Source organism: Arhodomonas sp. AD133 (assembly GCF_051195215.1).
Classification (GTDB): Bacteria; Pseudomonadota; Gammaproteobacteria; order Nitrococcales; family Nitrococcaceae; genus Arhodomonas.
On the sequence record NZ_JBNAZM010000022.1, the window covers coordinates 1 to 56,981 of the forward strand.

General features: G+C 66.4%; 47 protein-coding genes and 1 tRNA gene (1 of these 48 running past the window's edge). 37 read left to right on the forward strand and 11 right to left on the reverse strand.

The genetic code is table 11. From position 1 onward, the window contains the following. Positions 1-204 precede the first annotated feature (204 nt). The 8 genes from ACPEES_RS13155 to pnp all read left to right on the forward strand — a co-directional run bounded on the left by ACPEES_RS13155 (position 205) and on the right by pnp (position 9,068). A tRNA-Met gene (locus ACPEES_RS13155) sits at positions 205-281 on the forward strand. A gap of 126 nt (positions 282-407) precedes the next feature. Beyond that, the gene (gene rimP / locus ACPEES_RS13160) at positions 408-869 is read left to right on the forward strand and encodes a ribosome maturation factor RimP (protein ID WP_435103957.1); all 462 of its coding nucleotides are present in this window, start codon (positions 408-410) and stop codon (positions 867-869) included. A gap of 13 nt (positions 870-882) precedes the next feature. Beyond that, the gene (nusA, locus tag ACPEES_RS13165) at positions 883-2,391 is read left to right on the forward strand and encodes a transcription termination factor NusA (protein ID WP_435103958.1); all 1,509 of its coding nucleotides are present in this window, start codon (positions 883-885) and stop codon (positions 2,389-2,391) included. Between the two features lie 85 nt (positions 2,392-2,476). Further along, positions 2,477-5,209, forward strand: a complete 2,733-nt coding sequence (gene infB / locus ACPEES_RS13170; RefSeq protein ID WP_435103959.1) for a translation initiation factor IF-2 — start codon at positions 2,477-2,479, stop codon at positions 5,207-5,209. Between the two features lie 26 nt (positions 5,210-5,235). Then, entirely contained in the window at positions 5,236-5,616 is a 381-nt protein-coding gene (gene rbfA, locus ACPEES_RS13175) for a 30S ribosome-binding factor RbfA (RefSeq protein ID WP_435103960.1), read from the forward strand. Positions 5,617-5,627: 11 nt separating this feature from the next. Continuing rightward, the gene (gene truB, locus ACPEES_RS13180; protein WP_435103961.1) at positions 5,628-6,542 is read left to right on the forward strand and encodes a tRNA pseudouridine(55) synthase TruB; all 915 of its coding nucleotides are present in this window, start codon (positions 5,628-5,630) and stop codon (positions 6,540-6,542) included. A gap of 113 nt (positions 6,543-6,655) precedes the next feature. Then, positions 6,656-6,925, forward strand: a complete 270-nt coding sequence (gene rpsO, locus ACPEES_RS13185; protein WP_435103962.1) for a 30S ribosomal protein S15 — start codon at positions 6,656-6,658, stop codon at positions 6,923-6,925. Positions 6,926-6,959: 34 nt separating this feature from the next. Beyond that, a complete protein-coding gene (gene pnp, locus ACPEES_RS13190) occupies positions 6,960-9,068 on the forward strand; it encodes a polyribonucleotide nucleotidyltransferase (protein ID WP_435103963.1) in 2,109 nt (702 codons plus the stop codon). Between the two features lie 111 nt (positions 9,069-9,179). Here the strand turns inward: pnp and ACPEES_RS13195 are convergent, their stop codons facing one another. The 3 genes from ACPEES_RS13195 to lexA are packed head-to-tail and all read right to left on the reverse strand — an operon-like array spanning position 9,180 to position 12,126. Next, positions 9,180-10,616, reverse strand: coding sequence for a Y-family DNA polymerase (locus ACPEES_RS13195; RefSeq protein ID WP_435103964.1), 1,437 nt, complete (start codon positions 10,614-10,616; stop codon positions 9,180-9,182). Positions 10,617-10,652: 36 nt separating this feature from the next. Further along, entirely contained in the window at positions 10,653-11,462 is an 810-nt protein-coding gene (gene imuA / locus ACPEES_RS13200; RefSeq protein WP_435103965.1) for a translesion DNA synthesis-associated protein ImuA, read from the reverse strand. Positions 11,463-11,511: 49 nt separating this feature from the next. After that, positions 11,512-12,126: a transcriptional repressor LexA gene (lexA, locus tag ACPEES_RS13205; RefSeq protein WP_435103966.1), complete on the reverse strand. Its 615-nt coding sequence runs from the start codon at positions 12,124-12,126 to the stop codon at positions 11,512-11,514. Between the two features lie 112 nt (positions 12,127-12,238). Between lexA and ACPEES_RS13210 the strand changes: the two genes are divergently transcribed. The 4 genes from ACPEES_RS13210 (at position 12,239) to ACPEES_RS13225 (ending at position 20,052) form a co-directional block, all read left to right on the forward strand. Continuing rightward, positions 12,239-15,325 carry an error-prone DNA polymerase gene (locus tag ACPEES_RS13210; RefSeq protein ID WP_435103968.1) on the forward strand — a complete coding sequence of 1,029 codons (3,087 nt, stop codon included), beginning with the start codon at positions 12,239-12,241 and terminating at the stop codon, positions 15,323-15,325. Positions 15,326-15,823: 498 nt separating this feature from the next. Further along, positions 15,824-16,996: a M24 family metallopeptidase gene (locus tag ACPEES_RS13215; RefSeq protein WP_435103969.1), complete on the forward strand. Its 1,173-nt coding sequence runs from the start codon at positions 15,824-15,826 to the stop codon at positions 16,994-16,996. A gap of 284 nt (positions 16,997-17,280) precedes the next feature. After that, positions 17,281-18,603: a guanine deaminase gene (gene guaD, locus ACPEES_RS13220; protein ID WP_435103970.1), complete on the forward strand. Its 1,323-nt coding sequence runs from the start codon at positions 17,281-17,283 to the stop codon at positions 18,601-18,603. A gap of 66 nt (positions 18,604-18,669) precedes the next feature. Then, on the forward strand, positions 18,670-20,052 hold the full coding sequence (locus tag ACPEES_RS13225) for an NCS2 family permease (protein WP_435103971.1): 1,383 nt from the start codon (positions 18,670-18,672) through the stop codon (positions 20,050-20,052). Between the two features lie 59 nt (positions 20,053-20,111). On the opposite strand, the gene ACPEES_RS13230 is transcribed toward ACPEES_RS13225, so the two are convergent. Then, a complete protein-coding gene (locus ACPEES_RS13230; RefSeq protein WP_435103972.1) occupies positions 20,112-20,876 on the reverse strand; it encodes a GntR family transcriptional regulator in 765 nt (254 codons plus the stop codon). Between the two features lie 298 nt (positions 20,877-21,174). Between ACPEES_RS13230 and xdhA the strand changes: the two genes are divergently transcribed. The 5 genes from xdhA (at position 21,175) to ACPEES_RS13255 (ending at position 27,026) form a co-directional block, all read left to right on the forward strand. Continuing rightward, positions 21,175-22,638, forward strand: coding sequence for a xanthine dehydrogenase small subunit (gene xdhA / locus ACPEES_RS13235; protein ID WP_435103973.1), 1,464 nt, complete (start codon positions 21,175-21,177; stop codon positions 22,636-22,638). Then, on the forward strand, positions 22,635-24,995 hold the full coding sequence (xdhB, locus tag ACPEES_RS13240; protein WP_435103974.1) for a xanthine dehydrogenase molybdopterin binding subunit: 2,361 nt from the start codon (positions 22,635-22,637) through the stop codon (positions 24,993-24,995). The genes xdhA and xdhB overlap by 4 nt, the downstream gene beginning before the upstream one ends. Further along, on the forward strand, positions 24,992-25,783 hold the full coding sequence (gene xdhC, locus ACPEES_RS13245) for a xanthine dehydrogenase accessory protein XdhC (protein WP_435103975.1): 792 nt from the start codon (positions 24,992-24,994) through the stop codon (positions 25,781-25,783). Before xdhB ends, xdhC begins: the two co-directional genes overlap by 4 nt. A 198-nt stretch (positions 25,784-25,981) precedes the next feature. Further along, positions 25,982-26,539, forward strand: coding sequence for a biotin transporter BioY (locus ACPEES_RS13250; protein WP_435103976.1), 558 nt, complete (start codon positions 25,982-25,984; stop codon positions 26,537-26,539). Between the two features lie 166 nt (positions 26,540-26,705). Further along, a complete protein-coding gene (locus ACPEES_RS13255) occupies positions 26,706-27,026 on the forward strand; it encodes a c-type cytochrome (RefSeq protein WP_435103977.1) in 321 nt (106 codons plus the stop codon). A 106-nt stretch (positions 27,027-27,132) separates the two neighbouring features. Here ACPEES_RS13255 and ACPEES_RS13260 read toward each other — a convergent pair whose 3' ends face one another. Continuing rightward, positions 27,133-28,050 carry a ferritin family protein gene (locus ACPEES_RS13260; RefSeq protein WP_435103978.1) on the reverse strand — a complete coding sequence of 306 codons (918 nt, stop codon included), beginning with the start codon at positions 28,048-28,050 and terminating at the stop codon, positions 27,133-27,135. 240 nt (positions 28,051-28,290) lie between these two features. Between ACPEES_RS13260 and ACPEES_RS13265 the strand changes: the two genes are divergently transcribed. The 6 genes from ACPEES_RS13265 to ACPEES_RS13290 are packed head-to-tail and all read left to right on the forward strand — an operon-like array spanning position 28,291 to position 36,088. Next, positions 28,291-30,561, forward strand: a complete 2,271-nt coding sequence (locus ACPEES_RS13265) for a 4Fe-4S binding protein (protein WP_435103980.1) — start codon at positions 28,291-28,293, stop codon at positions 30,559-30,561. A 12-nt stretch (positions 30,562-30,573) separates the two neighbouring features. Then, a complete protein-coding gene (gene nosZ / locus ACPEES_RS13270; RefSeq protein ID WP_435103981.1) occupies positions 30,574-32,505 on the forward strand; it encodes a TAT-dependent nitrous-oxide reductase in 1,932 nt (643 codons plus the stop codon). 4 nt (positions 32,506-32,509) lie between these two features. Next, complete coding sequence (locus ACPEES_RS13275) at positions 32,510-33,787, forward strand: nitrous oxide reductase family maturation protein NosD (RefSeq protein WP_435103982.1); 1,278 nt, start codon at positions 32,510-32,512, stop codon at positions 33,785-33,787. Beyond that, positions 33,784-34,707, forward strand: a complete 924-nt coding sequence (locus ACPEES_RS13280; protein WP_435103984.1) for an ABC transporter ATP-binding protein — start codon at positions 33,784-33,786, stop codon at positions 34,705-34,707. Before ACPEES_RS13275 ends, ACPEES_RS13280 begins: the two co-directional genes overlap by 4 nt. After that, complete coding sequence (locus tag ACPEES_RS13285) at positions 34,704-35,525, forward strand: ABC transporter permease subunit (RefSeq protein ID WP_435103986.1); 822 nt, start codon at positions 34,704-34,706, stop codon at positions 35,523-35,525. Before ACPEES_RS13280 ends, ACPEES_RS13285 begins: the two co-directional genes overlap by 4 nt. Next, positions 35,525-36,088, forward strand: a complete 564-nt coding sequence (locus ACPEES_RS13290; RefSeq protein WP_435103987.1) for a nitrous oxide reductase accessory protein NosL — start codon at positions 35,525-35,527, stop codon at positions 36,086-36,088. Before ACPEES_RS13285 ends, ACPEES_RS13290 begins: the two co-directional genes overlap by 1 nt. Here ACPEES_RS13290 and ACPEES_RS13295 read toward each other — a convergent pair. Further along, the gene (locus tag ACPEES_RS13295) at positions 36,085-37,359 is read right to left on the reverse strand and encodes an NAD(P)/FAD-dependent oxidoreductase (RefSeq protein WP_435103988.1); all 1,275 of its coding nucleotides are present in this window, start codon (positions 37,357-37,359) and stop codon (positions 36,085-36,087) included. The two genes, ACPEES_RS13290 and ACPEES_RS13295, sit on opposite strands and share 4 nt — an antisense overlap. A gap of 494 nt (positions 37,360-37,853) precedes the next feature. On the opposite strand from ACPEES_RS13295, the gene ACPEES_RS13300 reads away from it, so the two are divergent. From ACPEES_RS13300 to ACPEES_RS13325, 6 genes are all read left to right on the forward strand, one after another. Next, positions 37,854-39,104: a hypothetical protein gene (locus tag ACPEES_RS13300; protein ID WP_435103989.1), complete on the forward strand. Its 1,251-nt coding sequence runs from the start codon at positions 37,854-37,856 to the stop codon at positions 39,102-39,104. 314 nt (positions 39,105-39,418) lie between these two features. Beyond that, positions 39,419-39,988 (forward strand): DJ-1/PfpI family protein, encoded by a 570-nt coding sequence (locus ACPEES_RS13305; RefSeq protein WP_435103990.1) that lies wholly within the window; start codon positions 39,419-39,421, stop codon positions 39,986-39,988. Positions 39,989-40,044: 56 nt separating this feature from the next. Beyond that, on the forward strand, positions 40,045-40,398 hold the full coding sequence (locus ACPEES_RS13310; protein ID WP_435103991.1) for a ribbon-helix-helix domain-containing protein: 354 nt from the start codon (positions 40,045-40,047) through the stop codon (positions 40,396-40,398). Between the two features lie 540 nt (positions 40,399-40,938). Further along, positions 40,939-41,328, forward strand: coding sequence for a hypothetical protein (locus ACPEES_RS13315; protein ID WP_435103992.1), 390 nt, complete (start codon positions 40,939-40,941; stop codon positions 41,326-41,328). 5 nt (positions 41,329-41,333) lie between these two features. Beyond that, positions 41,334-42,029, forward strand: a complete 696-nt coding sequence (locus tag ACPEES_RS13320) for a type 1 glutamine amidotransferase (protein ID WP_435103993.1) — start codon at positions 41,334-41,336, stop codon at positions 42,027-42,029. A 198-nt stretch (positions 42,030-42,227) separates the two neighbouring features. Continuing rightward, on the forward strand, positions 42,228-43,670 hold the full coding sequence (locus ACPEES_RS13325; RefSeq protein WP_435103994.1) for an RsmB/NOP family class I SAM-dependent RNA methyltransferase: 1,443 nt from the start codon (positions 42,228-42,230) through the stop codon (positions 43,668-43,670). Positions 43,671-43,690: 20 nt separating this feature from the next. Here ACPEES_RS13325 and ACPEES_RS13330 read toward each other — a convergent pair whose 3' ends face one another. The 5 genes from ACPEES_RS13330 to zwf form a co-directional block, all read right to left on the reverse strand. Beyond that, entirely contained in the window at positions 43,691-44,167 is a 477-nt protein-coding gene (locus ACPEES_RS13330) for a MarR family winged helix-turn-helix transcriptional regulator (protein ID WP_435103995.1), read from the reverse strand. A gap of 78 nt (positions 44,168-44,245) precedes the next feature. Next, positions 44,246-45,124, reverse strand: a complete 879-nt coding sequence (gene hexR, locus ACPEES_RS13335; protein WP_435103996.1) for a transcriptional regulator HexR — start codon at positions 45,122-45,124, stop codon at positions 44,246-44,248. Continuing rightward, on the reverse strand, positions 45,121-46,098 hold the full coding sequence (gene glk, locus ACPEES_RS13340) for a glucokinase (RefSeq protein WP_435103997.1): 978 nt from the start codon (positions 46,096-46,098) through the stop codon (positions 45,121-45,123). Before glk ends, hexR begins: the two co-directional genes overlap by 4 nt. After that, on the reverse strand, positions 46,079-46,780 hold the full coding sequence (gene pgl / locus ACPEES_RS13345) for a 6-phosphogluconolactonase (protein ID WP_435103998.1): 702 nt from the start codon (positions 46,778-46,780) through the stop codon (positions 46,079-46,081). Before pgl ends, glk begins: the two co-directional genes overlap by 20 nt. Then, the gene (gene zwf, locus ACPEES_RS13350) at positions 46,780-48,243 is read right to left on the reverse strand and encodes a glucose-6-phosphate dehydrogenase (protein ID WP_435103999.1); all 1,464 of its coding nucleotides are present in this window, start codon (positions 48,241-48,243) and stop codon (positions 46,780-46,782) included. The genes pgl and zwf overlap by 1 nt, the downstream gene beginning before the upstream one ends. A 190-nt stretch (positions 48,244-48,433) precedes the next feature. Here zwf and edd point away from each other — a divergent pair, with 190 nt between their 5' ends. From edd to ACPEES_RS13390, 8 genes are all read left to right on the forward strand, one after another. Further along, entirely contained in the window at positions 48,434-50,275 is a 1,842-nt protein-coding gene (edd, locus tag ACPEES_RS13355; RefSeq protein ID WP_435104001.1) for a phosphogluconate dehydratase, read from the forward strand. After that, a complete protein-coding gene (eda, locus tag ACPEES_RS13360; RefSeq protein ID WP_435104002.1) occupies positions 50,268-50,963 on the forward strand; it encodes a bifunctional 4-hydroxy-2-oxoglutarate aldolase/2-dehydro-3-deoxy-phosphogluconate aldolase in 696 nt (231 codons plus the stop codon). The genes edd and eda overlap by 8 nt, the downstream gene beginning before the upstream one ends. 242 nt (positions 50,964-51,205) lie before the next feature. Beyond that, on the forward strand, positions 51,206-52,117 hold the full coding sequence (locus ACPEES_RS13365; protein ID WP_435104003.1) for an SHOCT domain-containing protein: 912 nt from the start codon (positions 51,206-51,208) through the stop codon (positions 52,115-52,117). A gap of 189 nt (positions 52,118-52,306) precedes the next feature. Further along, a complete protein-coding gene (locus tag ACPEES_RS13370; RefSeq protein WP_435104004.1) occupies positions 52,307-52,795 on the forward strand; it encodes an SUF system Fe-S cluster assembly regulator in 489 nt (162 codons plus the stop codon). Continuing rightward, positions 52,779-54,218: a Fe-S cluster assembly protein SufB gene (gene sufB, locus ACPEES_RS13375; protein WP_435104005.1), complete on the forward strand. Its 1,440-nt coding sequence runs from the start codon at positions 52,779-52,781 to the stop codon at positions 54,216-54,218. The genes ACPEES_RS13370 and sufB overlap by 17 nt, the downstream gene beginning before the upstream one ends. 94 nt (positions 54,219-54,312) lie before the next feature. After that, complete coding sequence (gene sufC, locus ACPEES_RS13380; protein ID WP_435104006.1) at positions 54,313-55,068, forward strand: Fe-S cluster assembly ATPase SufC; 756 nt, start codon at positions 54,313-54,315, stop codon at positions 55,066-55,068. An 11-nt stretch (positions 55,069-55,079) separates the two neighbouring features. Continuing rightward, a complete protein-coding gene (gene sufD / locus ACPEES_RS13385; RefSeq protein WP_435104007.1) occupies positions 55,080-56,405 on the forward strand; it encodes a Fe-S cluster assembly protein SufD in 1,326 nt (441 codons plus the stop codon). Beyond that, a protein-coding gene (locus tag ACPEES_RS13390; RefSeq protein ID WP_435104008.1) for an aminotransferase class V-fold PLP-dependent enzyme crosses the window boundary here: on the forward strand, positions 56,402-56,981 show its beginning. 668 nt of this gene lie beyond the right edge of the window; the window shows 580 of its 1,248 coding nt (coding positions 1-580); it begins with the start codon at positions 56,402-56,404; the stop codon falls past the right edge of the window. The genes sufD and ACPEES_RS13390 overlap by 4 nt, the downstream gene beginning before the upstream one ends.

The window sequence follows — 56,981 nt, forward strand, 5'->3', positions numbered from 1 at the left end:
AGACCGCCTTCAGCTCAGGCTCATCTCACTGTGGAATCACGCCCCCCGCTCAGGCTCATGTGTCGTTGGACAAGGCTCGGGGTTTGCATCCGCGGGCAGATGCGCTATAGTACGCGCCGTCGCACGGAGGGCCGGCGGCGGCAAGCTTCCCCAAAAAGAGGCTTGCAAAAATCGGCCCAACCGCTTAACATAGCGGCCGTCAGATGCGGGGTGGAGCAGTCTGGCAGCTCGTCGGGCTCATAACCCGAAGGTCGCAGGTTCAAATCCTGCCCCCGCTACCAGGCATCTTCGAAAAGGCCGCTTGCGGCCTTTTTTTGTAGGTGGCGCCCGCCGGGCGCCGCCGCAGGGCGGTTTTCGAAGAATGGGCCGGTAGGGCCCATTTTTTGTTTGTGGGGACGTAAAGCGAGATGGCGGCGACCCAAAGACTGATCGAGATGTTGGAGCCGGTGATCACGGCCATGGGCTACGAGCTCGTGGGGCTGGAGTATCACCCCAGCAGTAAACGCGGGTTGCTCCGCATCTACATCGATGCGCCGGACGGCATTGGCGTGGATGACTGCGCGCGCGTGAGCCACCAGGTCAGTGGCGTGCTCGATGTGGAGGATCCGCTTCCGGGAGAATACAACCTGGAAGTGTCGTCGCCGGGCCTCGAACGCCCCATCTTCAAGGCAAGTGATTATGACCGCTTCGCGGGCGAGCAGGTGCGTGTGCGCGTGCACGGCCGTCTCGAGGGGCGGCGCAAGTTCCGCGGTACTCTGCGCGGGTTACGCGGGGACAGCGTGGTAATCGAGGAGGGTGACGAGGAGGTCCTCGTGCCCCTGGACGCCATCGAGCGGGCTAACCTGGAGCTGGAGCCTGACGGGCGGTGAGCTGGAGTCAGTGATGAGCAAAGAAGTCCTGCTGGTGGTCGAGGCCATTTCCAACGAGAAAGGCGTCGATAAGGAAGTGATCTTCGAGGCGATCGAGGCGGCGCTTGCCTCCGCAACTCGCAAGCGCCACGGCGGCGAGATCGATGCCCGGGTCAGCGTCGATCGCGGCAGCGGCGAGTACAGCACGTACCGGCGCTGGCTGGTGGTCGAGGACGAGGACGCCGTCGAAGAGCCCGAGCGCGAGATCACGCTTGTCGAGGCGCGGGGCCGCGATCCCGAGGTCGAGGTCGGCGGCTACGTCGAAGAGCCGATGGAGTCGGTTGAATTCGGACGCATCGCCGCGCAGACGGCGAAGCAGGTCATCGTGCAGAAGGTGCGCGAGGCCGAGCGTGCCAAGGTGGTCGATGCCTATCGTGACCGCCAGGGCGAGCTGATTACCGGTATCGTCAAGCGCGTCGAGCGCGGCAACGTGTTTCTCGATCTTGGCGCCAACGCCGAGGCGTTCGTGCCGCGCGAGGAGATGATTCCGCGCGAGGCGGTCCGCCCGGGCGACCGCCTGCGGGGTTATCTCAAGGAAGTGCGCTCGGAGAACCGTGGGCCGCAGCTTTTCGTCAGCCGCAGCGCGCCGGAGTTTCTGGTGGAGCTGTTCAAGCTGGAGGTGCCCGAGATCGGCCAGGGGCTGCTGGAGCTCCGTGGTGCCGCCCGTGATCCGGGCATGCGAGCGAAGATCGCCGTCAATGCGCTCGATCCGCGCATCGATCCGGTGGGGGCTTGCGTCGGCATGCGTGGTTCGCGCGTGCAGGCGGTTTCCAACGAGCTTGCCGGCGAGCGTATCGACATCATTCTCTGGAACGAGAATCCGGCACAGTTCGTGATCAATGCAATGGCGCCGGCGGAAGTGGAGTCGATCGTCGTCGACGAGGACAGCCACAGCATGGATATCGCCGTTGCCGAGGACCAGCTGTCCCAGGCGATCGGACGCGGCGGGCAGAACGTGCGGCTGGCGAGTCAGCTCACTGGCTGGGAGCTCAACGTCATGACCGCCGACGAGGCCCAGGAGAAAACGGAGCGCGAGACCGCGGAGCTCGTCGGGATGTTCGTTGAAACACTGAACGTTGACGAGGACGTCGCCGCCGTGCTGGTAGGCGAGGGTTTCTCCAGCCTGGAGGAGGTAGCGTACGTGCCCACCGCGGAGCTGCTCGAGGTCGAGGAGTTCGATGACGATATCGTCGAGGCGCTGCGGTCACGTGCCCGCGAGGTGCTCGCCGAGCGTGAGAGCGCGGGCAGCGAGCAGGTGGGCGAGGGGGCAGAGCCCGCGGAAGATCTCCTCGCGATGGACGGTATGGACGACGCGCTGGCTCAGACGCTGGCGCGCCAGGGTATCACCACGATGGAAGACCTGGCCGAGCAGTCGGTGGACGACCTGCTCGAAATCGAGGGCATGGACCAGGAGCGTGCCGCCGCGCTGATCATGAAGGCGCGCGAGCCTTGGTTCGCCGAGCAGGAGGACGGCGAATCGTAATGCGCTCGCCGGCGGCGGTGCTGCCGCCGCCAGTTCCTGTCATAGGCAGCGTCGCTCGGCAACAGGTGGACCGGAGGTAGAGATTATGGCGAACACGACGGTACGGGAATTCGCAGAGGCTGTTGGCATTCCGGTCGACCGCTTGTTGGCGCAGCTTAATGAGGCGGGTCTGGAGGGGCGCGGCGCCGAGTCGACCTTGTCCCATGACGATAAGTCGGCATTGCTCGGTCACCTGCGCCGTCACTCGGATCGCGGTGGCAACGAAGAGGGGCCGGGGCCCAAACAGATCACGCTCAAGCGTAAGAGCCACAGCCAGATCCGCTTGCCGGGTGGCGCCGGCGGTCGGGGCAGCCGCGGCAGTACCGGCGGTCGGACGGTCAATGTCGAAGTGCGCAAGAAGCGCACCTACGTCAAACGCAGTGTCGTCGAGGCGGAGGTCCACGAGCGCGACGCGAAGGTGCTGGAGGACGCGCTGCAGCGCGATCTCGCGGCGCAGGCCCGGGCTGCCGAGGAACAACAGGCGCAGGCGGAGATGACCGAGGCGACCGAGTCGTCCGCCGAGGTGGAATCCCCGGTGTCGGGCGCTGAGACCATCCAGTCCGAGGTGCAGTCCAGCGAGGAGCCCGTGCAGCAGGTAACCGCCAGCGAGGAGGCGCCGGCCGAGCCACAGGCTACCGAGACGCCGGTTGCGGAAGTGGAGCGCGCCGCGGAGGAGCCGTCCGGGCAGGCAGCGGCTGCCGAGTCCACGGAAACCGAGGTTTCAGCGCAAGCGGGCGAAGGCGACGGCGAGAAAGCTGCCGAGGACGAAGCGGAGTCCGAGGCACAGCGCAACAAGGAAATCGAGGAAGAGAAAGAACGCAAGCGCCAGGAGGCGGAGGCGCGGCGTGAGCGCGAGGCCGAGGAGCGCGCGGCGCGCAAGGCCTCCAAGGGTAAGGGCAAAGCGCGCAAGAAGGGGGCCGATGGTCGTGGCGCCGGCGGCCGAAACCGTCGTGGTGGTCGTCGCGTCGGCGGTGCCGCCGCGGAGCAGCTCCATCAGGGCTTCGAGCGCCCCACTCAGCCGGTGGTTCGGGAAGTGAACATTCCGGAGAGTATCACCGTGGGCGATCTCGCCCAGCGCATGAGCGTGAAGGCCGCCGACCTCATCAAGGAGATGATGAAGCAGGGCGTCATGGCCACGATCAATCAGGCCGTCGATCAGGAAACGGCGCTGCTCCTTGTCGAGGAGATGGGTCACAAGCCCAAGATCGTCAAGGAGAACGCGGTCGAGGAAGAGATCATGGCGCAGGCTGGCGAGCCCGAGGGAGAGCAGGTTGCGCGGGCGCCGGTGGTCACCATCATGGGCCACGTCGACCACGGCAAGACCTCGTTGCTGGACTACATCCGGCGTACCAAGGTGGCGGCGGGCGAAGCCGGCGGCATCACCCAGCATATCGGCGCGTATCACGTCGAGACCGGCCAGGGCATGCTGACCTTCCTGGATACCCCCGGCCACGAGGCGTTCACCGCCATGCGTGCCCGCGGCGCGCAGGTCACCGACGTGGTGATTCTGGTGGTGTCGGCCGACGACGGCGTCATGCCCCAGACCGAGGAGGCGGTCAAGCACGCCAAGGCGGCGGGTGTGCCGATCGTCGTGGCCGTGAACAAGATCGACAAGGCGGGGGCCGATCCTGACCGGGTGCGCCAGGAGCTCGCGCAGCACGAGGTCATCCCCGAGGAATGGGGAGGCGACGTCCAGTTCGTCAATGTCTCGGCGAAGACCGGCGACGGCGTCGATGCACTCCTCGAGGCCGTGTTGCTGCAGTCGGAACTGCTCGAGCTGAAGGCGGTTTCCGACTGCGCGGCGACGGGCATCGTCATCGAGTCGAGCCTCGACAAGGGGCGCGGTCCGGTGGCGACCGTACTGGTGCAGAACGGTGTGCTTCATCGCGGGGATGTCATTCTCTCCGGTGCCGAGTTCGGCCGCGTGCGCGCGATGCTCAACGAGGCCGGCGAGGCCGTGGAGGAAGCCGGGCCTTCCACCCCGGTAGTGGTGCTTGGTCTCTCCGGTCTGCCGGAGGCGGGCGATGACGTGCTCGTGATCGAGGACGAGAAGAAGGCGCGCGAAGTCGCCGAAACCCGCCGTGAGAAGAGCCGCGACAAGCGCCTGCAGGCGCAGAAAGCCGCGAAGATGGATGAGCTGTTCTCGCAGATGGGCGGCGGCGAGACGATCACCGTCAATCTGGTCATCAAGGGTGACGTGCAGGGCTCCGTGGAGGCGTTGTCGCAGTCGCTGCAGAACATCGCCAACGACGAGGTGAAGATCAATATCGTCGCCAGTGGCGTGGGTGCGATCAACGAGGGCGATGTCAATCTCGCACTCGCCTCGGAGGCGCTGCTCATCGGGTTCAACGTGCGTGCGGACGGCAAGGCCCGCAAGGCCGCGCAGGAGAACGACGTCGAGCTGCACTACTACAGCGTGATCTACGACGCCATCGATCAGCTTCGCAACGCCATCAGCGGCATGCTGGAGCCGGAGGTGCGCGAGGAGATCATCGGCGAGGCGGAAGTCAAGGAGGTGTTCCGCTCTTCCAAGCTCGGTCAGATCGCGGGTTGCCTGGTGATCGACGGTGTCGTGCGGCGTAGTAACCCCATTCGCGTGCTGCGGGACAACGTGGTGATCTTCGAAGGCGCGCTGGAGTCGCTGCGCCGGCACAAGGATGACGTCAACGAGGTCAAGGCGGGTACTGAATGCGGTATCGGCGTCAAGAACTACAATGACGTCAAGGTCGGCGACCACATCGAGTGCTACGAGCGCGTGGAGGTCAAGCGTGAGCTCTGAGCGCGGTCGACGGGGAGACGGCAGCCATGGCGCGTGATTTCGCCCGGGCCCGACGGGTTGGCGACCAGATACAGCGCGAGCTCGCCGAGCTCATACGCGACGAGGTTCGTGACCCGCGGGTCGGCTCGGTGACCGTCTCCGAGGTGCGCGTGACCCGGGACTTCGCCCACGCGGAGGTTCTGGTGACGGTTCTCGGGGCGAGCGCGGACGGCTCCTCGGATGCCGTCGAGGCGCTCAACCACGCGGCAGGGTTTCTGCGCAGCCAGCTCGCGCGGCGTATCCGGCTGCGGCAGGTTCCTGCGCTTCAGTTCCGCTACGACGAGTCCTTTGACCGCGGCGCCCGCGTATCGCAGCTCATCGACGAGGCCGTCGACGAAGACCGCCGGCGTCATGATGAGGACGACTGAGGCGGTCGCTTATGGGAAGAAGGAAGGGACGCAACGTCCACGGCATTCTGCTGCTCGACAAGCCCGCCGGCATGAGCTCCAACGCGGCCCTGCAGCGCGCCCGTCGGCTGCTGGATGCACGCAAGGCCGGGCATACCGGCAGTCTCGACCCGCTGGCGACGGGGATGCTGCCGTTGTGTTTCGGCGAGGCCACGAAAGTCAGTGGATTCCTGCTCGATGCCGCCAAGCGTTACAGGGTCACCGCCCGCTTTGGTGAGGAGACCGACACCGGCGACGCCGAAGGCGAGGTGACCGAGCGCAGACCTGTGGACGGGTTGGACGAGGGTGCGCTCGCCGACGTGCTGCCGCGTTTTACCGGCGAGATCGAGCAGGTGCCGCCGATGTATTCGGCGCTCAAGCATCAGGGACGCCGCCTCTACGATCTCGCCCGTGAAGGGCAGGAGGTGGAGCGCAAGCCGCGGCGGGTGACGATTCACGAGCTGTGGCTCGAGGCCGTCGCCGGCGTCGAGGCAACTTTCGAGGTGGCGTGCAGCAAGGGTACCTATGTCCGCACGTTGATTGAGGACATCGGCCGCGCACTCGGCCCCGGCGCGCACGTAAGCGCGCTGCGACGCACCGCGCTCGGACCATACCGGGACCCGAACGCCATGGTCTCGCTGCAGGCGCTGGAGGAAGCGGCGGAGAGCGCGGGCGCAGAGGCGCTCGAGGCGTACCTGGCGCCGGTGGAGAGCGCCCTTGCCAGCTGGCCGGATGTGCACCTGTCCGCGGACGTCGCGTTCTATCTGCGCCAGGGCCAGCCGGTGTGGGTGCCGAAGGCGCCCACGGCCGGCTGGGTACGGCTGTTCGGCGAGGGCGAACGTTTTCTCGGCATGGGTAACGTGTTGAGCGACGGTCGTATTGCGCCCAAGCGGCTGCTCGTTCGCTAGCGACGGGCCCGGCCCGAAAATTCCCGTCACCGTGGCGGCTTAGGTTGTTCGGCCACGGGGGCACGGATACAATATTGCCCTTTAGGCTTCATCGAAATGACCAGGAGTAATCGATGTCTCTGACCGCAGAGAGAAAGCAAGAGATCGTCAAGGATTTCGCGCGCACCGATGGTGATACCGGCTCGCCCGAGGTCCAGATTGCGCTGCTGACCGCGCGCATCGAGCACCTGACGCAGCATTTCGCGACCCACAAGCAGGATCACCATTCCCGCCGTGGTCTGCTCAAGCTGGTCAACCAGCGTCGCAAGCTGCTGGACTACCTCAAGCGCAAGAGCCGCGAGCGGTACCAGACGGTCATCGAACGCCTCGGCCTGCGCAAGTAGTCCGAACATCCACACGCTGAGGGTGAATAGGTCTGTGATTCCCACACCGGTCCAGAAAACGTTTCAATACGGTGCGCACACGGTCACGCTCGAGACCGGCCGCATTGCGCGCCAGGCGAACGGGGCCGTGCTGGTCAACATGTCCGATACGGTGGTACTGGTCACCGTGGTGGGCAAAAAGGACCAGGACGCGACCCGTGACTTCCTGCCGCTGACCGTGAACTACCAGGAGCGCACGTACGCGGCGGGCAAGATTCCGGGCGGCTTCTTCAAGCGTGAGGGGCGACCCTCCGAGAAGGAGACGCTGGTTTCCCGTCTGATCGACCGGCCGATTCGCCCCCTGTTCCCCGAGGGCTTCAAGAACGAAGTCCAGGTGATCGCCACGGTTATTTCGATGAACCCCGAAGTGGACGCCGACGTCCCTGCGATGATCGGCACCTCTGCGGCTCTGGCGCTCTCCGGGATCCCGTTCGAGGGCCCCATCGGGGCGGCCCGTGTGGGTTACCGCAACGGTGAATTTCTGCTCAATCCCACCTTCAGTGAACTCAGCGAGTCGGACCTGGAGCTGGTGGTTGCCGGCACCGAAGAGGCGGTGCTGATGGTGGAATCCGAAGCGAACCAGTTGCCCGAGCAGACCATGCTCGATGCCGTGCTCTTCGGCCATGAGCAGATGCGGACAGTGATCCGCTCGGTCAGGGAGCTGGCCGAGGAGGCGGGCAAGCCGCGCTGGGACTGGCAGACGCCGGAGTCGGACGAGGCTCTGTTCTCCCGGCTTCAGGAGATCGCCGGGCAGCGGCTTGCCGAAGCCTACAACATCGCCGACAAGCAGGAGCGCCAGGAGGCGATCGGCGAGGTCAAGGACTCGGTCATGGGTGCGCTGGTGGCCACCGAGGAAGGTGCCGAGGGCTGGAGCGAGAGCGAGGTCGGCGGTGCGTTCAAGGCGCTGGAGAAGGACATCGTCCGTGGCCGGATCATCCGTGGCGAGTCGCGCATCGACGGCCGCGACAACCGCACGGTGCGGCCGTTGACCATCGAGGTGGGCACGCTGCCGCGTACCCACGGCTCGGCGCTGTTCACCCGGGGTGAGACCCAGGCGATGGTGATCACCACGCTCGGCACCGGCCGTGACGCGCAGGTGATCGACGCCATCGAGGGGGAGCGCAAGGAGCCGTTCATGCTCCACTACAACTTCCCCCCGTACTGTGTGGGTGAGGCCGGCTTCATGGGCGGGCCGAAGCGCCGCGAGATCGGTCACGGCAAGCTCGCCAAGCGCGGTATCCAGGCGGTGATGCCGAGCGCCGAGGAGTGCCCGTACGTGGTGCGCGTGGTCTCGGAGATCACCGAGTCCAACGGCTCCAGCTCGATGGCCTCGGTCTGCGGCACCAGCCTGTCGCTCATGGACGCGGGCGTGCCGATCAAGGCGCCGGTGGCCGGCATCGCCATGGGCCTGATCAAGGAAGGCGACGACTTCGCCGTGCTCACCGACATTCTCGGCGACGAGGATCACCTCGGTGACATGGACTTCAAGGTCGCCGGCAGCGAGGAAGGGGTCACCGCGCTGCAGATGGACATCAAGATCAACGGTATTACCCGTGAGATCATGGAGCGCGCGCTGGAGCAGGCGCGTGAGGGCCGGCTGCATATCCTCGGCAAGATGAACGAGGTCATCGACACGCCGCGCCAGGAAATGTCCGACTATGCGCCGCGGCTGCTCACCCTTCGCATCGACCCCGAGAAGATCCGTGATGTCATCGGCAAGGGCGGCGCTACTATCCGCCAGCTCACCGAAGAGACCGGCACGACCATCGACATTGCTGACGATGGCACCGTCACCATCGCCTCGACCGAGGCGGCGGCGGCCAACGAGGCGCGTCGGCGCATCGAGCTGCTTACTGCCGACGTCGAGGTCGGGCGTATCTACGAGGGCCGGGTGATCAAGCTGATGGACTTTGGTGCCTTCGTGAATATTCTGCCCGGCCGCGATGGTCTCGTGCACATTTCGCAGATCTCCAACCGTCGCGTGGAGAGCGTCAACGATGAGCTCTCCGAGGGGCAGACGGTGCGCGTGAAGGTGCTCGAGGTGGATCGCCAGGGCCGTATTCGCCTGAGCATCAAGGCGGTGGAGGAAGACGCCGACGCCTGACTGTCGGTTTCTCCCGCACATTGGATGATGAAAGGGCCGCCTCTTGCGGCCCTTTTGTTTTCTCGGGGGAGGGGGACGTGCAGCTTCCGCGCACCGGGCATTCCCGTCCATTCAAGCGAAAAGCCCGTGTAGAAACCATGCCTGCGGCGCGCGGCGCTCGCGGTAGATCCACAACCGTTCGCCGTGATCGTTACAGGCGATATAGTAATCACGGGCGACGTCGTCGCCGTCCCACCATCCCGTCTCGATGCGTTCCGGTCCCCGCTCCATGGTCAGTGGTCCGTGCCAGAGTGGCTGTTCCCCGGCAGTTGCCAGGCGCCGGGGTGGCTTGAGGAGCCATAGAGGGCGTTCCGGTGCGCTTTCGGCCGGCGTGGCGCTGCTTTCCCCCGGTGCCGCATAGTCCCAGGCGTACTCGGGTCGGTGCTCGGCGCGAGGGTGCAGCCCATGGATGGTCTGTTCGCCCAAGCGGGCGGATAGGCGCTCGACAAGGGGTTGCCAGGCCGTTCCGGTGGATGCTGCAGGTGTGGGCAGAAGGGTTCCGTTCTCGGGGATGAGCGACCGGATATCCCGGGCGGTCAATGCAATGCTGTGTGCTGCGGCGTCGAGCGAGGTGCACTCGAGCTGGTTACGAACGAGGGTGAGCAAATGGTCGGGTTTCCGGGAAGGGGAGAGCAGTCCGACAGTGAGGGCGGTGGCGCCTCGCGGGTGGTGGTCGAAGCGCAGCTGTAGCCGTTGCACGCCCGATTCGAGCCCTCGCAGGTAGCCGCAGAGCTCCAGCAGCAGACGCTCGATGGCCGCGAGCAGAGGATCGATCTCGCGGGTTTCCAGTGCCAGGGCGATTTCGGCGTTATAGCGCGGTGGTGGCTGCCAGCAGCGTCGCGGGTCGGGCAAGCGGCCTCGTGCCCGGTCCAGATGGCGAATCAGGTGATGCCCGAAGCGGCGTGCCAGACCTTCGCGGGGGAGTGCCAGGCAGTCGCCTACGGTACGGCAGCCCAGGTCACTGAGCGCCTCGAGCTGGTGTGCAGGGATGGGGAGGACCGTCACCGGCAGGCCGGCGAGGGCATCGTCTATATCGCAGGGGGAAGTGACGGTCGTCGCCCGGCCGCCGTGGGCGAGCAGCCATGCGGCCATGGGGGTCGGCGCGACCGCGGGGATGCTCGTGTAGCCAAGGCCGGCGACTTGCACCTGGATGTCCCGGTACAGCGCGGTCAGGCCACCGAAGTAGCGCAGGCTGCCGCCGATTTCCAGGAGCAGGCCGTGCGGCGGTTGCAGGCAGACCTGGTGGGTGAACTGCAGTGCCCAGCCAGCGAGCTGGCGCAGGGCCCGGCCTTCGGCGGCGGAATCGCGCTCACGGCAGTGCAGTGAGGGTACGAGCGCCCGCGCCGCGGTGAGTCGCATGCCGCTTTGAATGCCGCTGCGTATCGCCGCGCGGTTGGCAGTGTGCACCCGGCCATCCTCGATGACGACACGGGGCAGCGAGTCCGCTCCGTTATGCTGGAAGACTTCCAGCGCCAGGGCGGGAAAGTCCAGGCATAGCCACAGTGCCACCGTACACCTCCGGCGATGAGTGTGGTCCCGGCCGTCTCAGGTGTGTGATGGGCCGGTCAGGGGGAGATCCATCTGGGCGACGCGCGACCGGCCATGGGCGCGTGGCAGGGGGTGGCAGGGGCGTTGACGCAGCGGCTCCGGTCGGGGTGTCTCGGTAGTGGGGGCTTGCCGTTGAGACACGGGCGTTACCGGGCTGGTGGACGGCGTAGCCTTCGTGCCGGCTGCCGAGAGATCGAGGAGGAGGGTCTGGCGGCGACCGCCGCCGCGGGCTTTGATCAGGTCCACGCGCAGGTGCGCGTCCTCGCGGGAGAGCTGCATGCGCAAGGCTGCCGGTGAGGCGGTTCGGCGGAGGGTCTCGCGCCGGAATAGCCATCCCGGTGTGTCGCCGGTCTCGGCGGCGAGCTGCAGGCGGCGGAGGCCGGTGCCATTCACCCGCCGGGGCCACGCAAGCACCGCGCCGCAGGTGCCGGCCCGCAGGGCCTGTTCCATGGCCCACAGGGTGTCGTTGTGATCGCCGCGGGGGTGCACCAGCAGCACCCTGCTTAGATCGATACCGGCGGCGGCGAGTGCCGGTGCGTAGGGGATGTGGGGGGGCGCGATGAAGGCGAGCCATCGCCCCTCGTGACTCAGGCGGGCCAGCGCGGGGAGCACGAGTCGCAGCTCACCGATGCCACTGTGGTCGTGGAGAATCTCGGTGAGGGCGCCGCGTGGCCAGCCACCACCGGGCAGGCCGGCGTCCAGCCCCGCGTACCCGGTGGTGATGTGTGCCGAAGTGGGCTCGTGCTGGCGTTCGCCCGCTCGCCAGATTCCGGGTTGCCGGAGCAGTTCGTTGAGCGCGTTGTCCATGGCTCGCTCTCCTCGACAGGGTCGATGAGTGTCTGCGCGGGCCCCCGAATCAAAGACCGGAGCGGATCACGCCCACCCCGATGCCTTCGATGTCGAGGGATTCGCGCCGCAGATCCACCTCGATGGGTGGGAAGGCGTCGTTTTCGGGTAGCAGACGAACCAACGGGCCACGGCGCTCGAAACGCTTGACCGTGACCTCATCGTGCAGTCTCGCCACCACGATCTGGCCGTCCCTTGCCTCGACGGTGCGGTGCACCGCCAGGAGATCGCCGTCCAGGATCCCCGCGTTCTGCATGCTCGTGCCCCGCACCGCGAGCAGATAGTCGGGCCGGGGGGAGAAAAGCTCCGCCGTGAGTGCACACCGCCGCTCGATGTGCGCCTCGGCGAGGATGGGGCTGCCGGCGGCGACCCGCCCCACCACGGGCAGGCCTTGCTCTTCTTCGACGATGCCTTCATCGAGCAGACGAATGCCCCGGGAGGCGCCCCGGCGAATCTCGATCGCGCCCTTGCGCTCGAGCGCCCGCAAGTGCTGCTCGGCGGCGTTGGGCGAGCGAAAACCGAGCTGGCGTGCGATCTCGCTGCGGGTCGGCGGGTAGCCGGTCTCCGCGACGTATCGCCGGATCAGCTCGAGGATGTCGCGTTGCCGGGGAGTGAGTTCGTTCATGGCGCCTCCGTGTACTGTAAATATATACAGTATTCCGTCTGTGGGGCAAACATCTTGAGTCGTTGCGTGATTCCGGGAAATACTGTGTATATATACAGCATACAGGAATCCCATGACCGCGACCGTCGCACCGCCCTATGCCGAGCTGCACTGCCTGACCAACTTCAGCTTCCTGCGTGGAGCGTCGCATCCGGAGGAGCTGGTCAGGTGTGCCGCTGCGCTTGGCTACAGCGCTCTGGCGGTCACCGACGAGTGCTCGGTGGCCGGTGTGGTGCGCGCTCACATGGCGGCCCGCGAGTCGGGGCTGGCGCTGATCATCGGCAGTGAGTTCCAACTCGTCGACGGGCTTACCCTGGTGCTGTTGGCGCCGGATCGTCAGGCCTATGGTCAGCTTTGTGCCCTGATCAGCCTGGCCCGCTCCCTCGCGCCCAAGGGCAGCTACCGGTTGACCCGGGATGAGCTGATCGACGCCGTGCCCGGCTGTCTCGCCATCCTGCCGGTCACGCCGGCTATGAACGAAGCGGACGCCGCCTGGTTCAAGCGCCATTTCGGGGATCGGGGGTGGCTGGGAGTGGGGTGTCATCGCGACGGTCGTGACGAGGCGCGTTTCGCCGCCAGCGAGGCATTCGCGCGGACAACCGGATTACCCCGACTTGCCTGCGGCGGTGTGCTCATGCACCGCCGTGGACGCCGCGCGCTGCAGGACACGCTCACGGCGATCCGCCTGGGCTTGCCGCTGCCGGAAATCGGTGCGGCGGTATCCAGCAACGGCGAACGCCACCTGCGCCCACGGTGGGAGCTCGCCCGGCTGTATCCCCGACGCCTGCTCCAGGAGACGGTGCGCCTCGCCGGGTTGTGTCACTTCTCCCTGGGGGAGCTGCGCTATGAGTATCCCGACGAGCTGGTGGCCCCCGGCCATACCCCGGCGAGCTATCTGCGCGAGCTGGTGGAGCAGGGAATAGCCCGCCACTGGGGCGGGGAGCCGTCGGTGGAGGTGCGCCGCCAGGTGGAGCACGAGCTCGCGGTCATCGCGGAGCTCGGCTACGAGCCCTACTTTCTCACCGTTTACGACATCGTCGCTTTCGCCCGCAGCCGGGGCATCCTCTGCCAGGGGCGGGGCTCGGCGGCCAACTCCGTGGTCTGCTACTGCCTCGGTGTCACCGCCGTGGACCCGACACGCCAGCAGCTGCTCTTCGAGCGTTTCATCTCCCGCGAGCGCGGTGAACCGCCGGATATCGACGTGGACTTCGAGCACGAGCGGCGCGAAGAGGTCATCCAGTACGTCTACCGCAAGTACGGCCGTGAGCGCGCGGCCCTGGCCGCCACGGTGATCACCTACCGGCCGCGCAGCGCCCTGCGCGATGTGGGCAAGGCCCTGGGGCTCGCCGGTGACCAGGTGGAGCGTCTCGCCGGGAGCATGCAGTGGTGGGACGGTGGCGAGATCGCCGACGAGCGCTTGCGCGAGGCCGGCTTCGATCCGGATAACCCGCTGTTGCGGCGGGTGCTCGTCATCGCCCGCGAGCTGCTCGGCTTTCCACGTCATCTCTCCCAGCACGTGGGTGGTTTCGTCATCTCCCGCGGGCCGCTGGCGGAGCTGGTGCCCATGGAAAATGCCGCCATGGCCGGGCGGACGATCATCCAGTGGGACAAGGACGATCTCGAATCCCTGGGCCTTCTGAAGGTGGACTGTCTGTCGCTGGGGATGCTCACCGCCATTCGCCGCTGTTTCGAGCTCATCGAACGCCATCACGGGCGCCGCCTGAGCCTGCGGGATGTGCCGGCGGGCGACAGGAAGGTCTACGCGATGCTAGCGCGGGCGGATACGGTGGGGGTGTTCCAGGTGGAGTCCCGGGCGCAGATGGCGATGCTCCCGCGCCTGCGCCCGAAGACCTTCTACGATCTGGTGGTGGAGATCTCCATCGTGCGCCCGGGCCCCATTCAGGGGGACATGGTGCACCCCTATCTGCGCCGCCGTGAGGGGCTGGAGCGGGTGGAGTATCCCGGTGACGAGGTGCGCCAGGTGCTCGAGCGCACCTATGGCGTGCCGATCTTCCAGGAGCAGGTCATGCAGCTCGCGGTGGTGGCCGCCGGCTTCACCCCCGACGAGGCGGACGGCCTGCGGCGTTCCATGGCCGCCTGGCGGCGGCGCGGCGGGATGGAGCATTACCGCGAGCGGCTGGTCAGCGGCATGCGCGAGCGTGGCTATGACGAGGCTTTCGCCGAGCGGTTGTTCCAGCAGATCCGCGGGTTCGGCGAATACGGCTTCCCCGAAAGCCATGCGGCGAGCTTCGCGTTGTTGGTTTATGTCTCCGCCTGGCTCAAGTACTACTATCCGGCGGCCTTCACCGCGGCGCTGCTCAACAGCCAGCCCATGGGCTTCTATGCGCCGGCACAGCTGCTGCGGGATGCTCGCGGCCACGGCGTGGCGGTCGCCGGGGTGGACGTGACCGCCAGCGACCGGGACTGCACCCTGGAGCGCGGGGAACAGTATGACTGTGTGTTGCGGCTCGGGCTGCGTCTGGTGAAGGGGCTGTCCCGTGAGGCAGCAGTGCGCCTCGTCGCCGCCCGGGCGCATGGCGCGTATGCCGATGTCCAGGATCTCGCCCGGCGTGCGGCACTCGAACGCCGGGACCTAAAGGCCCTGGCCAGTGCCGGTGCGCTCACCGCGCTCGCCGGGCACCGTCGTGAGGCCCAGTGGGCCGTGCTCGGCGTGGAGCAGTCCCTGCCGGTGCTCGACGGCGCCGGTTTCGACGAGGCGGTGGCCGGGCTGCCCGAGCCGGGCGAGGGCGAGGATTTGGTGGACGATTATCGCAGCCTCGGCCTCAGCCTGGGGCGCCACCCGCTCGCCCTGCTGCGCACCCGGCTCGACCGGCGGCGATTCCGCACCGCCGAGGCCTTGCGCGCAGTGGGTCACAAGCGGCTGGTGCGCACCGCCGGCCTGGTGATCACCCGCCAACGGCCCGGCTCGGCGAACGGGGTGACTTTCCTCACCCTGGAGGACGAGACCGGCGTGGTGAACGTCGTGGTCTGGAAGGGCGTGGCCGAACGATTCCGGCAGGCGGTGGTGGGCGCACGCCTGCTCGGCGTGGTGGGCAATCTGGAGCGCAACGGCGAGGTGGCGCATGTAATCGCCGGGCGTCTGGAGGACCACAGCCACCTGCTCGGTGACCTCGTCACCCGTAGTCGTGACTTCCACTGAAGCTGCGAGTCTCGAAACTCAAGATTCAAGATTCAAGATTCAAGATTCAAGATTCAAGATTCAAGATTCAAGCGGGAAGCCGGGAAGCCGGGAAGCCGGGAAGCCGGGAAGCCGGGAAGCCGGGAAGCCGGACTGCGCTGCGCTCCGTCCACCCTACGCTTGAAGTCGTGAGTCCCAGGCTTCGAGTTTCAAGCCAAAAGTGCCGGGGCGCGGACCACGGTAGCGCCGTAGGGTGGATGCAGCGAAACGGAATCTACCATCATCAGCCGGCGTGTCGTGCGTTTCGGGTCGCTGGCACGCATCCTCCTCTTGCACCGGCCCTGAACGGGTTACCCCTTCGTGACCTTTGGCGCCCTTGCGTCATTGTGTTTCATCCCACGCTCTCCCTGGCAGTGGAAACACGCCACTTGATACGTGCCGCTTGAAACTTTCCGCTTCCAGCTTAAGCCTCTCCAAAGGGTCGCTCGTTCATGTTCGTGCCTGGAGGAGGCTCGCCTGATGGACTACACACGTTATCGCCACGTCCTCGCCGAGCGGGTCGGACACCTGCCCGCCGGTTTCGATGCCGCCGAGTACCAGCGCCGGCTGGCCGCCACGCGGGAGGCCATGACCCGGGACGGGCTGGACGCGCTGCTCGTCACCGATGCCGCGGAGGTGTGCTATCTCACCGGCTACACCACCTTCGAGGTGTCGGTGTCGATCTGCCTGGTGGTCACTCATGACCGGACCGTGCTCCAGGTGCCGTCCATAGAGACCGGACCGGCGGTCACCATGGCCCATGTGGACGAGGTGACCGGATACCGCTGGGAGCGTCCCAGGGATGCACCGGAACAGATCGCCGATGCCTTGCGGGATGCCCGGCGGGTGGGCGTGAACCTCTGGGGCGCGGGGCTGCGACCGGGCCTGCTGGAGGCCGTGCAAGCGCTACATGCGGCGGAGTGGGTGGACTGCGGCGACGTGCTTGCCGCTATCCGGCGGGTGAAGTCGCCGGCGGAGTTGGCGGTGCTCGAGGAGTGCGCGCGTGTGACCGAGCGGGGGCTGGAGGCGGCTGCCGCGGTGGTGACGCCCGGGACGAGCGACTCCCAGGTCGCCGCGGCCGGTGCCGAGGCCATGCTCGCCGGCGGCAGCGAGTTCATGAGCATGCAGCCTATCGTCGCGGCCGGCGTGCGTTCCAGCATCATTCACAGCAACCACAACGGGCATGTCATCGCCACCGGAGAGCCCGTGTTCATGGAGTTCGGCGCCGTTCGCCACCGCTACACCGCGCCGCAAATGCGTACCGTCGTTGCCGGTCCTGTCACTGCGTCCATGCGTCGCATCTACGAGACCTGTTCGGCGCTCGTGGACAGTCTGAGCGGGGCGATGCGCCCGGGACGCAGTTTCGATGACGCCGCTCGCGATGCCGAGACGATTCTCACCCCCCTCACCGACGAGGTGTTCTTCTCCGGCGTGTTTGGCTACACGGTCGGTGTCCAGTTTCCGCCTTCGTGGGTGGAGGGAACGGGCTTCATCGCGCGTGGCGTGGAGACCCTGTTCGAGCCCGGCATGGTCTTCCATTTGCCCATCTGCTTGCGTCGGCCCGGGGAGTGGGGCATCGGCATGAGCGAGACGGTGGTGGTCGAACGTGACGGTGCCCGATCCATGACCCGCAACGACTGGCGTCTCCCTTAAGCGTCATCTGCATAAGGACATTCAATATGTGGATACCGGTAATCGACGACTCTTATTGTCGTCAATTGCCGGTATTTTTTGTATACAACTACTTAACTCATTGTTTATCCTGATTTGTGTTGAGAGCTTTGCATATCGTGGAATGTGCGCTCATCTGACGAAACCAGACTTTCGCTTGTTATGTTGTCGACGATTTGGTATCCCTTTTTGGCAACTATTTGGTTAAGTAAGTGTGCACAATTTGTGGGCGCAACCATCGGTCCACACTGCGGAGGAGAGGTTTCATGAGTGATGCCCAGGGCCTGCACGCCGTGCGTGGGCGCATCGTTCATTGTCTGCATGACCCCGGCGAGGGCGATGATCGCAACGCGCTGGAGGTGTTCGATGACGGCGTGCTCCTGATCGAGGGCGGCCGCGTGGCCCGCGTCGGCCCCGCCGAGGATGTGCTCGCCACGGTCGGCGCCGAAGTGTCCGTGACCGATTGCCGGGGGCAGCTCGTTGTCCCGGGCTTCGTGGACGTCCATATCCACTATCCGCAGACGGATATGATCGCCAGCTACGGCGAACAGCTTCTCGCCTGGCTGGAACGCTACACGTTTCCTACCGAGGGCCGGTTCGGCGACGCTGCCGTGGCCGCTGACACCGCCGGGTTCTTCCTCGACGAGCTGTTGCGCAACGGCACTACCTCCGCGCTGGTGCTCGGCACCGTTCACCCCGAATCCGTGGAGGCGCTGTTCCAGGCGGCACGCGGGCTGGGCATGCGGCTGGCGGCGGGCAAGGTCCTAATGGACCGCAACGCGCCGGAGTACCTGCGTGATACCGCCGAGAGTGGCTATCGCGACTCGCGAGAGCTCATCGAGCGCTGGCACGGCGTGGACCGGCTGAGCTACGCGATCACCCCGCGCTTCGCCCCCACCTCCAGCGAGGCGCAGCTCGAGCGTGTCGGCGAGCTGGCCACCGCCTACCCGGACACCTACGTGCATACGCACGTCGCCGAAAACCGCGCCGAGGTCGCGTGGGTGAGCGAGCTCTTTCCCTGGAGCCGCAGCTATCTGGACGTCTACGACTGCTACGGGCTGGTGCGCGAGCGGGCGCTGTACGCGCACTGCATCTACCTCGACGAGCGGGACCGTCGGCGTATGGCCGAAACCGGCGCCGTTGCCGGGTTCTGTCCTACCTCGAACCTGTTTCTCGGCAGCGGTCTGTTCGACTACGCCACCGCGCGCAGCGACGGCGTGAAGGTCGGACTGGCCACGGATGTGGGCGCGGGCACCAGCTTCAGCATGATTCGCACGGTGGCCGAGGCCTACAAGGTCGCCCAGCTCCAGGGAACCGCGCTGTCGCCGGCACGGCTTCTGTATCTCGCCACGTTGGCCGGCGCCGAGGCCCTGGCCGTGGCTGATCGCATTGGCAGTTTCCGTGAGGGCAACGAGGCCGACTTCGTCGTGCTCGACCCGACAGCGACACCACTGATGGCACGGCGCCACGCCCATACCGAAAGCGTCGAAGAACAACTGTTCGCACTGTTCACCCTGGGCGACGACCGCTGTGTGAAGTCCACCTGGCTGCAGGGGGCCTGCCGCTACAGCCAGTCCGACCGGGCCTGAATTGCCCTTGATTGCCTGAAAGCACTAGCGAGTGAGAAGCCTCTTTGTGAGGAGGAGAGGGAGAGTATGAGTCGAAACGCGAGTTCGGTCGCCGATGCCGTCGCCGACGCCGGCCTTGAGGCAGGGGAGGTCCGCGGCGGGGTGCTGGAGCGACTTTTCGGGATCAGCCGACACGGCTCGAGCGTACGTACCGAGATCCTGGCGGGGTTGGCCACGTTTCTCGCCGGGATGTACATCATCGTGGTCAATCCGTCGGTGCTCAACCAGGCGGGAATCCCGTTCTCTCAAGCCCTGACGGCCACCGTGCTGATCAGCTTCCTGGGCAGCCTCGCCATGGGGCTGTACGCCCGTAACCCGTTCCTCGTCGCGCCCGGTCTCGGCATGAGCGCGCTGTTCACCTATACGCTGGTGGAAGGTGCCGGCATTCCCTGGGAGGTGGCACTGGGCTGCGTGTTCTGGTCCGGCGTTCTGTTCGCGGTGCTCGCGCTGTTCAACGTGCGCAAGCATGTCGTCGACGCGATCCCGGAATCCATGCGCTTTGCCATCACCAGCGGCATTGGGCTGTTCATCACGCTGATCGGTTTCAAGAACGCCGGTTTCGTGGTCTCCAATCCGGCTACCGTGGTCAGCATGGCCTCGCTGGACGCCACCGTCATTACTTTCCTGGTGGGGCTGGCGATTACCGGAGTACTCGTGGCCCGCCGCGCCAGCGGCGCCCTGGTGCTCGGCATCGTGCTCACGACGCTCGCGGCCACGCCCATCGGCCGCCTGTGGGGTAGTGACGAGGCTGTGGTCAACTGGCAGGGGCTGGTGGCCGCGCCGGATTTCGGCGGCATCATGAGGCTCGAAATTCTCGAGGCGCTGAACTATGTCTACTGGCCGTTCATCTTCGTGTTCCTGTTCACGAACTTTTTCGATGCCATGTCCACCTTCATGGGCGTGTGTGAGGCGGCCAACCTGAAGGACGAAAATGGCAACCCCCACAACATCCGCCAGTCCATGTTCGTCGATGCGCTCGCCTCGGCGCTCGCCGCACCGTTGGGCACGGGCGCCGGTCAGACGTTCATCGAGTCCGGTGCCGGTGTCGCCCAGGGCGGGCGCACCGGGCTGGTGGCCGTGGTCGTGGCGCTGCTGTTCCTGCCGTTCCTGTTCCTCTCGCCGCTGCTCTCGCTGGTGCCGGCCATCGCCACCGCGCCGGTGCTGATCATGGTGGGGACGTTCATGATGGAGCCGATCCGCCGCATCGACTGGTCGGATTACGAGATCGCCGTGCCGGCATTCATCACCGTGGTGCTGATGCCCTTTACTTACTCGATAACCCTGGGCATCGCCTTCGGCTTCCTCGCGTTCATCGCCATCAAGCTCTGCCTGGGCAAGCTGGGCGACATCAAGCCGGCCATGTGGATCGCCGGCGCGCTGTCCATCCTGCTGCTGGTGACCACCGGCTGAGCGAGGGGTTCGATTCCGCAGTGAGAAACGGCGTACGCCTGGGGGTGTGCGCCGTTTTTTTATCCCCCGAGGATGCTCGCCAGGTCCACCTGTTGGGCGCGTTCGGCGAGGGTGAGGCGCTCCTCGAGGTGGTCCAGGTGCTCGCAGGCGATGCGGGCGGCGCGCTCGCCGTCGCCGGCGAGCACGGCGTCGGCGATGCCGCGGTGATCCTCGGCGCGGTAGCAGGCGCTCATGCCCGGCACCTTGTACAGGGCCACCGTGATGGAAGTGCGCAGGATGAGCTCCTGGAGGATGCGGCCCAGCACCTGGTTGGGGCACAAGTCGGCGAGGCGCTCGTGGAAGCGCAGCGACAGGTGTATGCGGTCCTCGTGGGCGCCCTGCTCGTGAGCGGCATGCTCGGCGTCCACCAGCTCCGCGATTTCCCGGCGGGCTGCCTCGTCGAGGCTGCCGGCGACCTGGCGCATCACCTCCCCCTCCACGTGCCGGCGCGCCTCGAAGATCTGCGCGGTTTCCTCCGGTCCGGGCTTGGCGACGACCGCGATCTGGTTGCGTCGCATGAGGATGATGTGATCGCCGGCGAGGCGCACCAGCGCACGGCGCACCACCGAGCGGCTTACGCCGAAGATCTCGCTCAGGGTGAGTTCGGGCAGGCGCGAGCCCGGCGGCAGCTTCTGCGTGAGCACCGCGTGCCGGATGGAGTCGTAGATGCGGTCCTCGGCGCGCCCCTTGCGGGGAACTCCCTGCCCTTGGACGGCGGCTAGCGCTATGTCTTTCACGGTAAGGCTGAGCTGTTCGGTCGTGGTGAGTGAATGGCTGCTGATCACAATGTACCCGTCGCGCGGGCACGCGTCACGCCCGGCTTGTTGACCGCACTTTAAGCCGTTATATTGTCGACAATAAAAATATAATAATGTCGTCAATAAGGTGAGTGGTGCGCGTTCCCGCGTGATGACGGCCACCGCGACCAATGCCGCGGCATAGGCGCAAGGCCGGGTGGGGGACTCGGCACCGCGCATGGGCTATAGGGGTAGAGGTTGGAATGTATACAAAACGGTTCTATTCTGATGCTACACAGGCCAGGGATCGCAATGCATACACCGGCCTGATCACTGGAGGAGAGCAATGACGTCTTCGGTCCGCTTCCTGCTGGGCCACGAGGCGCGCGAGCTGCGCGACGTGGACCCGACGCAAACCGTGCTGCAGTGGCTGCGCACCGACGCGCGCGCCAACGGCACGAAGGAGGGGTGCGCGGAAGGCGACTGCGGCGCCTGCACGGTCGTTATCGGAGCGCCGGACGGGCGGGGCGGCATGCGCTACCGCGCGGTCAACGCCTGCATCCTGTTCGTTCCCACTCTCGACGGTTGCCAGTTGCTGACCGTGGAGCACTTGCAGCGCGACGATGGCGCGCTGCATCCGGTGCAGCAGGCGATGGTGGACTATCACGGCTCGCAGTGCGGCTTCTGCACACCGGGGTTCGTGATGTCGCTGTTCGCGTTGTATCTCACCGAGGACCGGCCCACGCGGCAGCGGGTCAACGACGTGCTCGCCGGTAACCTCTGCCGTTGTACCGGCTATCGGCCCATCGTTGACGCGGCCATGGCCATGTACGACTACGCGTGGGAAGACCACACGCGCGCCCGTGCGGCCGAGACCGCCGAGCGCCTGAGCGCCATGCGTCGTGACGACACCCTGGCCCTGGAGCACGACGGCCGCCGTTATTTCGCACCGGTGAATGCCGCGGGTCTGGCGGCCGTGCTTGCCGACCATCCCCAGGCGACTCTGCTTGCCGGCGGTACCGATGTGGGGTTGTGGGTCACCAAGCAGCATCGCGATCTCGATACCGTCGTCTACGTGGGTGATGTAGCAGAGCTTCATGGCATCGAGGAGCGCTCCGACGGCGTGGAGATCGGTGCTGCGGTCACCCACAGCGAGGCCTATGCCACGTTGGAGCGTTATTTCCCGGATTTCGGCGAGCTGATGCGCCGCTTTGCGTCGGTGCAGATCCGCAATTCCGGCACCCTGGGCGGGAATATCGCCAACGGCTCGCCCATCGGCGATTCCATGCCGGTGCTTATCGCCCTGGGCGCACGGCTGGTGCTGCGCGGTCCGGACGGCCAGCGCGAGCTGCCGCTGGAGGACTACTTCATCGATTACGGTAAGCAGGACCGGGGCCCGGGCGAGTTCGTGGAGCGCATCAAGGTGCCGGCACTCGCCGACAACGAGCATTTCCGCTGCTACAAGATCTCCAAGCGTTTCGATCAGGATATCTCCGCAGTGTGTGCGGCGTTCAAGGTGCGCATCGCCGACGGTCGCGTGGTGGAGGCACGTACCGGTTTCGGCGGTGTCGCCGCAACGCCCAGGCGCGCACGCCATACGGAGGCCGAGCTCACCGGCCAGCGCTGGAACGAGGAGACGGTGCAGAAGGGCGAAGCCGCGCTCACCGCCGAGTTCACGCCCCTCACCGACATGCGTGCGAGCCAGGAGTACCGGCGGCTGGTGACCGCGCAGCTGCTGCGGAAGTTCTACATCGAGACCACTCAGCCCGGGGAGGCGACCCGGGTGCTCGCCGAGGAGGCTGAGGCATGAGCATTTTCACGCCGAAGATCCAAGGAAGCGTCCACACGCCCCAGCGGCACGACAGCGCCCACAAGCACGTCAGCGGCGAGGCCATTTACGTGGACGACATTCCCGAGCCCCGGGATCTGCTGCACGTCTACGCGCGGCTTGCCGAGCGTGCCCATGCGCGGATCACCCGTCTCGACGTGAGCGAGGTGCGCACCGCCTCCGGCGTCGCCGCGGTGGTGACCCCTGACGACGTGCGCGAGACCACCAACGACATCGGCCCGGTATTCCCCGGTGACCAGGTCTTCGCCGACGGCGAAGTACTGTTCTACGGCCAGCCGCTGTTCGCCGTCGCCGGCGACAGCATCGAGGCCGCCCGGCGGGCGGCGATGCGCGCCGAGGTGGATTACGAGGACCTCGACGCGATCCTCAGCATCGAGCAGGCGCTGGAGCAAGACGCCTATATCCTGCCGCCGAAGACCTGGGAGCGCGGCGACTCCGCCAAGGCGCTCGCGAGTGCCCCCCACCGCTTGCAGGGACGCACTCACGTGGGCGGCCAGGAGCATTTTTACCTGGAGGGCCAGGTGGCCATGGCCGTGCCCCAGGAAGACGGCGACATGCTCGTCTACAGCTCGACCCAGCATCCCTCGGAAGTGCAGCATTTGGTGGCCAAGGTCCTGGGGCTATCCGACCACGCAGTGACTGTCGAGACACGGCGCATGGGCGGCGCCTTCGGCGGCAAGGAGACCCAGGGGGCGCAGATCGCGGTGATCGCCGCGCTGCTCGCCAAGCGTACCGGCCGGCCGGTGAAGTACCGCCTGGATCGTGACGACGATATGACCATGACCGGCAAGCGTCACGATTTCCTCATCGACTATGACGTCGGCTTCGACGACGACGGCCGTATCACCGGCATCGAGATCATGCAGGCAGCGCGCTGCGGCTATGCGCCGGATCTCTCGCACTCGGTGGCGGACCGGGCGATGTACCACGCCGACAACGCCTACTACCTCGATAACGTCACCATCACCTCCAGGCGTTGCCGGACACATACCGTCTCCAACACCGCTTTCCGAGGCTTCGGCGGTCCCCAGGGCATGGTGGGCATGGAGCACATCATCGAGGAGATCGCCCGGGCCCTGGGCAAGGATCCGCTGGCGATCCGCAGGATCAACTTCTACGGCGTCGGCGAGCGCAACGTGACGCCCTACGGTATGACCGTGGAGGACAACATCCTCCACGAGTTGGTGCCCCAGCTCGAGGAGAGCGCCGAGTATGCCCGGCGCCGCGAGGCGGTGAGCCACTACAACGCGCACAGCCGGTGGCTCAAGAAGGGGCTGGCCATCACGCCGGTGAAGTTCGGCATTTCATTCACCGCCAAGCACTTGAACCAGGCCGGCGCGCTGGTGCTCGTCTACCAGGATGGCACCGTGCAGCTCAACCACGGCGGCACGGAGATGGGCCAGGGCCTCAACACCAAGGTCGCCCAGATCGTCGCCGACGTCTTCGGCATCGACTTCGAGCGGGTGCGCATTACCGCCACCCACACCGGCAAGGTGCCGAACACCTCGCCAACGGCGGCGTCCTCCGGTTCCGACCTCAACGGCGCCGCGGCCTACAACGCGGCGAGCAAGATCGTCGACCGCATCCTGCCGCTCATCCGCGATCATTTCGAGGTTTCGTCGGAGACCAAGATCGAATTCCGCGGTAACCACGTGTACGCGGGCGACCGGGCACTCGGCAGCTTCGCCGATATCGTCAAGCTCGCCTACTTCAATCGCATCCAGCTTTCGGCGGCCGGCTTCTACGCCACGCCCAAGCTCGAAATCGCCGAGGATGGCCGCGGGCGGCCGTTCTACTACTTCGCTTATGGTGCGGCCTGCTCCGAGGTGCTGGTGGACACGCTCACCGGCGAGTACCGCACCACCCGCGTGGACATTCTCCACGACGTGGGCCGCTCGCTGAACCAGGCCATCGACATGGGCCAGATCGAGGGCGGCTTCATCCAGGGCGTGGGCTGGCTCACCACCGAGGAGCTGTGGTGGAACGACAAGGGCCGGCTGATGACCCACGCACCATCCACCTACAAGATCCCGGCCTGCAGCGATCTGCCGGCGGATTTCCGCGCCGAGATCTACGAGCGCGGTGAGAACGTGGAGGAGGCCATCCACCGGTCCAAGGCCGTGGGCGAGCCGCCGCTGATGCTCGGTATGTCCGTGTTGCATGCGTTGAAGGACGCCGTCGCCGCTGTGGGCGATTATCGGGTGGCCGCGCCGCTTCACGCGCCGGCGACGCCGGAGGCGGTGTTGATGGCCATACAGGAAGTTCGCAAGGCCACCAGTCAGCCCGCCTCCGAGTCGGTGGCGGAGGTCGCCGAATGAGCCACTGGATCGAGGAGCTCGCCGATTACCACCAGCGCGACCGTGCCTGTGTGCTGGTGACGCTGGTGGGCATCGAGGGCTCCTCACCCCGGGAGGCGGGCGCGAAGATGATCGTCTCGCGCGAGAGTGCCTCCGGCACTTTGGGCGGCGGCACCGTGGAGCACATCGCCCAGGAGCGCGCCCGCGAGCTGCTCGCCGCTGGCCCGGACCGGACGAGTGGGCCGCTGCTCGAGGAGTTCGTGCTCAACGACGCCATTGACCAGGCCTGCGGCGGACGCATGTCGCTTCTGTTCGAGCCGGTGTGGCCGGCGGCGTTCCAGATCGGGCTCTTCGGGGCCGGGCACGTGGGTCAGGCGCTGGTCAAGGCGCTTGCCGACGTGCCCTGCCGGGTGCACTGGGTGGATTCCCGCGCGGAAGTCTTTCCGGAGCAAATCCCGGCGGTGGCTTCGCGCATCGTCGCTGATCGGCCGGAAGAGCAGGTCGCCCGGCTGCCTGACGGTGCCTACGTCATTGCCATGACCCACAGTCACGAGATCGATCTCGAGATCGTGGCTGCGGCGTTGACCGCCGGTCGTTTCGCTTTCATCGGTACGATCGGTTCGAAGACCAAGCGCGGCCGTTTTCGCAGCCAGCTCCGGGACCGGGGGCTGGCACCCGAAGCGATCGAGCGACTGGTCATTCCCATCGGCCTGCCAGGGGTCGGTGGCAAGCGCCCTGCCGAGATCGGGATCTCGGTGGCCGCCCAGCTCCTGCAACTGCGCGAGGAACGCGACCGTCAACCCGCTTGACGCTGACACGGTTGACGGCGTGTGGCAGACTCCATGGCCGTAACCCGTACCGGGTTGCGGCTGTTTCGCGTGAAGAATACGCCAAAAGGTGAGAGTGAGCGGCTGCCTCTGCCCGCTGAGCCGTCTGGCGCGGGTAGGGCGACTTGACGTCAAGGCGGTCGCCCACGACGGATACAATTTCGGCAGGAGGCAAATCGCATGACGTTAGGAGCATGGCTCGGTCGTGAGGAAGTCGGCGCGCGGGAGCGCGTGCTCGGCTCGGTGGTTTCGGTGCTGGTCGGCAGCGCGCTGCTCGCGCTGGCTACCCGGGTGGAGATTCCGTTCTGGCCGGTGCCGCTGAACATGCAGACCTTCGTCGTGCTGACCCTGGGGCTGATCTACGGACCTGCGCTGGGGCTGGCCACGGTGCTCACGTACATTGCCGAGGGGCTCGCGGGGTTGCCGGTATTCGCCCATGGCGGCGGTCCCGCCTATATTGCCGGGCCCACCGGGGGCTACCTGATCGGTTTTGCCGCGGCCGCCTGGACCGCCGGCCAGCTCGCTCATCGCGGCTGGCTGCGTAATCCGGTGACCGCAGTGGCGGCGGCGTTGATCGCGAATATCGTGGTCTACCTCTTCGGCGTGAGCTGGCTCGCCGTGGTGCTCGGCGATGCGGGCAAGGCCGTGGCCGTTGGGTTGACACCTTTCCTGCTGGGGGCCGCGCTGAAAGTCACCGGCGCAGGCCTGCTGGCCCACGCGTTCGATCGCTGGCGCTAATACCCGCTGCGCGCCACGGTGGGGGCGCCGTGGCGCGGATTGCTCCGCTGCGACGGAATTGGCGCATGACAATACCTCTGAGAAAATTAGTAAGGGCTTGCTGCGTGCGGTAAATGAAGTAAACTGAATACTCCTTCTAGCTTTGAACTGCGCGCAGGTTCGTACAATGAAGAAATTGATTGCTCTAGTAGGTGCATTGGTGGTTGCGACCGGGGCGAATGCCGCCGGCGATGCGGAGGCCGGCAAGGGCAAGGCTGCCGCATGCGCGAGCTGCCATGGCCAGAACGGCATCGCCACGGCCCCGATCTATCCCAATCTGGCGGGCCAGAACGAGCAGTATCTGGTGAGTGCCATCAAGGCGTACAAGAACAAGGAGCGCTCGGGCGGACAGAGTGCCGTGATGTACCCGATGGTGGGCGGTCTCTCCGACCAGGACATCCAGGATTTGGCTGCCTACTTCTCGTCACTGCCTGCCAACGGCGGCTGAGCGGTGGGGAGCAGCCAGTGCGTCTGGCTGCGTCTTGAAGGCCAATGTCTCGTGAAGGCCTGCCGGTATCGGTAGGCCTTCGTCGTATGTGGCAGAGCACCGCTGTTCATTCCTCACCACCGTCGGCTGACAGGACCATAGCGCGACAGTCGTTCAAGCGTGCTAGCCGCTTGAGCACGTGATCGGCCCACTGCTGGGCCGCTTCGACGAGCGCTTCATTGAAGGCCTGTTCGGCGGTTCGCAGGTAGGTCTCATACAGCGCTTCGGTATGGCGCAGGGCATCGTCCACGAGCTCGAGCGGTGTCTGGCCGTCCGACGCATGCGGTGTCGCCGCATCGGTATCGCCTGCGTCGCTGCACAGCGCGGCGAGGCGGCGGGCGACCTCGGGTGCGCCGCTCGCGCGACACATATCGGCGGCGCGGCGTACGCGTCGGTGCGCTGTAGCCTCCTGGGCCTTTGCGTACCGCCTGAGCGAGGGGACATCACTGAAGAAGACCGGCGCCCCCTCCTGCTCGCGTTGGGCATGGTTCGCCCGGCGCCGCTGCAGACGTAATAGCGCTACGTGCCCCAGCTCTTCCTCCGCCATGCCCTCGGCATATTCACGAACTTCCGGGTCGACGGCCTCCGTGGCGATGTGCACGTAGTACGAAAATGCGCGTTCTTCGTTGTGAACCGCCAGGTCAAGGGCGCTGACCGGTGTCATGAGTGATTCCCCTCCAGCCTCGGCGATTTCCTCCTCGGAAATCGACTCGGGGGATTGCCACTGGAAATCCGGCAGGCTCGCGACCTCATGGCCGCTTGCCGACGCCCACTGCGCGACCGTCGCCTCGTGCTCACGCTCTTGTTCCTCGATACGACGAAACAGCGCCGCTAGCTCGGGATGGCCGGCGTCCGCCATGCGCGCAGCCAGTTCGGCGTATCGACGTGCTGCTTCGGCTTCCATGGCAGCGGCGAGCCGGAACAGGTCGTCGGCGTTGGCCACCGCGGGCAGTGTGGTGAAGTCGTATATGGCGTCTCGGGGCATTGGTCGCACTCCGATTCCTGGCACGGCTTTGGATTCCTCGTTACCTGCTCACCATACCCCTGTTGCGCATCGTCGGTGCATATAACCAGTACTTGATCTGCATCAAAAGGCTGAGATGGGGGCCTTTAGTAAGGTGGCGTCGCCGCCTGGGAGAGGCCTTCACGGCCTTGCAGGCGCACCGGTCCGGCCGCGTGAGCGTGCCGCGGACATGTCATGCGCAATGCGAGGATGCACCTGCCTATGTGTACAGCTTCCATCAGGTCGTCCGGTGTCCGCACCCTCGCGCTGGTTGTGGCGATCGTGTTGCTGGCGTTTTCCGGGCAGGTCTGGGGGAAGGATCTGGGCGGGTATCTCGCCGGGCTCGAGCCCGCCGAGCTGATTCCCGGCGCCGACCGTTTCGGCGAGGTCCAGAGCGATCCCGCCGCGGCGCCCGTCTATCAGGGCGGCGAGCGCGTCGGCTATGCCCTGCTCAATACCGACTACGCGCGCGCCATCGGCTATTCCAGCAAGCCCATCGAGATCGTCATCGGTATCGATAGCGCCGGCATCGTGCGTGGTGCCGAGCTCGTCGAGCACCACGAGCCCATCGTGCTGATCGGCATTCCGGAACAGCGTGTCAGGGATTTTCTGGATCAGTTCATCGGGTTCGATGCGACCGCCGGCACCGAGACCGACTCGCCCGTGGACATGGTCTCCGGGGCGACGGTGACCGTGCTGGTAATGGAGGACAGCCTCACCTGGGCGGCCCACCAGGCGGCAAAGCAGTTGGGCCTTGGCGATCTGGAGCCGATGCCCGTCGGGGCGGATACGCCGAAACGGTCCGTGGATATGGACCGTTCGCCGGAGGTCAAGGACTGGTCGACGCTACTGGAAGAGGGGTCGGTCTCGGAAACGCGCCTGTCCGTGGGGGACGTCAATCAGGCGTTCACCGAGCTCGGTCACCCCGAGGCGGGGCGCCGTCGTCAGCGTGAGCCGGCGGAGGCGACCTTCATCGAGCTCTACACCGCGTTGGTGAGCGTGCCGAGCATCGGGCGGTCGCTGCTCGGCGAGAACGAGTGGCGCAACCTGCGCGAGCGCCTGGAACCGGGGCAGCATGCGGTACTGGTCGCCGGGCAGGGTCGGTATTCGTTCAAGGGATCGGGCTACGTCCGTGGCGGGATTTTCGACCGCATCGAGCTCGTCCATGGCGACGGGACCGTGCGCTTCCATGACTATCAGCACAAGCGCATGAGCCGCGTCGCCGCCGAGGGTGCTCCGGATCTCGCGGAAGTAAGCGTTTTCGCGATACCGACATCGGTTGCCTTCGACCCGGCCGAGCCGTGGTCGCTGACGCTGCTGGTGCAGCGTGCCACGGGGCCGTTGTCCAAGGTCTTCGCGCGTTTCGAGCTGCCCTACGAGCTACCGCGGACATACCTCACGCCGTTGCCGGCGCCGGCTCGTGCCACCCCCGGCGATAGCGCCAGCGTGCAGGGATCCGCGGGGCCGGGTTCCAAGCTGTGGAAACGCGCCTGGCAGGGCAAGGCGGTCAGCCTGGGACTGCTTGCGGCGCTGTTGCTCGTGCTCACCGCCGTGTTCTTCTTTCAGACCTGGTTTACGCGGCGTCCGCGCCTGCTCAAGGGCGTGCGCTACGGCATTCTGACGTTCGTCCTCGTCTGGCTCGGCTGGTGGGCAAACGCGCAGCTGTCGGTGGTCAACGTCTTCACCCTCACCAATGCCGTGCTCACGGAATTCAGCTGGTCGTACTTTCTCATGGATCCGCTGGTGTTCGTGCTCTGGGCGGGTGTGGCCGCCTCCCTGCTGTTCTGGGCCCGCGGCGCGTTCTGTGGGTGGCTGTGCCCGTTCGGTGCGTTGCAGGAGCTGACCAATCACATCGCGCGACGGTTCGGCGTCAGGCAGTTCCGCGTACCTTTCGGTCTGCACGAACGCCTGTGGCCGATCAAGTACATCATTTTCCTGTTCCTCTTCGGTCTTTCCCTCTACGACCTGGCGCTCGCCGAGCGCCTCGCCGAGGTGGAACCGTTCAAGACGGCCATCATTCTCAACTTCGCCCGGGAGTGGCCGTACGTGATCTACGCCCTGACGCTGCTCGCCGTGGGGTTGTTCATCGAGCGATTCTTCTGCCGCTACCTCTGCCCGCTCGGGGCAGCACTGGCGATACCCGCTCGGCTGCGCATGTTTGAGTGGCTCAAGCGTTGGCCGGAGTGCGGTACGCAGTGCCACCGCTGTGCCCGGGAGTGCCCCGTGCAGTCGATTCACCCCGAGGGACACATCAACGTCAACGAGTGCATCTCCTGCCTGCACTGCCAGGAGCTGTATTTCTGCAACCAACGCTGCCCGCACAACGTCACCCGGCGACTCAAACGCGAACGCCGCCGGGCACTGGGGCGCCGTAGCAAGAACACGACCCCGGGGGAGACCGCGGCCGTGCCGCAGACGTCATCTCCCGACGGGGCGGTGAAGACAGTGAGCTGGGGCGATCCCAGGTCATCCAGACAGGAAAAATCCAACTAAGGAGATGCACTGATGAGCGACGATAAACGCAAGGCGGGCGTGAGCCGGCGCGAGTTTCTCGGCGGGTCCACCAAACTGGCGACCATGGCGGGGCTGACCGGCGTCGCTGGTGGCCTGGGGGCGGGCTGGGCGTTGCAGCCGGGCACCGCCCACGCCGCCGGCAGCGGCAAGGCCGTCGTCGAGCCCGGCCAGCTCGATGATTACTACGGTTTCTATTCCAGTGGTCAGTCGGGCGAGGTACGCATCTACGGGATCCCTTCCATGCGCGAGCTGGTGCGCATCCCCGTGTTCAACCGCTGCTCCGCCACCGGCTGGGGGAGCACCAACGAGAGCCTGCGGATCCTGCGCGAGGGCCTCACCGATGAGACCCGTGCATACCTGGACAAGCATGGCGAAAGCCGTAACGGCATCTGGCTCAACGGTGATGCGCACCATCCGCACATGTCGTTCACCGACGGCAGCTATGACGGGCGTTATCTGTTCATCCAGGACAAGGCGAACCGCCGCATGGCGCGTATTCGCTGTGACGTGATGAAGTGCGACAAGATCATCGAGGTCCCCAACGCCACCGCGATGCACGGTATGCGCCCGCAGAAAGCGCCGCGTACCGGGTATGTGTTCGTCAATGGCGAGCACAGGGTGCCCGTGCCCAACGACGGCCGCGATCTCGACGACCCGAGCAAGTACCACGCGATCTTCACCGCCGTCGACGGTGACAAGATGGAGGTCGCCTGGCAGGTGATCGTCGACGGCAACCTGGATAACACCGATTGCGACTACCAGGGCAAGTACGCCTTTTCCACGTGCTACAACGCCGAGGCCGGCGTGACCCTGGAGGAGATGACTGCCGAGGAGCAGGACTGGGTGGTGGTCTTCAACCTCGAGCGCATCGAGCAGGCGGTGGCCAACGGCGACGTGGAGACCATTGCCGGCGTGCCGGTGATCGATGGCCGTCATGGCTCGCCGTATACCCTCTACGTGCCCATCTCCAAGGGCCCTCACGGCATCAATACCGCGCCGGACAAGCGCCACGTCGCGGTCAACGGCAAGCTCTCGCCCACTGTTTCGGTGCTGGATGTCACCCGGTTCGAGAAGGCGTTCAAGGGCGACATCGAGCCCCGCGGGGTGGTCGTGGCGGAACCCGAGCTCGGCCTCGGCCCACTGCATACCGCCTTCGATGGCCGCGGCAACGCCTATACGACGTTGTTCATCGACAGCCAGATCGCCAAGTGGAACATCGACAAGGCAATCCGGGCGTACAACGGCGAGGATGTCGAAGTCATAGCTCAGAAGCTCGACGTCCACTACCAGCCCGGGCACAACCACACCTCCATGGGGGAGACCCTGGACGCCGATGGCCAGTGGTTGGTGTCGCTGAACAAGTTCTCCAAGGACCGCTTCCTCAACGTGGGGCCGCTCAAGCCGGAAAATGATCAGCTCATCGATATCTCCGGCGACGAGATGAAGCTCGTCCATGACGGCCCGACGTTCTCGGAGCCGCATGACATCATCATCGTCCGCTCGGATCTCATCAGCCCGCGGGCGAGCTGGGATCGCAACGACCCCATGTTCGCGGAGACGCTGAAGATGGCCGAACGTGACGGGGTCAATCCGATGGGGGCGAACACCGTGGTGCGCGATGGCAACCAGGTGCGCGTCTACATGTTCTCCATCGCACCGAAGTTCAGCATGAGTGAGTTCCGCGTCAAGCAGGGCGATGAGGTCACGGTGGTGATCACCAACATGGATACCGTGGAGGATCTCACCCACGGCTTCACGCTGGAGAACTACGGTGTGGCGATGGAGGTGGCGCCCCAGGCCACGGCGTCGATGACCTTCACTGCCGACCGGCCCGGGGTCTACTGGTATTACTGCCAGTGGTTCTGCCACGCGCTGCATATGGAGATGCGTGGCCGGATGCTGGTCGAGCCGAGGGAGGCGTAAGCCGGTGCCCGAGCGACCGGCACGGGATCGGCCAGGGCGAGCGATGATGCTCGCCCTGGCCGGCGTCTGCGGCTTGCTGGCGGCCGTCGGCGAGCTGCATGCGCGGACGCTGGCGGCGCAGATCGCCGCCAGCGAGCCGGGGGCGGTGGTGGAGCTTTCGCCGGGCACCTACAGCGGGCCGGTGACTATCGATCATCCCCTGACGCTTACCGGTGAGCCCGGTGCGGTCGTCGAGGGCGACGGCGAGCATAGCGTCATCACCGTGAGTGCGCCGGATGTGGTCATCCGAGGGCTGACCATACGAGGTTCCGGTGTGAGCCTGCGGGACATGGACGCGGGGATCGTCCTGGAGCAGGCCGCGCGCGGGGCGCTTGTCGAGGGCAACCGGATCGAGGGCAACCTCTTCGGCGTGCACGTGGAGGGAGCTCCGGACAGTCTCGTTCGCGGCAATACCATTATCGGGCGCCGGGATCTGCGCATGAACGAGCGCGGCAATGGCGTGTACCTGTGGAATGCGCCCGGGACGCGCATCGTCGACAACCGCTTCCGCTTCGGCCGCGACGGCATATTCACCACCACCAGCAAGCGCAATGTGTTCTCGGGTAATCGTTTCGAGGACCTGCGCTTCGGCGTCCACTACATGTACACCAACGACAGCACGGTTCGCGACAACGTCTCCGTCGGCAATCACGCTGGCTACGCGATCATGTATTCGAGCCGGATCAAGGTGCGTGGCAACGTCTCCCGCGGCGATCGCGACCACGGGTTGATGCTCAATTACACCAACCACAGCGAGATCACCGGCAATGCCGTGGTCGATGGCGGCAACAAGTGCGTGTTCATCTACAACGCCAACTTCAACGAATTCCGTGGCAACCGGTTCCAGGGCTGTGGTATTGGCGTCCACTTCACAGCCGGCTCGCAGGATAACCTGCTCGCGGACAACGCCTTTATCGGCAACCGCACCCAGGTGAAGTACGTGGGCACGCGCGATCTGCGCTGGGCTCACGGCGGACGGGGCAATTACTGGAGTGATCACACCGCCTTCGATCTCGATGGCGACGGTATCGCCGACCGGGCGTACCAGCCGAATGGCCTGGTGGATCAGGTCATGTGGCGCGCGCCCCAGGCGAAGCTGCTGCTGGCGAGTCCCGCCGTGCAGCTGTTGCGCTGGGCGCAGTCGGCATTTCCGGCGATCCGCCCGGGCGGCATCGTCGACCCGGCGCCATTGATGCACCCGCCGGCGCTGCCGGAGAACGTGCGCGCGGAGGTGAACGGATGAATGCGCCGGTCGTGGAGATCGCCGGGCTGGAGAAGCACTATGGCCACTTTCACGCCCTTGCCGGTATTGATCTGAGCGTGCCTGCAGGGGAGCTGCTCGCCCTGCTCGGGCACAACGGTGCCGGGAAAACCACGCTGATGAAGATACTGCTCGGCCTTACGGGCCCCAGTGCCGGGAGCGTCCATGTGCTCGGTACGGTCCCGGGTCGCGCCGCCGCGGTTGCGCAGCGCAGCCGTATCGGTTTCCTGCCGGAAAATGTCGTCTTCGCCGGTGCCATGACCGGGCGTGAGGTGTTGCGGTGGTTCGCGCGTCTGAAGCGCCGCGCCGCCGGCGAAGTCGGACCGTTGCTGGAGCGTGTCGGCCTCGACGATGCCGCGGACAAACGCGTTCGTACCTATTCCAAGGGCATGCGCCAGCGGCTGGGGCTCGCCCAGGCACTCCTGGGCGAGCCCCGGCTGCTGCTCCTCGACGAGCCCACTACTGGCCTCGATCCTGTGCTACGGCAGAGTTTCTACGCCATTGTCGGCGAGCTGCAGCGCGCGGGAACGACGGTCATCGTCTCGTCCCATGTGCTCACGGAGCTCGAGATGCGAACCGACCGCATTGCCATCATGAGCGGCGGACGCCTGCTCGCGAGCAATACGCTACCCGAGCTGTGCCGGCAGGCCGGGCTGCCGGTGCGCATCCGCGTGGACATCGACCCGGCGCGTATCGACGACGCGGTCGAGGCAAGCGGTGGGCACCTCCTCGCTGATCACGCCGGCGGCATCGACATCGCGGTGCGCGTCGAAGACAAGCTGGATGCCGTACGCGGCCTGACCCGGCTCGAGGATGGCCTGGTTCGTGATCTCCAGATTCACCCCCCGAGCCTGGAAGCGGTGTACGCTCACTACAGCGCAGGGGAGGGCGCCCGCCAATGAGGGTCATCGCCTCCATCGCCGCCCGGGAGATCCGCGCCGGACTACGCAACCGCTGGGTGGTGGCCGCCACGAGTATTCTCGCCGTGCTCGCGCTGGTGCTCGCGTTCCTCGGCAGCGCGCCCCAGGGGGAAGTGGATGCCGGCGGGCTCGCCGTCAGCGTGGTCTCCCTGTCGTCGCTGTCGATTTACCTGCTGCCGCTCATTGCGCTCATGCTCGCCTACGACGCCATCGTGGGTGAAGTCGAGAATGGCACGTTGCTGCTGCTGCTCGCCTATCCGGTCAGCCGCTGGCAGGTCCTTGCGGGCAAGTGTCTCGGGCACGGGGCGATTCTCGCGTTCGCCACCATCGTGGGCTTCGGCCTCGCAGGCGTCGCCATCGCGGTCACAGCGCCGGTGTCGGCCGCCGGTGTGTGGGCGTTCTTTGCGCTGGTGGGGTCTTCGGTGCTTCTCGGTTGGGTATTCGTGGCCATTGGCTATCTGCTCAGCACGCTCGTACGCGAGCGAAGCACGGCTGCCGGGCTCGCCGTCGTCGTCTGGCTGGCATTCGTCGTGCTCTACGACATGGCGCTACTCGGCCTGCTGACGACCACGGCAGGTCAGGGCTGGATTGCCAGTGCCGTGCCGGTCCTCTTGCTCCTCAATCCCGCCGACGCCTATCGGCTGTTCAACCTCATGGGGCTGCCGGAGGTGCAAACGTTCGCCGGTCTCGGCTCCGCCGGCCAGGGTGTGTCGGTGTGGTTGCCGTTGTCGGCCCTCGTGGCCTGGATCGCCGCGCCGCTCGGTGCGGCCTGGCTAGTGTTCAGCGCTAAGGAGCTCTGATGCGTTTCGTTACCCGAACAGTACTTGTATGCACTGTCGCCATGCTCATCGGTGGCTGCCAGGGCGGTGGTGACGGTAATGAGCGGCCGGAGGCGGTGACACCGACGCGGGAGGCGATCACCTACTACGGGCGCATGATCCTGGTGGACCATCGCGGTCCCAAGGCCCAGATCCACCTGCGCTCCCGGGCATCCGCGCTCTGGTTCTCCCAGGTGCGCGATGCTATCGCCTTTACGCTTTCCCCCGAGGAGCCGAACGATATCGCGGCCATCTATGTCACCGACATGGCCGAGGCGGCGGGCTGGGATTCGCCACAGCATTGGGTGCCCGCCCGGGAGGCCGTGTACGTCATCGACAGCGACCGACGTGGCGGCATGGGGGCGTTGGAAGCCGTGCCGTTCTCGCGGCGTCAGGCCGCGCTGGCGTTCGTCGACGAGCACGGCGGCGAGATCGTCACCTGGGCCGATATGCCGGATGCCTATATCCTGGAGCGGTCCGTTGAAGCCGTGGCCGCGCCGGCCATGGAGCATGGCGGCGCGGGTGGCGTCCATTCGGGGCACTAATGCAGTTTCACCTTCGCTGACCCCGTACGCCGGAGCCAGTCGCTCAGCATCATGGCCAGGGTGCGGGGCAGCCCCAGCAATGCCCTCTGATGGGCACGGTAGAGCATGCGGTATGCCGCTTTGGCAGCCAGCCCGCTCAAGCTCAGGCTCATGCCCGTGGCCGGGCCGATGATGCGGCCGAGGGCGTCGTAACGGGCGAGCGAGACGAGCGATCCCATGTCCTCGTACTGGAACGGTTCCTGCGGACGGCCGCCGATGAGCGTGGGGAGCGCAGTGGCGAGGTATTCCGCCTGTTGCCGGGCGGCCTGGGCCCGTGGCGGCACGACGGCGCCGTCCTTGCCGCCCTCGTTGTGGGCGCAGTCACCGATGGCGAAGATCCGGTCCTGCCCCCGTGCGCGCAGGTGCCCGTCCACCCGGATTCGATCGCGCTCGCAGATGTCCAGGTCCGTGAAGGTTCGGGCGACGGCCGGACCGCGTACGCCGGCAGCCCATACGGTGAGGTCCGAGCGCAGCTCGCGGCCGTCGTCGAGGCGCACCTGGGTGGCGTCCACCTCGGCCACGCCGACGCCGAAAAGCAGCCGGACTCCAAGCCGGTCCAGCACGCGCGCGGCGTTCTCCGCGATATGGTCTGGCAGCGGTGGTAGCAGACGCGGCGCACGCTCGATCAGGCTGATCTCGACGCCCTGGCCGGGGAGGTCCAGGCCGTAGGCCCGCGCCACCTCGGCGGCGTGGCAGATCTCGGCGGCGAGCTCGACGCCCGTGGCGCCACCGCCGACGATGGTGATCCGCGCCGGCGTGCCCGCTCCGTACGCTGTCCGTCCGAGGGTCGCGAGCAGGCTGTTGTGAAGATCCTCGGCGTCTTCGCGGCTCTCCAGCGTCATGGCGTGCTCGGCAACGCCCGGGGTACCGAAATCCTCGAGGGCACTGCCGAGGGCGAGTACGAGGTAATCGTATTCGAGGCGGCGGGCGGGTAGAACTTCTCGACCGCGGTGATCGTTGACCGCGGCGACTTGCAGGTGGCGCTGCGCTGCGTCGAGGCCGGTTACCGCACCGAGTGTGAAGCGGAAGCCATGGCGCCGGGCGAGTGCGTTATACGGCAGCTCGTCCTGAAACGAATCCAGTGTGCCCGCGGCCACCTGGTGGTACAGCGGTTTCCATAGATGCGTCGGATGCCTGTCGACGAGCGTAACCCGCAGATCGCCCTGGTCGGCGAGTCTGGCGGCGAGATCGGCGCCGCCCGCGCCGCCTCCGGCAATGATGACCTCTCGCATCGTGTTTCCCGTCCGTTATTCAGTGACGTCTCCCCGGGCCGCCGGATCCTTCCCGGTTCCCCGGGCCGGAAACCGTTTTAGCGTTTCCTTTGCGGCGAGATCAAACGCCGCACCGGCAGCATTTGACGGGACACGTCACCGTCACTAGTCTTTTGTGCGCTAAGGGAAGGCGGTGCGAACCAGCGACAGGCGGCATACGGATGTGAATCTTCCCGACGAACTCCTCTCGACGCTTTCGAACGGTGACCACGCAACCGGTGCGCGACCCGGCTGTGTCGTGACCACTTGCGCATTTGCCTTACCGGCCGTCTCGTGCGCGCCGGTACAGTCTCGTCGGTTGTCCAGCCTGGCAGTGTCTGCCGTCGTGCGGGTCCACGCCGAACGGCAGCGCCGTGAATCTGTAGCAGAGAATAATAATTGGTAATCCTTGGTTTCTCTTTTCGGGTGCGGGCAGCGAAAACGAGTAACGAGCCGATCTGATCATGGAGAACGTCGTGCAACGGAACACGGATACGGAAAGAAAGGTTCGCCAGGGTGTGGCCACAGCGTGGCCAATCAAGGCTGGTTTCATCGTCGCGGCCCTTGCCGTGCTCTCGGCATGTGGCGGCGGTGGTGGTGACGATGGTGGCGACAACGGCGGTCCCGGCGACGGTGGCGATCCCGGCGGGCCCGGGGCGGAGCAGACCTTGCACACCATCGAGCCCGCCCGTTTCACCAGCGAAGAGACCGTGGCGCTGCTCGCGCCGGGATCCGTCTATTCGGAAACGGTCGGGTTTACCCGCATGGGCATGATGTTCATCGGGCCCATGATGGACCCCACGGCCGGCGACCGGATGGCGGGCACGGAGCCCTGCGGCCTCGAGGGGCGCAGGGTCAAGCTCGGGCAGCAGAACGAGGACGTTGCGTCACCATTCACCGGTGCCCTGTTCGACATGTTGGAGACCGACGCCGAAAACTGTCGCGAAGGTGACGACGAGGTCGCCGAAAATGCGCTGGCGTCGTTCGCTGACGGCTATCGCCGCACGGGTTATCCGATCACCGGGCCGGGAAGCGGCGATATCGCCACGCAGAACGTATTCATCGGCTACGAGGAATCCGGACGCTCCTTGGACGAGCCGTTCATCGCGCGCCTCACCTTCGACAGTGATTCATCGTTCGAATGGGCGCGCCGCTGGCAGGGCCACGTCCGTCTGTCCCGCGACGGCACCGGCGACAGCTTCGGCACAGCCGGTGGTGAGACATATCTGTACCAGGTCAGCCGGTACCTGAACCGGCACGACGACAATGCCAATGTGCGGCTGGTGCAGACTGGCTCTGCGGACGAGGCATTCTGGATGGCATACGATCCGAGGGCCGGTATGGAGCCCGAAGATGGCCGTGTGGAGCGCTATCGTGGCCTCTATGGCATCGAATGGGTCAAGGTGGCCGACGAAGCGCTGCCGTCGACCTGCCCGAGCGGTCGGTTCCAGGTCGAAACACGGCAGGACCTGGTGACCCGTCCCATGCCGGAGGATCAGCGCTACCTGATGCACGATGGCAGCGAAGTCGTCACCGGCGTCGTTCACATGCGCGACCAAAGTGGCAATGAAGCGACCGTGACCTACGACGGCACCGCCGACGCGGTAACCGTCGAGCTCAACGACCGCCCGCCGAGGACCTACACCTACGCCGACATCGAAGCCATCACCAAGGAGCTCTGTGCGCCGGAGGCCTTTGCCGGCCGGCTTGCCCGCATGCCGGAGTGATGCCGGTTGCCGCCGGGTCGGGTCGAAACAGCGGCCCGGCCCGGCGGCAGGGCACGTAGCGATTCGCGGATTCGTTTGGCGAGGACGCTTCGGTTTGCTCCGGCTTCAGGCCGACCTTCCATTGAATACCGATTGATACCGCTCGTCCGGCAACTAGTCATCAAAGGTGGTGTGGGTCAGGAAATCCGGTGAGCGGCTGTTTCTCGCAGCGGCTTTCGGCACGATTTCTGCCACCATGTAGCACTCCACTAATACCACCCAACGGCCGGCCCTTGTTAGAAGCAGAGGTTCTCTCAACGCTCAGGAGTGCCAGGATGGGTAACAAGAAAATCCTGCTGATCACCGGCGACTTTACCGAAGACTACGAGACCATGGTGCCCTTTCAGGCGCTCATGGCCGTCGGCCACCAGGTGCATGCGGTTTGTCCGGACAAGCAAGCGGGCGACACGGTCGCGACCGCGATCCACGATTTCGAGGGGGATCAGACCTACACTGAGAAATCCGGCCACCACTTTACTCTGAATGCGAGTTTTGATCGGGTCGACGTCAACGAGTACGACGCACTGGTAATCCCCGGTGGCCGGGCACCGGAGTACCTGCGCCTGAACGCGGGCGTGCTGACGCTGGTGCGGCACTTCTTCGAAGCGGACAAGCCGGTGGCGGCGATCTGTCACGGGGCTCAGCTGCTCGCGGCAGCGGGCGTGCTCAGGGGACGTGTCTGCTCCGCTTATCCGGCCTGCAAACCGGAGGTGGAGCTCGCAGGCGCCGAGTATGCCGATATCGCCGTCGATACGGCGGTCACTGACGGCAACCTGGTCACAGCACCGGCATGGCCGGCGCATCCGGCCTGGTTGTCACGGTTCATGACGCTGTTGAACGACTGAACCCGACAGCGGGCAGTATCCCGATACTGCCCGTCGATTGCCAGCGAGATTTCAGCATGTGTCAGCTGTTTACCAATGCCGACCCCACCCTGTGGAGTAGTGCAACCCGTTCTCTGCGTATTGACGGCATGGTTACCAGCGTGCGACTGGAGAATTTCTTCTGGACTATTCTGGAGGAAATCGCCAAGCGGGACGGGATGAATCTACCGCAGATGATTACGCAGCTCTACCACGAATCGATAGATTCCGGGCATGACCCCGGGAACTTCACCTCGTTTCTGCGAGTGTGCGCGGTGCGTTATCTGACCCTGCAGTTAAGCGGCGATATTCCCCACCAAACGAACATCCCGATCCGTTCACTGGACGCAGACCGCATTCTGGCCAGGGAGTTCGAGCAACAGCACTGCTGAACCATCGTTTCGGCCGGTAAGGCAACCGGTTGTCGGATGCATGCGCTTTGTAAAGCACCCTGGACGAGCGTCCCCGGGCCGGGCACCCATTGGGTATCGCAGGCGACGTCGCGGACCGATTGACGACGTCTATTGACGCGTAGAAAAAAGCCATCGATCAGGGGGTTGTGGCGCGCGTTGTGCGGTGCCACAATATCTTTGCCCCGGTGGTGAGCGCCCCGGGGTATCGTCGTTTGGGCCGGTTCGGTATATGAGGACCCGGCCATAAGTGTTGCCACCGTTGAGTCTTTCCGTGTCTCTGTTGCCGCGTGGTGTGTACCGTCGAGGTGTGCGCCTGGGGGCGCAGTGACACGGGGGCGGCCCCCGGGGTTCCGGCAGGCGTCCGCCTGGAGTCAGCGCCTCGGTAACCGATCCGGATTTGCGTTGCTTGCGGTTGTGTAGCCCGTGGCTGCAGTACGCGCCCCACGCTTTGCCGGCTCGGCCGACGGCACGCCGCCGAGGTGACAACACTTATGGCCGGGTCGGCAATGGGGGCGTGTCATGGTTGAGCAGTTTTTGCGTGTTGCGGATGATCTGGGTTGGGATGTCGGCGATCAGATTGCCAAGCTCGAGGAGTTTGCCGAGCATTTCGGGGTGAGCGGGCGACTCGAGGAGTTTCTCGAGCGCCGCGGCATTGCCGGATCGGCACGGCGTGATCTCAAGCGGGTGCGCGATACCCTGCTGGATTTCGTCGAGGTGCTGGGTAATCGCGGAGCGATGAATCACTTTCTCCAGCGTGAGCTGCGCCTGGCCGCGGAGGCTGCCGCCCGGGCGCGGGCGGAAGCGGCCGCCCAGGAGGCGGTGCGCGAGGCCGGCGCGGGTGCTACGCAAGCGGTGCGGGGCACCGGTTTTCTCGGCTGGCTGCGGCGGCGTACGCGTATCGGGGCGTGACAGTCATGCGTATCGGCGTGCTGCTTTGTGACGATCTCCACGAGGGGCTCGAAACCCACTGGACGAGCTACAGGGCCATGTTCGAGGCCATGCTCTCCCCGGCGGGGCGTGTCCGGGCGTGGCGGTGTCACGCTGACGAGTGGCCGCCGGACCCGACCGAGTGTGATGCCTGGGTGGTCAGTGGCTCGCGCGCGAGCGTCTACGAGGACAAGTCCTGGATCGTGCGCCTGCTGGCGTTCGTGGCGGACGCTCACGCCGCCGGGCGGTCGCTGCTCGGAATCTGTTTCGGTCATCAGGTGGTGAATGCCGCCCTCGGTGGCGACGTGGCAAGGGCAGAGTCCGGCTGGGGACTCGGTCTGCACCGTGCAGCGGTGGTCGAGGACTTCGGCCGCTGGCGGCGCGGCGAAGAGATCGCGCTACTGTCGGTGCACCAGGATCAGGTCGCGCGACCGGCGCCGGGAATGCGTCGGCTCGCAACGAGCCGGTTCTGCCCGAACTACGTGACGGCAGCGCCCGGCGTGCTGACTGTGCAGGGGCATCCGGAGTTTGATCGGGCGTTCTTCAGCGCGCTTTTGCCGCGGCTGGTGGAGAAAGCCGGTCAGATCCGCGTGGATCGGGCGCGCGAGAGTCTCGCGCGCCCCGACGACCACGATGCATTCCGTGGGTATGCCTGTGCGTTTCTGGCCGGTGAGGCGGCCTGAAGCGCGCGCGTATTGGTGGCATAATGCCGCTCCCATGCCGATTCCGGCCTACGTGTCGCGGCGCGCGCGATCGGTGCCGGGCCGACCGGCATGGCAATACACCGTCGTATGCCCGCCAGTACCGGATCGGCCGCTACCGGCCGTGACCCCTCATCCCGGGTGATCCGGTGAGACAGGCGGGCCAGCCAGCCGGAGCCCATGTCGAATCCGAGTACCCACGCAGCGGCGAGGCAAGTGTATGCCCGTTATCGCGCCATCGTTCCGGACTGGAACGCCTTTCTCGACAGCCTGAGCCGTCCGCTCGCGACCACCGTATGGGCGCACCCCTGGCGGATCGGGCGAGAGCGACTGCGCCCCTTGCTCGCTGAGGCGGGTATCGAGACGACCCCGGTGCCGTGGCATCCCCAAGCCCTGCGCATGCCCGAGGGCGTGGGGGCGGGGGCGCACTGGGGGCTCGCCGCCGGCCTCTACCAGCCCCAGGAAGAGGTGGCGATGGTGCCGGTGACGTTGCTGGACCCGCAGCCGGGTGAACGGGTTCTGGACATGTGCGCGGCACCCGGCAACAAGACTGCCCAGATCGCCGTGGCCATGAACAACACCGGCACGGTGCACGCGAACGAGGTTCAGAAAGGGCGACTCGCGGCGCTGCGCCGGACCGTCAAGCGCCTGGGGCTGGCGAACGTCACGGTTACGCTGGCGCCGGGCCAGGATCTTTCCCTGCGCAATGGTCCGTTCGACCGCGTGCTCGTGGATGCGCCCTGCAGTGGCGAAGGCATCTGGCGCAAGGGGCGGGGCGAGCGGGGGCAACGGGCGCTGCAGATCGCCGACGACGCCATGCGCGAGCGCCTCGCCCGCCGTCAGCGCCAGCTGCTCACTCGTGCCGTGCGTCTTGCGGCGGTGGGCGCGCGCATCGTCTACTCCACCTGCACCATTGCGCCCGAAGAGAATGAAGCCGTGGTGGACGCTGTCCTGCGCGCGTTTCCCGGGAGACTGCGCGTACGCCCGGCGCGGCTGCCCGGGGTCAATGCATCGGCGGGAGTGACCGCGTGGTCGGGGGTGGAGTATGACGAGGCGGTGGCCGGCACTGCCCGCGTATGGCCGCACCAGAACGATACGGGTGGGTTCTATGTGGCCGTTCTCGAAAAGGTGGATGGCGTGGAAACGCATGGTGATCATGCGCCGCCGCCTGCAGGCGACTCGTCGGAGCTCGCCGCGCTTGCCGAGCGTTTCGGCCTGGCCGAGGCGGCCGTTGAGGGGTTGACTGTGGTGGCCGGCAGCGGCCGATATCTGCAACTCGCCAGCGCCGACCATCGTCTGCCTCCGGCGCTGGAGGTACAGTCGACCGGGTTGCCGGTGGTGGGGCTGCAGGCGCGGCCGCCGAAACCCACGACGGCTGCCGCGATGGCCCTCGGGGCAGGAGCGGCCAGGAACTGCCTGGACCTGGATGCTGGCGAGCTTGCCGCATTCATGCGTCGCGAGCCGTTAACCCGCACGCCTGGGGCACTGGGCCGCATTGGCTCGCGCGGCTACGTTCTGGTGCGTCACCGCGGCTTCGGTATCGGCGTCGCCTGCACCCGCGGCGCACTGGATCGCCCAGAGGTGTCCCTCGCGAGCCTTTACCCCAAGGCCTGGGGCGTCTGAGACCCGGAGGCGGGGGCGTGTCAGTCGCGCTGGCGCTCCTGCTCGGTGATGGTCGCGGCACGTTCACGCAGGTAGCGCAGCACGCGGAGCGTTGTGCGCATATCCTCCTCGTCGAGCCCCTCCACCATTTCCTCGCGAAGTTCCGCAGCAACCGCCATGATGCGGTCGAGCATGCGGTGAGCGCGTTCGGTGAGGTAGATACGGTTGCGCCGCCGGTCTTCCTGGCAGGCGCGGCGTTCGATCCAGCCGTCGGCAGCGAGCCGGTCGAGCAGCCGGACGACCGTCGGGGGCTCGATACCGGTGCGAGCGGCGAGCTCACGTTGCGTCAGCCCTTCGCCGCCGCGGGAGATGTTGAGCAGGGTGCGCCATTTCGCCTGGCTGAGTCCCAGCGGGCGCAGGCGCACATCTAGAGCCTGACGCCATTGTTGGGCGGTCTCGTTGAGCATCAGGGCGAGGCCGTCGACCAGGGCGGCGTCAGGGCGGTTGGTTTCAGTCATCTTCTGGGGTCTGCAACGATTCGGTTACGAATCATGATACCAGCGTGCCGCGCCCATCCAAGCGCTGCGTACCGCCGTTCAGCGGGCGAGGCGTTTCTCGCGAAGGCGGCCTTTGGTGCGCTCGAGCTTGCTGAGAAGCTCCGGGCCCCGGCGCAGGGCGACGCCGACGGATAGCACATCGACGATCGCCAGGTGAGCCATGCGTGAGGTCATGGGGGTGTAGACGTCGGTGTCTTCGCGCACGTCGGCGAACAGCGTCAGGTCGGCGTGCTCGGCGAGCGGGGAGCCGGCCGCGGTGATCGCGATGACACGGGCGCCGGCGTCCCGCGCGAGATCGGCACTGTCGAGCAGCTCCGCACTGCGACCGGTGTGGGAGATGGCGACCACGACGGCGTCCGCCGGCAGTATGGAGGCGGACATACCGTGCACGTGGGCGTCGGTGTACGCGACGGTGGGGATACCCAGTCGGAAGAACTTGTGCTGGGCGTCCATGGCCACCATGCCCGAGGCACCATGGCCGTAGAACTCGATGCGGCTCGCCGCCGCGAGGTAGCCGATGGCCTGGTCCAGCTGGTTCGGGTTGAGATGATTGCGCACCTGTACCAGCGTGGCGATCGAGCGATCGATGACTTTCGCGGTGAGATCGGCGGTGGTCTCGTCCGGGCGTACGCCCTCGAACACGAACGGAACGCCGGCGGCGAGGCTGCGCGTGAGCTCCAGCTTGAATTGCTGGAAGCCCTCGTAGCCCATGGTCCGGCAGAAGCGGATCACGGTGGGCTCGCTTACCCCGGCGTGAGCGGCGACCTGCGCGATGGGCGCGGAGGCGACATCGTGGGGATGCTCCACCACCAGCTCCGCGACCCGGCGCTCTGCCTGGCGCAGGCCGTCGAGCATGGCGCGGATACGTGCGACCAGCGTGCTGCCGCCGCGTTCGCCGTCTTCGGGGGTACCGATCATGGGACCTCCTGTACGGCGTGGGCCAGCCCCGCCAGAGCCGGATCCGCGGCGTGTACCTGCCAGACGGGGATGCGGCGGAGATACTCGCAAGCGCGCCCCTTCGCCTCGAAGCGCTCACGGAAGCGCTCGCCGTCGAACAGCGCACCGAGCTTCGGCAGGATGCCGCCACAGAGATAGACGCCACCACGCGCGCCGGTGGCCAGCGCGACGTTACCGGCCATGGTCGCCAGCGCATCGCAGAACAGCACCACTGCCTCATGGGCCAGCGGCTGCCCTTCGGTGGCGGCCCGGGTGATCGCCGAGGCGGGTTGGTCGTTGACGTCCTCCTTGCCTTCGAGCTCGCACAGCGCTGCATACACGGCCGTCAGGCCGATACCCGAGGCCACGCGCTCGATGCTGCAGTGGCCGTAGCGTGTACGGATACGGGCAGCCACCTGGGCCTCCCGGTCACTGTTGGGGGCGAAGGTGGTGTGACCGCCTTCCGTCTCCAGCGCATGCCAGCCCGTCGCGCAGGGGACCAGCACGGAAACCCCGAGGCCGGTCCCCGGGCCGAGCACGCCGATGGGCCGATCGGCTTCCGGCATGCCGGTGCCGATGCGCGTGCATTCCTCGGGCTTGAGGTGGGGCACGGCGAGTGCCTGGGCGGCGAAGTCGTTGATGAACGTCAGCCGCTCCAGCCCCAGGCGGTCACGGTTGTCGCTGACCGAGAACGCCCAGGGGGAGTTGGTCATCGCCAGCCAGTCCCCGAGAACGGGGGTGGCGATGGCGCACAGTGCATGGGTGGGATGCGCCGGCGGCGCGACCGCTTCCAGGTAAGCACGGGCTGCAGAGGCGAAGTCGCGAAAATCCGCGGTGGGCAGCCGGCGGATTTCCCGGGGCTCCGGCCGTTCCGGGAATACCAGGGCGAAGCGGGCATTGGTGCCGCCCACGTCCGCAATCAGCCGGGGCGTTGCATCAGGGTGACCAGAAGACATCGACCGGTGTCCGCTGCTGGTGAAGGAATAAACGGATGGGTAACGCTCGCGCCGGGCCCTGCTCGCAGGCCCGCTCGAGAACGCCCCACTTGTCGAGGCCGGTAATGTGCAGAATGATCCGGCGACTGTCGAGCAGGCGTGACGGTGTCAGGCTGATACGCGCGTGGGGGGCGCTCGGAGCAGTGCCCACGCAGCAGGGCGCCGGGTCGTCCACGTCCGGGAAGTCAGTGTCCGGGAAGAGCGAGGCGGTATGGCCGTCTCCGCCCATGCCGAGAATCACCACGTCCAGCGGCGAGGGCACGGCGGTCAGGGCGTCGCGGCAGCCGGCGAGACCGCTGTCCGGGTCGGGGCTGCCGTCGTACAGCGGTACGAACGTGGCTTCGGCCGCCGGTCCTCGCAGCAGGTGCTCGCGCACCAGCGCGGCATTGCTCGACCCATCGCTCTCCGGCACCCAGCGCTCGTCGGCGAGCGTGACGGTCACCCGTGACCAGTCGAGCGGGCAGGCCGCCAGGGCCTCGAAGAAGGGTACCGGCGTTCGGCCGCCGGAGACGACCAGGCTCGCCGCGCCCCGGTCAGTGACGGCCCGGTTGAGGTCTGCCGCCACCGTCTCGGCGAGCTGTGCGGCCAACGCGGCGCCGTCGTCGAAGCGTTGTGCGTTTGCCATGCGATCCTTTGCGCTCATCAGCTCTCCTCGTGCCAGGCGGCACCGTCGCGGCTGAGCAGGGCGCTGGAGGCAGCGGGGCCCCAGGTGCCGGCGGTGTAGGACTTGGGCGCGTCGCCGATGTTCTCCCAGGCTTCGAGAATGGGCTCGACCCACTCCCAGGCCGCGTAGAGCTCGTCGCGCCGCATGAACAGCGTCAGCCGCCCGCGCAGGACATCGGTGAGCAGTCGCTCGTAGGCGTCTGCCTGGCGCTGCTTGAACGTCTCGGCGAAGTCCAGGTCCAGGGACACCGGGCGCAGGCGCATCTCATCGCCGGGCGCCTTGGCCATGATGTAGAGCTTCATGCCCTCGTCCGGCTGCAGGCGGATTACCAGGCGGTTGGGCTGGCTCGCCCCGTACACCCCGTCGAAGATGGAGTGGGGCACCTGGCGGAAGTTGATGACGATCTCGGCGAGGCGCTCCTGCAGGCGCTTGCCGGTGCGCAGGTAGAACGGCACGCCCGACCAGCGCCAGGTGCCGAGCTCCGCCTTGAGTGCCGCGAACGTCTCGGTCCGGCTTTCGGGGACGACGTCGTCCTCTTCCAGGTAGCCCGGCACCGGCTGACCGTCGACGGCGCCCGCCCGGTACTGACCGCGCACGGTGTTGTGTATGGCGTCGCGACCGCGCAGGGGCAACAGCGCGCGCAGGACCTTGAGCTTCTCGTCGCGTACGGCATTCTGATCGATGCTCGTGGGCGGCTCCATGGCGGTAATGGCGAGCAGTTGCAGAAGGTGATTCTGCACCATGTCGCGCAGTGCGCCGGTGTTGTCGTAGAAGCCCGCGCGGCCCTCGACGCCCACCTGCTCGGCGACGGTGATCTGCACGTCGCGCACCCATTCGCGCCGCCACAGGGGCTCGAACAGCGCGTTGCCGAAACGCAGGGCGATCAGGTTCTGGACGGTTTCCTTACCGAGATAGTGATCGATCCGGTAGATCTGATCCTCGGCGAAAATCTCGCCGATCTGCTCGCTGATCGTCTGGGCGGAGGCGAGGTCGTGACCCAGCGGCTTCTCCAGTACCACGCGGCTGGCCCGGTTGGTCAGGCCCGCGTGTTGCAGGTAGCGGCAGATATCCACGAACAGCTTGGGGCTGGTAGCGAGGTAGAATACGCGGCTGCGGTGACCGGGCTCGCCGAGGCAGTCGCTCAGGTTGGTGTAACTGTCCGCGTCGGTGGCGTCGACCCGGGCGAAGTCCAGTCGTTCGGCGAAGCTGGCCCACACCTCGGAATCGAACTCGTCGGCCGGCAGGTAGCGCCGGCAGCTTTTCTCCACCTCCGCGATGTAGCGCTCGCGATCCATGGCGCTGCGCGCGGTGCCCACGATGCGCCCGTCGTCCGGCAGCTGGCCGGCGCGGTGGCGGCGGTAGAGGGCGGGCAGAAGCTTGCGCATGGCCAGGTCGCCGCTGCCGCCGAAGATCACGATCTCGAACGGGCTGATCTCTTCCACGGTCCTCTCCCAATCGACTGCATGCGCTGGCGCTGGGCCAGAGGTTCGACACGCAGTCTAATGTAGCTTGGTTACTTTGTCATCGTCGTTGCGACTACACTAATCGCTTGTAGTGATCGTGTCTTGCCTCTCGCGTTGTAGTCAAACTACACTAAGCCCACTCGACCGAATATAGTCACAGGAGCACGGCATGGCAGCTATCAGGCCCGAGCTCGAGGCGGTCACCGAGCAGATCATCCGCCGCAGCGAGCGCACGCGGCGCGATTACCTCGATCGCCTGGAGCATGCCCGCCACGACGGGCCGGTGCGGCGCGAGCTCTCCTGCACCAACCTGGCGCACGCCTTCGCCGCCGCGCCCGCGGGTGACAAGGATGCGCTCAAGGGATTGCAGCGGCCCGACGTCGCCATCGTCTCCGCCTATAACGATATGCTCTCGGCACACCAGCCGTTGGAGCGTTTCCCGGCCTTGATCAAGCAGGCGGTGCGCGATGCCGGGGCCACCGCCCAGTTCGCCGGCGGCGTGCCCGCGATGTGTGACGGCATTACCCAGGGGCAGCCGGGCATGGAGCTGTCGCTGTTCAGCCGCGACGTCATCGCCATGGCCACGGCGGTGGCGCTCTCACACAATACCTTCGACGCCGGGCTTTGCCTCGGCGTGTGCGACAAGATCGTCCCCGGTCTGCTCATCGGCGCGCTGCATTTCGGCCACCTGCCGTTCGTCTTCGTTCCCGCCGGCCCCATGCCCTCGGGGATCCCCAACGAGGAAAAGGCGCGTGTGCGCCAGCAGTACGCCGCCGGCGAAGTGGGGCGCGACGCGCTGCTGGAATCGGAAGCGCGCTCGTATCATTCGCCGGGCACGTGCACGTTCTACGGTACCGCCAACTCCAACCAGATGCTCATGGAGGTCATGGGGCTGCACATGCCGGGGGCGGCGTTCGTCAACCCGAACACGCCATTGCGCGATGCGTTGACCGTCTCCGCCGCCCAGCGCGTGGTCGATCTGGTCGACGGCGGCGATGCCTATACCCCGGTGGGGCGCGTGGTCGACGAGCGTGCCATCGTCAACGCGGTGGTCGGGCTTCTCGCCACCGGCGGCTCCACCAATCACACCATGCATCTGGTGGCGATTGCCGCTGCCGCGGGCATTCGCCTCACCTGGGATGATTTCGATGCGCTCTCCCGCGTGGTGCCGCTGCTCGCCCGGGTCTACCCGAGCGGCTCGGCGGACGTGAACCAGTTCCACGATGCCGGTGGCATGGGCTTCGTGGTACGGGAGCTGCTCGATGCCGGCCTTCTCCATGAAGACGTGCTTACCGTGGCTGGCTCGGGGGGGCTGCGCCGTTACGCCGAGGCACCGGTGCTGGCCGACGGTCGGGCGTTTTGGGCGCCGGCAGTGGCGGAATCGGCCGACGATTCCGTGCTGCGGCCGGCGAGTGAGCCTTTCAGCGCCGACGGTGGTCTGCGGGTGCTCGACGGCAATCTCGGCCGTGCGGTGATCAAGGTTTCCGCCGTGGCCGAGGAGCACCGGGTGGTCGAGGCGCCTGCGCGGGTGTTCGACGACCAGGCTCAGGTGCTCGAGGCATTCCGGGCCGGCCAGCTCGACGGGGATCTGGTGGCGGTGGTGCGTTTCCAGGGACCGCGGGCCAATGGCATGCCGGAGCTGCACAAACTGACCCCCGAGCTCGGTGTCTTGCAGAAACGCGGATACAAGGTAGCCCTGGTCACCGATGGCCGCATGTCGGGTGCCTCCGGCAAGGTGCCGGCCGCGATTCACGTGACCCCCGAGTGCGTCTCGGGTGGGGCGCTCGCGAAGGTGCGCGACGGTGACGTCGTGCGCGTCGATGCCGGCAATGGGCGGCTCGACGCCCTGGTGGACGAAGGCGAGTGGGCGGCGCGTGAGCCGGCTACCGCGCCCGTGGCAGCGCAGCACGGCATGGGACGTGAGCTTTTCGCCGCCCTGCGGGGCGTGGCGAGCGGTGCCGAAGACGGTGCCCGAACCTTCGCGATGGGCGAGGAGGAAGCCGATGGTTGAGAACAATCGCCACGCCGAGGCGCTGTTTCGGCTGATCGACGGTGTACCCGTCATTCCCGTGCTCCAGGTCGAGCGCGTGGACGATGCGGTGCCGCTGGCACAGGCGCTCGTCGCAGGCGGGCTGCCGGTGCTGGAGGTGACGCTGCGTAGCGATTCGGCGCTGGCGGTCATCGAGCGTATGGCGCGGGATGTGCCGAACGCGGTCGTCGGGGCAGGGACGGTCAACGACCCGTCGGATTACGCCGCGGCCCGTGACGCCGGGGCGCAGTTCGCCGTGAGCCCCGGTGCGACGGATGCCCTCATCGACGTGGCTTCCGCGGAAGCGCTGCCCTGGCTGCCGGGGGCCGCCACCGCTTCCGAGGTCATGCGCCTGCGCGGCGCCGGGTACCGCTTTCTCAAGTTCTTCCCGGCGGTCGCTGCCGGTGGCCGCCCGGCGCTCAAGGCACTGGGCGGGCCCTTCGCCGACGTGCGCTTTTGCCCCACGGGCGGTGTCAAGGCCAACGACTTCCATGCCTGGCTCGCGCTCGGGAACGTGGTGTGCGTGGGCGGCAGCTGGCTGGCTCCGCCATCGCTCGTGGACGCTGGCGATTGGGAGGCCATTCGCGCAATCGCGCGGCAGGCGGTCGACGAAAACGGCTCCGAGGTAGGCGAGGAGGACCCCGGCGCCGCGCTCGAGGATTTGCGTTAGCGCGCGTTACCGATCTCCACGGGGGAGGTGCACGGGGGAACCTCCGGGGTTGCGCTCCCACACCGCCCCCATGCTCTCCCCTGCTTCCGTGCGCGGGCTGCCGCCTCCCGGGGTCCGCCGCGCGGTCTTCTACACCCGCGTCCGCCCCGTGCGTAGTGCACGGGGCGGACTTTTTTCGCCCGCCGGTGATAACCTTGTCCGCCGATGGACCCTTTATCCCAATCAATGGAAGCGGAGTGACCATGCGCAGCCTATCCACGCCCGTTGCCCGATCCGTTGCCGGCGCCTTGCTGGCGTTCGCCGTCACCGGTTGTAGCACCACGGCGCCGCCGCCCGGTGGTACGCGCGAGGCGGCTCCGGCTGTCGGCGAAGTAACCGGTCAGGAAACGCTCTGGCAGGACGCCGATGGCGGCTGGGTGCGCCTGGTGGCTGCAGAGTCCGGCGCCGGTGGTTATGACCACCCTGTGAAAGTGGATCCCCAGTGGCTGCGCCAGACCCTCTACGACATCAAGCTTCGCGGTACCGACAAGGCCGACGAGAACGAGTCCGCTCCGCCCATTCGGCTGTTCCAGGTGAAGGAGCTCGATGTGCTGGTGCCCGCCATCGCCCAGGGTCTGGCCCAGGCGGGTCCGGATCAGGCGGTCGCTTTCGCCACGGCGGCACGCCGCGGCGGCTTCACGTTCTTCGATCCCGTGCGGTTGACCACGGCACGCGTGTTCGTCAGCAACGGCGAGCTCAATGTGCTTTTCGGCCCTGTGGGCGAGCCTCTGGCCGAGGACTCCGTGCGCGGGCAGATTCGCGGCGCGCCGGTCGGTACCCGGGCGGCGGTGCTCAACGACGATGATCGGGTGTGGAGCCGCAGCTGGGGCTCGACCATGCCCCGGGAGGACTGGGTCGCACGGCCGGTGAAGACCACCCAGGGAGCGCTGCCCGCGCTGCCGGCATCCGGTGAGCCGATGTCCGCTTCCCGTGAGGAGGAGCGTGCGTCGAGCGAACCGCGGGGGGCGGCGGCACCGTCGCGGGATACCAGTCGCGGGGGCGATGGCGGCGGTGTCCGTGAGCGACTCGAGCTGCTCAAGGAGTTGCACGAGGACGGCCTCATCACCGAGGACGAGTACCGTGCCGAGCGCCAGGAGATCCTCGACGAGCTCTAGCCCCGACAGCCTGGCTCACTCCGGGGGCGCCGCATCGCGTCGCCTCCGTTTCCCCCGCCGGGGCGCGCTTCGACCCCGAAGGCGCCCTCGGTTCCGCCTCCCTTGCTCCGCCGTTTCGGATATCGGACTACCGCTCATCGGTTCAAACAGTACCCACGCGGTCCGCTTTACGTTAGAATTCGTACTGCGATGATCCGAATTAACCGTGAAACCGACTATGGCATCGGCATTCTCACCCTGCTCGCCAACGACGAGCACGCGCGGGTGAATGCCGCGACGATGGCCGAGCGCCGCGGCCTGCCGCAGCCCATGGTGAGCAAGATCCTCAAGCACCTGGCGCGGGCGGGCATCCTGGTGTCCTATCGCGGTGCCAAGGGCGGCTATGGCCTCGCGCGTTCGCCGCGGGAGATCACCGTCGCCGAGATCATCGCTGCCCTGGAAGGGCCGATCTCGCTGACCGAGTGCGTGGAAGAAGGCGTGGAAGCCTGTCAGTACAGCAGCCATTGCACGGTCAGCGGCAACTGGAACCGAATCAACCGGGTGGTGCAGGAGGCTCTCGCCCGCATCACCCTTGCCGATATGTGCACCCCCGAGCCGGTCGGGCCGGGGGATGACAACGACGGCCGTCAGGAATTTCCCATGGAGTTTGCCGGAGTCCGCTATGTCAGCGACCTCTAAGACCCTGGAAGAAGTCACCTCCCGCGGCTACGAGGCGGGCTTCATCACAGATATCGAGCAGGAGTCCGCGCCGCCGGGCCTGAACGAGGAGATCATTCGCTTCATCTCCGCGAAGAAGGAGGAGCCGGAGTGGATGCTCGAATGGCGCCTGGAGGCGTACCGCAACTGGCTCGAGATGCCGGAGCCGAATTGGGCGAAGGTGAGCTTCGGGCCCATCGACTTCCAGGCGATCTCGTACTACGCCGCACCCAAGGAGCAGCCCAAGAGCCTCGACGAGGTGGATCCGAAGCTGCTCGAGACCTACGAGAAGCTCGGCATCCCGATGCACGAGCGTGAGATGCTTGCCGGCGTGGCAGTGGACGCGGTGTTCGACTCCGTTTCGGTAGCCACTACATACAAGGACAAGCTCGCCGAGCAGGGCATCATCTTCTGCTCCATGTCCGAGGCGGTGCGCGAGCATCCGGAGCTGGTGCAGAAATACCTGGGTACGGTGGTGCCCAAGGGCGATAACTTCTTTGCGGCGCTGAACTCGGCGGTGTTCTCCGACGGCTCGTTCGTGTTCATTCCCAAGGGCGTGAAATGCCCCATGGAGCTGTCCACGTACTTCCGCATGAACGCGGGGCACACCGGGCAGTTCGAGCGTACGCTCATCGTCGCCGAGGAGGGGGCGTCGGTCTCCTATCTGGAAGGCTGCACGGCGCCCATGCGTGATGAAAACCAGCTGCACGCGGCGGTGGTGGAGCTGGTTGCCCTGGACGATGCCCAGATCAAGTACTCCACGGTGCAGAACTGGTACCCGGGCGATGAGAACGGCAAGGGGGGCATCTACAACTTCGTCACCAAGCGCGGTCTCTGCGCGGGCCGTAACTCGAAGATCTCCTGGACGCAGGTGGAGACCGGCTCGGCGGTGACCTGGAAGTACCCGAGCTGCGTGTTGAAGGGCGACAACTCGGTGGGCGAGTTCTACTCGGTGGCCGTGACCCGCAACCGCCAGCAGGCGGACACGGGCACGAAGATGATCCACATGGGCCGGAACACCCGCAGCACCATCGTCTCCAAGGGTATTTCCGCCGGCCACGGCCAGCAGAGTTATCGCGGACTGGTCCGTATAACGCCCAAGGCGGACGGCGCGCGCAACTATTCGCAGTGCGACTCAATGCTCATGAGCGACACCTGCGGCGCGCACACCTTCCCGTACCTGGACGTGCAGAACCCGACCGCGCAGATCGAGCACGAGGCGACCACCTCCAAGATCGGCGAGGACCAGATCTTCTACTGCAATCAGCGCGGTATCGATACCGAGGACGCGGTCTCGCTGATCGTCAACGGCTTCTGCAAGGAGGTCTTCCGCACTCTGCCCATGGAGTTCGCGGTGGAGGCCCAGAAGCTGCTGGAGGTCACGCTGGAGGACAGCGTCGGTTGAGCGCTGGTCGACAACGGCATCGCATGCGGCAGCGCTCCGCGTCGAGGGCGCACCGCGCACCGGATACCCGCAAGTTTTCCGCTGGAGGCCATTCATGGCACTGCTAGAGATCAAGAACCTGCATGCCTCGATAGACGGCAACGAGATCCTCAAGGGCATCGACCTCACGATGGAGCCTGGCAAGGTGCACGCCATCATGGGGCCGAACGGCTCGGGCAAGAGCACGCTCTCGAAGGTGCTCGCCGGTGACGAACGCTATGAGGTTACCCAGGGGCAGGTACTCTACAACGGACGCGATCTGCTGGAGATGCCCCCCGAGGAGCGGGCGCGCGAGGGCGTGTTCCTGGGCTTTCAGTACCCGGTGGAGATTCCGGGTGTGTCCAATACCTACTTCCTCAAGGCGGCGCTCAACGCCATCCGCAAGCACCACGGTCAGGAAGAGCTCGACGCCATGGAGTTCCTGCAGCTCATCCGCGAGCGCGCCAAGGCCGTCAAACTCGACGATTCCCTGCTGCAGCGCCCGGTCAACGAAGGGTTCTCCGGCGGCGAGAAGAAGCGCAACGAGATCTTCCAGCTCGCCGTGCTGGAGCCGGCGCTGGCGATCCTCGACGAGACCGACTCCGGGCTCGACATCGACGCCCTGCGTACCGTCGCTGAGGGCGTCAACGCCATGCGTGACGACGAGCGCGGCTTTCTGGTGATCACGCACTATCAGCGCCTGCTCAACCATATCGTGCCTGACCACGTGCACGTGCTGGTGGGCGGCCGCATCGTCAAATCCGGCGATAAGGCGCTCGCCGAGGAGCTCGAGCGTACCGGTTACGCGCTGTTCGGCGAGCAGGCGGCGTGAGCGGGGGGCTCATGGAAGCGATAGCACAGACACGCAGCGTGTACCTCGAGGCATTCGAGGCGAGTGCACAGGCCGCGCCCGCGTGGACGGCGACGCTGCATCGCCGCGGTATCGAGGCGTTCGAGGCCCGTGGGCTGCCCGGGCCGAAGGAGGAAGCCTGGCGCAAGACGCCGCTGGCGCCGGTTACCGAGCAGAGCTTCGCAGTCGCCGAAGGCGGCGGTGCGGTCTCGCCGGCGCTCGCCCGAAAGGTGGCGACCCTCGGTGACGGGCCCAGGCTGGTGTTCGTCGACGGCGTCATCGATACCGATCTTTCCGACCTTGGCGAGCCGGGGCGGGGCCTGACGGTGGTGCCCATCGGGGAATATGCCGACAAGGCGCCGGCGGTCCTGGCCGAAGGCCTGGGTGAGCGTGCCGACGTTGCCGGTCACCCGTTCGTCGCCCTCAATACGGCTTTCTTCCGTGACGGCGCGTTCATTCACGCCGCGCACGGCGCACTGCCGGAGCAGCCGGTCCTGGTGGTGCACATCGACTCAGGCGAGGCGGAAGGCCGTGCGGTCTACCCGCGGGTGCTCGTGCGCGCGGAACGGGGCGCCGAGCTCCAGGTGGTGGAGCACTTCCTCGGTGAGGACGGCGTTCACGGCCTGACTGCGCCGGTGACCGAGATTCTCGCCGACGACGGTGCCATCGTCGATTATCATCGCGTTCAGGAGGCCGGCGACGCCAACCTGCACCTGGGGGCCGTGCACATCGCCGCGGCGCGCGATGCGCACGTGACCGCTCACGCGTTCTCCGTAGGGGCGCGGCTCGCCCGGGTGGATGTCTACGCCGACATCGACGGCACCGGCGCGGAGGTCACGCTGAACGGGCTGTACCTGACCCGGGAGCGCCAGTTCTGCGACTTCCATACCTGGGTGACGCATCACAGCGAGCACGGCAGCAGCCGGCAACTGTTCAAGGGGGTTCTGCAGGGCCGCTCCGAGACGGTTTTCGACGGTCTGGTCAAGGTCGCCGAGGGGGCCCAGAAGACCGATGCCCAGCAGCAGAACCGCAATCTGGTGCTGGACAAGCTGGCGTTGGCCCACTCCAACCCCCGGCTGGAGATCTATGCCGACGACGTCAAGTGCGCCCACGGCTCCACCGTCGGCGAGCTCGACGACGAGGCGCTGTTCTACCTGCGTTCCCGTGGCGTCGGCCCGCAGGATGCCCAGGGCATGCTGACGCTTGCCTATGCCAGTGAGATGCTGCAGCCGATTCGGCTGGCGGCGGTGCACGATCACATCCGCGGCATCCTGCTAGAGCGGTTGCCCGGCGATGAGATCGTCAGGAGTGTGGTATGAGCACAGTTACTCCCATCACCGAGGGTACGGTGGACATCGCCCGGTATCGGCAGGATTTCCCGGTGCTCGCCCGGCCGATGAACGACCGTCCGCTGGCGTTTCTCGACAGCGCTGCCAGTGCCCAGAAACCGGAGTGCGTTATCGACGCCGAGGCGCGTTGCTACCGGGAGTACTACGCCAACATCCATCGCGGCGTCTACCAGCTCTCGCAGCGTTCCACCGAGGCCTATGAGGGCGCCCGTGCCAAGGTCGCGGAGCTCGTGAACGCGCCGGACAAGCGCGAAGTCGTGTTCCTGCGCGGGACCACCGAGGCGGTGAATCTGGTTGCCTCGAGCTACGTACGCCCGCGTCTGGAGCCCGGCGACGAGATCCTCATCACCGGCATGGAGCACCACTCCAACATCGTGCCCTGGCAGCTGCTGTGCGAGGAGACCGGGGCGAAGCTGGTGGTCTCGCCGATCAACGACCGGGGCGAGGTGGATATCGACGACTTCCGCGGCCGGCTCGGGCCGCGGACGAAGTTCGCGGCCATGGTGCACGTCTCCAACGCACTCGGTACGATCAACCCAGTACACG

What these genes read in the sequence shown, in the direction of transcription:
- rimP (WP_435103957.1), top strand. Translation starts at nt 408, where the DNA reads ATGGCGGCGACCCAAAGACTGATCGAGATGTTGGAGCCGGTGATCACG.
- nusA (WP_435103958.1), top strand. Translation starts at nt 883, where the DNA reads ATGAGCAAAGAAGTCCTGCTGGTGGTCGAGGCCATTTCCAACGAGAAA.
- infB (WP_435103959.1), top strand. Translation starts at nt 2,477, where the DNA reads ATGGCGAACACGACGGTACGGGAATTCGCAGAGGCTGTTGGCATTCCG.
- rbfA (WP_435103960.1), top strand. Translation starts at nt 5,236, where the DNA reads ATGGCGCGTGATTTCGCCCGGGCCCGACGGGTTGGCGACCAGATACAG.
- truB (WP_435103961.1), top strand. Translation starts at nt 5,628, where the DNA reads ATGGGAAGAAGGAAGGGACGCAACGTCCACGGCATTCTGCTGCTCGAC.
- rpsO (WP_435103962.1), top strand. Translation starts at nt 6,656, where the DNA reads ATGTCTCTGACCGCAGAGAGAAAGCAAGAGATCGTCAAGGATTTCGCG.
- imuA (WP_435103965.1), bottom strand. Translation starts at nt 11,462, where the DNA reads ATGGACAACGCGCTCAACGAACTGCTCCGGCAACCCGGAATCTGGCGA.
- lexA (WP_435103966.1), bottom strand. Translation starts at nt 12,126, where the DNA reads ATGAACGAACTCACTCCCCGGCAACGCGACATCCTCGAGCTGATCCGG.
- ACPEES_RS13210 (WP_435103968.1), top strand. Translation starts at nt 12,239, where the DNA reads ATGACCGCGACCGTCGCACCGCCCTATGCCGAGCTGCACTGCCTGACC.
- ACPEES_RS13215 (WP_435103969.1), top strand. Translation starts at nt 15,824, where the DNA reads ATGGACTACACACGTTATCGCCACGTCCTCGCCGAGCGGGTCGGACAC.
- guaD (WP_435103970.1), top strand. Translation starts at nt 17,281, where the DNA reads ATGAGTGATGCCCAGGGCCTGCACGCCGTGCGTGGGCGCATCGTTCAT.
- ACPEES_RS13225 (WP_435103971.1), top strand. Translation starts at nt 18,670, where the DNA reads ATGAGTCGAAACGCGAGTTCGGTCGCCGATGCCGTCGCCGACGCCGGC.
- xdhA (WP_435103973.1), top strand. Translation starts at nt 21,175, where the DNA reads ATGACGTCTTCGGTCCGCTTCCTGCTGGGCCACGAGGCGCGCGAGCTG.
- xdhB (WP_435103974.1), top strand. Translation starts at nt 22,635, where the DNA reads ATGAGCATTTTCACGCCGAAGATCCAAGGAAGCGTCCACACGCCCCAG.
- xdhC (WP_435103975.1), top strand. Translation starts at nt 24,992, where the DNA reads ATGAGCCACTGGATCGAGGAGCTCGCCGATTACCACCAGCGCGACCGT.
- ACPEES_RS13250 (WP_435103976.1), top strand. Translation starts at nt 25,982, where the DNA reads ATGACGTTAGGAGCATGGCTCGGTCGTGAGGAAGTCGGCGCGCGGGAG.
- ACPEES_RS13255 (WP_435103977.1), top strand. Translation starts at nt 26,706, where the DNA reads ATGAAGAAATTGATTGCTCTAGTAGGTGCATTGGTGGTTGCGACCGGG.
- ACPEES_RS13260 (WP_435103978.1), bottom strand. Translation starts at nt 28,050, where the DNA reads ATGCCCCGAGACGCCATATACGACTTCACCACACTGCCCGCGGTGGCC.
- ACPEES_RS13265 (WP_435103980.1), top strand. Translation starts at nt 28,291, where the DNA reads ATGTGTACAGCTTCCATCAGGTCGTCCGGTGTCCGCACCCTCGCGCTG.
- nosZ (WP_435103981.1), top strand. Translation starts at nt 30,574, where the DNA reads ATGAGCGACGATAAACGCAAGGCGGGCGTGAGCCGGCGCGAGTTTCTC.
- ACPEES_RS13280 (WP_435103984.1), top strand. Translation starts at nt 33,784, where the DNA reads ATGAATGCGCCGGTCGTGGAGATCGCCGGGCTGGAGAAGCACTATGGC.
- ACPEES_RS13285 (WP_435103986.1), top strand. Translation starts at nt 34,704, where the DNA reads ATGAGGGTCATCGCCTCCATCGCCGCCCGGGAGATCCGCGCCGGACTA.
- ACPEES_RS13290 (WP_435103987.1), top strand. Translation starts at nt 35,525, where the DNA reads ATGCGTTTCGTTACCCGAACAGTACTTGTATGCACTGTCGCCATGCTC.
- ACPEES_RS13295 (WP_435103988.1), bottom strand. Translation starts at nt 37,359, where the DNA reads ATGCGAGAGGTCATCATTGCCGGAGGCGGCGCGGGCGGCGCCGATCTC.
- ACPEES_RS13305 (WP_435103990.1), top strand. Translation starts at nt 39,419, where the DNA reads ATGGGTAACAAGAAAATCCTGCTGATCACCGGCGACTTTACCGAAGAC.
- ACPEES_RS13310 (WP_435103991.1), top strand. Translation starts at nt 40,045, where the DNA reads ATGTGTCAGCTGTTTACCAATGCCGACCCCACCCTGTGGAGTAGTGCA.
- ACPEES_RS13315 (WP_435103992.1), top strand. Translation starts at nt 40,939, where the DNA reads ATGGTTGAGCAGTTTTTGCGTGTTGCGGATGATCTGGGTTGGGATGTC.
- ACPEES_RS13320 (WP_435103993.1), top strand. Translation starts at nt 41,334, where the DNA reads ATGCGTATCGGCGTGCTGCTTTGTGACGATCTCCACGAGGGGCTCGAA.
- ACPEES_RS13325 (WP_435103994.1), top strand. Translation starts at nt 42,228, where the DNA reads ATGTCGAATCCGAGTACCCACGCAGCGGCGAGGCAAGTGTATGCCCGT.
- ACPEES_RS13330 (WP_435103995.1), bottom strand. Translation starts at nt 44,167, where the DNA reads ATGACTGAAACCAACCGCCCTGACGCCGCCCTGGTCGACGGCCTCGCC.
- hexR (WP_435103996.1), bottom strand. Translation starts at nt 45,124, where the DNA reads ATGATCGGTACCCCCGAAGACGGCGAACGCGGCGGCAGCACGCTGGTC.
- glk (WP_435103997.1), bottom strand. Translation starts at nt 46,098, where the DNA reads ATGTCTTCTGGTCACCCTGATGCAACGCCCCGGCTGATTGCGGACGTG.
- pgl (WP_435103998.1), bottom strand. Translation starts at nt 46,780, where the DNA reads ATGAGCGCAAAGGATCGCATGGCAAACGCACAACGCTTCGACGACGGC.
- edd (WP_435104001.1), top strand. Translation starts at nt 48,434, where the DNA reads ATGGCAGCTATCAGGCCCGAGCTCGAGGCGGTCACCGAGCAGATCATC.
- eda (WP_435104002.1), top strand. Translation starts at nt 50,268, where the DNA reads ATGGTTGAGAACAATCGCCACGCCGAGGCGCTGTTTCGGCTGATCGAC.
- ACPEES_RS13365 (WP_435104003.1), top strand. Translation starts at nt 51,206, where the DNA reads ATGCGCAGCCTATCCACGCCCGTTGCCCGATCCGTTGCCGGCGCCTTG.
- ACPEES_RS13370 (WP_435104004.1), top strand. Translation starts at nt 52,307, where the DNA reads ATGATCCGAATTAACCGTGAAACCGACTATGGCATCGGCATTCTCACC.
- sufB (WP_435104005.1), top strand. Translation starts at nt 52,779, where the DNA reads ATGTCAGCGACCTCTAAGACCCTGGAAGAAGTCACCTCCCGCGGCTAC.
- sufC (WP_435104006.1), top strand. Translation starts at nt 54,313, where the DNA reads ATGGCACTGCTAGAGATCAAGAACCTGCATGCCTCGATAGACGGCAAC.
- sufD (WP_435104007.1), top strand. Translation starts at nt 55,080, where the DNA reads ATGGAAGCGATAGCACAGACACGCAGCGTGTACCTCGAGGCATTCGAG.